The organism is Arthrobacter sp. 92, assembly GCF_050260325.1.
In the GTDB taxonomy this organism is placed as follows: domain Bacteria; phylum Actinomycetota; class Actinomycetes; order Actinomycetales; family Micrococcaceae; genus Arthrobacter.
Genome location: NZ_CP189863.1, coordinates 111675 through 167364, shown reverse-complemented (window position 1 = coordinate 167364; position 55690 = coordinate 111675). Strand labels below are relative to the sequence as shown.

Below are 55690 nucleotides of genomic sequence, written 5' to 3'. Positions count from 1 at the left end.
CAGGACATCCCGGCGGAACAATCGGTGCTGGGCGGCATGATGCTGTCCAAGGACGCCATCGCGGATGTCGTCGAGATTCTCCGGGGCCAGGACTTCTACCGTCCGGCGCACGAGACCATCTACGAGGCCGTGATTGATCTCTATGGCCGCGGGGAACCGGCGGACGCCGTGACTGTCTCGGACGAACTGACGAAACGGGGTGAGATCAACAGGATCGGCGGCCCCGCCTACCTGCACGAGCTCATTCAGACGGTGCCGACTGCGGCCAACGCCGGCTACTATGCGGAAATCGTTGCGGAACGCGCCATTCTGCGGCGGCTGGTCAGCGCTGGCACCAAAATCGTGCAACTGGGTTATGGATCGGACGGCGAAGTCGAAGATCTCGTCAACCAGGCCCAGGCTGAGGTTTATGCAGTGGCTGAGCGACGCACCGCGGAGGACTACGTCGTCCTCAAGGACGTCATGGAGGCCACGGTGGATGAAATCGAAGCCTCCGGCCACCGCGGCGAAGGAATGACCGGCGTCCCCACGGGTTTCTACGAACTCGATGAGCTCACTCACGGCCTGCACCCCGGCCAGATGATCGTCATCGCCGCCCGCCCGGCCGTGGGTAAGTCCACGTTCGCCTTGGACTTCGCCCGATCCGCAGCCATCAAGAACAACCTGGCCACCGTGATGTTCTCGCTGGAAATGGGCCGGAACGAGATCGCGATGCGCCTGCTCTCGGCCGAGGCCACCATTGGCCTTCAAGACCTTCGCAAGGGCACCATCAAGGACGAGCAATGGTCCAAGATCGCCACCACCATGGGGCGGATGAACGACGCCCCGCTGTTCATCGATGACAGCCCCAACATGTCCCTGATGGAAATCCGGGCCAAGTGCCGCCGGCTTAAGCAGCAGCATGACCTCAAGCTCGTGATCCTTGACTACCTGCAGCTCATGAGCTCGGGCAAAAAGGTGGAATCCCGGCAGCAGGAAGTTTCAGAGTTCTCCCGGGCCCTCAAACTGCTCGCTAAGGAACTCCAAGTCCCCGTGATTGCCCTCTCCCAGCTCAACCGTGGTTCCGAGCAGCGCCAGGACAAGCGGCCCATGGTCTCGGACCTCCGCGAATCCGGCTCCATCGAGCAGGACGCCGATATGGTCATTCTGCTGCACCGCGAAGACGTCTATGACAAGGAGTCCCCCCGCGCCGGCGAAGCCGACATCCTCATCGCAAAGCACCGTAACGGCCCCACCAAGGACATCGTGGTTGCCTTCCAGGGACACTATTCGCGTTTCGCCAACATGGCTGCCGACGCGGGCGGTGGCGGCTTCTAACCGGCCTGGGCGCCGCCTGCCGCGAGCATGTGGTTGGGCAGTCGGTTTCCGGGCGCCCTGCCGCGGATCTCGAGGAGCTCCCTGGCATGGGCATGAAGGCGCTTGTCTTCCTCCGAGACGGGCACCCACTGCGGAATCGGCACGGATGTCCCGGTCTCATCCCTTGCCACCATAACGGTCAGGCAGTACGTGGTGAGGTTCATTTCCCGGGCCTTGGGGTTGCCGGAACGAACGTGCACGGCAACGTGCATTCCCTTGGTGCCCGTGTAGACCAGGCGGGCCTCCACTTCCACAAGATCGCCGATGAGCAGTGGCCGGTAGAACCGCACGCCGCCGGAGAACACCGCGACGGTGTCCCGCCCGCAGTAACGCGAGGCACAGACGTATGCGGCCTCGTCGATCCACTTCATCACGATTCCGCCGTGGACCTTGCCGCCCCAGTTAACGTCGGTGGGGGCCGCCATGAAGCGCAGTACCACGCGTTCCGCGGTCCCGGCGTCCGTGTATTCCTGCGCGCTCATGGCCCGCACGATGTCCTCGCGGACCTTGATGCGCGCCAAGGCGTGGTCGCGCTGCTCGATCTCCTCCGGCGTCGAGGGATTGAAGGGCTTCACGGGCACCGGTTTTCCATCCTCGCCGACGGCCACGAAGATCACCATGCACTGGCTGCGCATGGTGGCGGGGCCACCCTTGGGATCTCCCGAAGAAACCACGGTCCTGATGTGCATGGACGACCGCCCGGTGTAAACGATGGTGGCGTTGACTTCCACCATGTCGCCGATATTGACCGGATCGGCGAAGTGGATGTTTCCCACGTACGCCGTCACGCAGTAGGACTTAGCCCAGCCGACGGCCGCGGCGTAGGCCGCCTTATCCACCCATTCGAGGACCGTGCCCGCATCAACGGAGCCGCTGTGGCCAACGTCGGTGGGGGCCGCAAGGAAGCGGAGGGTTACTGAATTGGCGGCAGTCTCGCTCATGCTCGAAGTTTACTGAAGCGCAGGGCCCTGCGCGGGCGGGAAGACACAAAGGCCGTCCCGACCGCCATATGCGGGTGGGACGGCCTTGCGTGAGCCGGCAACGACGCGTCCTTTAGGCGAGGACACTCAGCTTTGAATCCCTGCGGCCAAAGAGTGCCCGGTCCACGGCCACGTTGCCTCCGCCCGTGAGGGCGATGGCGAGGGCTCCCGCTGCGAGGATGAGAACCAGTTCATAGCCGCCGGTGGCGGCGAAGACGCCGGCCGGGGCGTGGACCAGTACCAGGGCGCCGAGCATGTCCAGAGCCAGCAGGGCGGCGAAGACGCGTGTGAGGACGCCGAGGATCAGCGCGATTCCCCCTGCGAGCTCCAGGGTGGCAACGACGGGGGCCGCGATCTCCGCGCCCGGTACACCCATCTTGGTGAAAGCCGCCTGTGTTCCAGCGATGGTGAATTCGTTGAACTTCTGCCAGCCGTGGGCCGCGAAGAGGAAACCGGCGATGACGCGAAGGACTGTAAGTGCGGTGGTGGTGAGGGTGGACTGGTTCATGGGGTTACACCGTTTCGGGTATCGGGGGATGGGAGGCATGTCGTGGCCGCACATGCTTGATGCTTCAAGCATTAACACTGACGCATCTTTAGTTGAAGTGTCAACTATATGACCGAAAATGTGGCACGAATCCTGCGGCTAGGCTGGATTCGTGCCCCAATCCCGCCTTAGGCCGACTCCTCCAGTGCGTTCCCGCAGCCATACGCGGGAAATTCTTCGGCTTGCCGTTCCTGCGTTTGGGGCGCTCATCGCGGAGCCGCTGTTTCTGCTAGCCGACTCCGCGATCGTTGGACACCTTGGCGTGGCTCAGCTGGCTGGCGTGGGCCTGGCCTCGGCAGTCCTGCATACAGCGGTGGGGCTCATGGTATTCCTTGCCTACTCGACGACTCCGGCCGTTGCACGCGCGATCGGCGAGGGACGGCTTCCCAAGGCTCTCGCCGCCGGGCGGGACGGCGTCTGGCTGGCTCTGCTCCTCGGTTTGGCGCTGGCCGTGGCCGGTTTCGCGGCGGCGGGGCCCCTCGTGGACCTGATGGGCGCATCCGCCGAGGTCCGTCCGTTTGCGGTCGACTATCTCCGCTGGTCCATGCCCGGGCTGGTGGCCACCCTGCTCATCTTCGCCGGCACCGGGGTGTTGCGCGGACTCCAGGACACGCGCACCCCGCTGATCGTCGCGTCGGCCGGATTCACCGCGAACATCGCGCTGAACCTTTTTCTGGTCTACGGCCTGGACCTGTCTGTCACCGGCTCCGCCGTCGGAACCAGTATTGCGCAGTGGGCCATGGCGCTGGTGTATCTCGTGATGGTCCAGCGCAACGCCCACAGCCACGGCGTGTCGCCGCTGCCGGACTGGCGGGGCATCCGGGCCATGACCCGGGTTGGCTCGTGGTTGATGCTGCGCACGCTCAGCCTTCGTGTCGCGATCCTGGCCACAGTGGTGGTGGTGACCGCGCAGGGGTCCGTCAATCTGGCTGCCCACCAACTTGCCATGACCATCTTCACGTTCCTGGCGTTCGCCCTCGACGCGCTTGCCATCGCCGCCCAGGCGCTGATCGGCAAGGAACTGGGCGCTGCCCGTCCGGACACGGCACGCGTTCTGACCCGGACCATGATCCGCTGGGGGGCGGGATTCGGGGTGGTCACCGGCGCGGTCCTGGCGCTGGCCGCGCCCTGGGCCGGGGCATTGTTCACGTCCGACGACGGCGTCCGGCTGGCGCTCACGCTGGCGCTGTGGGTGCTCGCCGCGGGTCAGCCGATCGCCGGTTACGTCTTCGTCCTGGACGGCGTCCTCATCGGTGCGGGCGACGCAAAATACCTGGCCATTGCCGGGGTCGTCAACCTTGCCTTTTACATCCCGCTGCTGCTGGCCGTCCGGTTCTCCGCCGCCGGCAATGCGGAGGGGCTGGCGTGGTTGTGGGCGGCCTTTTCCCTCGGCTATATGGCCGCCCGTGGACTAACCCTGGGACTACGGGCCAGGACGGACAAGTGGTTGGTCCCTGGTTCGCGCTGAATCCGGCACCCACTAAACCCCTCTAAACTGGATGGGTGACTCCTCCATCGACCCCAGCAGGTCCTGCCCCCATGCCCGTCCACGCGTCGGACCTTTGGAAGCCGGTGCTCCTCCGGGCGCTTACGGCGCTCATGTTCGGTGCCGTGACGGTCTTCTGGGCCGCTCCGGGGGTTTCCGGGATGGGGTGGTCCGGCGGAATCTACCTGCTTCTGACCGGCCTCGCGCTGATGTGGTGCACCAGGACGGGCGGCGCAGGGGATCAGGGGCCCGGAAGGTTCCTGATGTTCAGCGCGTTCTTTATGGCCGTGTACGGCCTGATCCTTCCTTTCCTCGTCACGGATTCGATCTTCGGTGTCTTCGCCGCTTTCGCCCTGGGCCTGGTGGGGCTGGCCGAGCTCTACTGCGCAATAACGATGCGGGGACGCCATGTGCTGGCCCGTGATTGGATTGCCTCCGGAGTGATCGGCGTCGGAACCGCCGTCGTCCTTCCGTTCTTCATCGGCCTGGGGGCCCACGCGCTGCTGGGCGTGGCCGGCGGCGGGGCGATCATCTCCGGCGTCCTGTGGACCCTCGCAGCCTTGACCCTCCGGCACGATGCACGGTCCGTTTCCGCGGAGGCCGTAAACTAGTAGCGACGGGTTCTACTTCGCGTAGAACAATCGCTTGAATAAAGCAGTCTTGCCGGATGGCGGCGGCTGCACGGGAGGAAACACCTTGGCACACCAAAAACCAGGAGAACCGCGCAAACTGCGGACCTCGGTCAAGGGACCTTTGATGTTCTCCGCATTCTGGGCGGTCCTGGCTTTTGTCGCCGTGTTGATCTTTGCCTCCGGCGGCAGCTCACGGACCCCGCGTTTCGATCTTGCCTTTACCGGCGGTGGTATTGCCTTTATCGTCACCCTCGTCATTGCCGCCATGCTCTCCATGAGCTACAAGGACAACGCCGAGCACCTCGGCAAAGGTTCCGGCGTCAACCTCAGTTCCAAAAGGCCCTCCGGCCACGGCGGGTACCCCGCGCGGCCCGATTCGGATGCCGGTGGCGCTCCGGACGCGACGCGGGACGGCGACCCCCTGTAGGCAACTTCCGGGCTTATGATGCCGCTTTGCGTGCCCTGTAGGCAGCCACGTGGGCCCGGTTGGCGCAGTTTCCGGTATCGCAGTACCTCTTGGACCGGTTCCGGCTCAGGTCCAGCACCGCCGCGTCGCAGTCGTCGGCCGCGCAGGTCAGCATGCGGTCCATCTCCTTGCTACGGATGACATCCACCAGCGCCATGGCCGCTTCCGTGCCCATCCTGTCTGCCAGCGGGGCTTCGCGTGTGGTGGCATGCAGGTGCCAGTCCCATGCGTCGTGCTTGATCAGCTGGGGCAGCGCCCTGGCTTCCCGCAGCAGTCGGTTCACGGTGTCCACGGCCGTATCTTCGTCCGCGGTCCACAATGCTGCGAGCGTGTTCCTGAGATTATGAATACTGGCCAATTCCTCCGTAGTCCGCTCGCGGGAACCGGTGAACCCCTCCTGCTCGAGGAAGCGGTCCAGGTCCGCGAGAGTGGCCAGATGCTCTTCGCCGTTGGCCGCGCTGTTGATCAGATTGACCACCGTTCGCAGGGCAATCTCCGTGTCAGGGGCAAAAACCATCTTGACTCCTTACAAGGTCGGGGCGTAATGTCATGACCATTACCCCACTTTACTCCTGACAGGAGGCGACTGTGTCTGCCGCACGCACCCCCGTGGAGGCGCCGCTTCACGGCCCCGCCGGAAAACCGAGCGCAGTCTCTGGTTTCATGGCCTCAGGACTCGGCATTGCCCTGTTCTCTTCCGCAGTATTCGGGCTCTCCGGTTCGTTCGCCAAGGCCCTGCTCGAAACCGGCTGGACCCCGGGTGCGGCCGTCACCGCCCGACTTACCGGGGCCGCCCTGATCCTGGCGATTCCAGCCGCCGTAGCGCTGCGGGGGCGCTGGCACCAGCTGAGCGAGAATTGGCTGACCATCCTGCTCTTCGGACTCATCGGGGTGGCAGCCTGCCAGTTGTTCTACTTCAACGCGGTGGCCAGGCTCTCCGTGGGCGTCGCCCTGCTACTGGAGTACCTTGCGCCTGTGATCATTGTGCTCTGGCTCTGGGCTGCCAGCCGAAACCGGCCGCGCCCGCTCACCATCGCAGGCACGCTCCTGTCGCTGGGAGGACTCATCCTGGTGCTGGACCTGACCGGATCAGTCAAAATTGACGTCGGCGGGGTGCTCTGGGGCATCGCGGCGGCTGTATGCCTGGCGATCTACTTCTTCATCACGGCCAAGGAAAACGACACGTTGCCGCCGATGGTATTGGCGTCCGGGGGGCTCATGGTGGGGGCTGCGGTGATGTGGTTGCTGGCGGCCACCGGCCTGCTTCCAATGGCGTTCAGCACCGCCGACACAAAACTGGGTCCATGGCTCACGCCGTGGTGGATCCCGCTGGGAGGCCTGATCCTGATGGCCACCGTTCTGGCCTACGTTTCCGGCATCATGGCCGCGCGTGCCCTGGGTTCTAAGGTGGCATCCTTCGTGTCGCTCACCGAGGTCCTGTTCGCCGTCATCTGGGCGTGGCTCCTGCTCGGCGAACTTCCCGGTCCCATCCAGTTGCTGGGCGGACTCCTGATTGTCGGGGGCGTGGTGCTGGTGCGCGTTGACGAACTGCGGGGAGTTGCCCTCCCGGCACCGCTGGATCACGCGAACGACGTCGAACCCGTTCCGTAGCCCGGCACCATTCGCTCGGGATTTTTCGGCGTTCCAGGCCTAGCATGGAGTATGTGCCGCAACATCCGGACCCTCCATAATTTTGAGCCCCACGCCACCTCGGCCGAAGTTGAAGCCGCTGCTCTGCAGTGTGTGCGCAAGATCAGCGGGGCCACCAAGCCGTCGAAGGCAAACGAGGAAGCGTTCAACCGGGCGGTGCACGAAATAGCGGACGCCACCGAGCACCTGCTGGACTCGCTGGTGACGCACGCACCGGCCAAGGACCGGGAGGACGAGGCCGCCAAGGCACGTGCCCGGTCGGCCGTACGCTTCGGCTCCCCCTGAGCCCGGACTTGGCTGCCCCGGTCAGGTGGCTACTTGCCGAAGTCGCGCAGCCTCAGGGAATTTCCCACCACCAGCACCGAACTGGCTGCCATGGCCGCACCGGCAATCATTGGATTCAGAAGTCCCAGGGCCGCCACAGGAATGCCGATGGCATTGTAGAAGAACGCCCAGAACAGGTTGGTCTTGATCGTGGCCAGCGTGCGGCGGGACAAAGCTATGGCCTGGGCCACCTGGCCGAGGTCGTTCGCCATCACCGTCAGATCGGCCGCTTCGATGGCCACATCCGTGCCCGAGCCCATGGCAATACCCAGGTCCGCCTGCGCCAGGGCGGCGGCATCGTTAACGCCGTCTCCTGCCATGGCTACCGTGGCGCCCGCGGCCTGAAGCTTGCGGACGGCGTCCACCTTTCCTTCGGGGAGCACCCCGGCAAAGACGTCCTCCGCGGGAATGCCGACGGCGGCTGCCACTTCGGCTGCCACCGCGGCGTTGTCGCCGGTCAGGAGGATAGGACGCAGGCCGAGTTGCCGAAGCCGGGAAATGGCCGCGGCTGAACCCGGCTTGATGCTGTCCCGCAGGGAGATGATCCCCGCAGCCCGGCCGTCCACCGCTATCCAGATGGCGGTGGCCCCGGCGGCCTCGGCGGCCTCCAGCGCGTCCAGATTCCCGCTGGTGAGGGATATGCCGTTTTCCTGAAGCCAACTGGTGCGTCCCGCCGTCACCACGTGCCCATCAACGCTGCCGGTGACTCCGCCGCCGGGCGCAGAGCTGAAGTCTGCGACGGCGGGGAGCCTTCCGGCGTCGTCGGCCACATTCCCAGCGGCAAGTGCCGCAGCGGCGATGGCGCGTGCCACGGGGTGCTCGGACGCGGCCTCGAGCGCGCCGGCGAAACGAAGCACCTGGGCCTTGTCATACGGGCCGAAGGCCACGATGCCATGCACCGCCAGGTGCCCCGTGGTTACCGTTCCCGTTTTGTCCAACAGGATGGTGTCCACCGTGCGGGTGTCCTCCAGAACTTGCGGGCCCTTGATGAGAATCCCCAACTGCGCCCCCCGGCCTGTGCCGGTCAGCAACCCCACCGGCGTCGCCAGGCCCAGGGCACAGGGGCAGGCGATCACCAGCACCGCGACGGCGGCGGTGAAGGCCGAGCGGAGCTCGGCACCGGTGACGGCTGGTCCGGCCAGCAACAGCCAGGCGACGAACGTGGCCACAGCGATAGCGAGGACCACCGGCACGAACACCGCGCTGATGCGGTCGGCCAGCCGGGCGATAGGGGACTTCCCGGTCTGTGCCTGGGAGACAAGCCTCCCCATCTGGGCCAGCGTGGTCTCCGAACCGACGCGGGTTGCCCGGACCAGTAGGCGGCCGGAAGCGTTGATGGTGGCGCCAGTGACCGGACTGTCCGGTCCCACCTCGACCGGCACGGATTCTCCGGTCATTAGGGAAGCGTCCACTGCCGAGGAGCCGTCGATAACGACGCCGTCCGTGGCGATCTTTTCGCCAGGGCGGACCACAATTACATCGCCCACAGCCAGCTGATCCACCGGAATCTTGTGTTCGACGCCGGCCACGAGCACCGTGGCATCCTTGGCTCCGAGGTTGAGCAGGGCTTTGAGTGCGTCGCCGGCTTTCTGCTTGGCATTCGCCTCGAGATAGCGGCCCAGGAGGAGGAAGGTGGTGACCACGGAGGCGACCTCAAAGTAGAGGCCGCCGTCGTTCGTCTGCCTGCCCTCCATCCCGGGGTGCGCCGTCAGGAACGGATCAGCCAGAAGCTGCCAGGCCGAGAACGCGTAGGCGGCGACCACGCCGATGGACACGAGGGTGTCCATGGTGGAAGCGAAATGCCGGGCGTTGACGGCTGCCGCGCGGTGGAAGGGCCAGGCTGCCCACGTGACCACGGGCAGTGCGAGGACTCCCGCAACCCAGCCCCAGTTGGCAAATTGGAACGCCGGAAACATCGAGATTGCGAAAACGGGAACGGTCAGAATGACTGCCAGGATCAGCCGGGGCCGGAGTTGCCTTGCGGCATCGAGCGACGCGTGGTCACCAACCGCGGCACCGCCGGAGCCGGGAGGCAGGTCTCCGGCGCCCCCACTCGGGTAGTGCGGTTGCCGGACCCGGGCCTTATAGCCTGCCGCTTCCACGGTGGCCGTGATTTGTTCGTCCGTGACGCCTGCCGGAACGGTGACGTGGGCCGACTGGAGGGGCAGGTTCACCGAGGCTTCGACGCCGTCGAGCTTTCCGAGCTTGCGTTCCACCCGGCTGACGCAGGAAGCGCAGGTCATGCCCTCGATCTCGAGTTCAATGACTCGAGTCCCCGGCTGGTGAAGCAGTTGCTCGTTACTCACGGAGGTTTCCTAATTTTGAAAGCAGGGACGGGGTGGACGGAGCGGAGTAGGCCTCAGGCCATGTTGGCCACCACCAGGTAGCCGGCCTCGGCGACCGCTTCGCCGATTTCGGCGGGGGCGAGTTCCGTCTCGGAGGTGATGGTGACCGTGGAGACGCCTCCGGCATTGAGGTCGACGTCGACGTTTTCGACGCCGGCCAGGGCCTCGAGCTCTTCGCTGACGGACGACACGCAGTGCCCGCAGGTCATGCCGGACACGTTGACGGTGGTGGATACGGGGCTCATGGTTTGCTCCTTGTTTCGATGCCGGGCTGACGGGGGTGCATCAGCCCGTTGGTGGGTGAAGGGTAGCCGCTAGCGCAGCAGGCGTCCGATGGCGTCGGTGGCCTCCCTGACCTTGAAGTCGATGGCTTCCGCACGGAGTTCCGGGTCCGGTTCGGACGCGGCTCCGACCACACAGTGGCCGATGTGCTCCTCGACGAGTCCAAGGCTGAGCGCGTGCAGCGCCTTGGTGACTGCGGCCACCTGGGTGAGGATGTCGATGCAGTACTTGTCGTCGTCCACCATCCTGGCGATTCCACGGACCTGACCTTCAATGCGTTTGAGCCTGCGTAGATACGCCTCTTTGTTGGAGGTGTAACCGTGCTGGGGGTGCGCTTGGTGTGATTCGGCGCTCCCGAGCTCCGTGACGGCGTCTTCCGGTGAGTTCATGGCCCAAATTTATACCCCATGGGGGTATATTTGCAAGGAGCTCGAGGGGTATCGGCCTGATCTTTCGACGACGGACTGCCCGCTATCCTCGGTCTTATCCCGTGGGGGCTAAGGGCGCGGGCCGCGGCCCGGCAGGGCGTTTGCGGCGCCGGATGCCCGAAGCAGGGAGGCGGCCGCCACGGCAAGGGCCAGGACTCCGAGCCCGACGGGTAGACCTGCTGCCGAGGCCACCACGCCAACCAGCAGCGGACCGCCGGCGTCGCCGAGCTCGCGCCCCAGCTCCGCCGTTCCCATGGTCCGGCCCAGCCGCTCAATCGGTGTGGTGTCGGCCAGATGTGCGAACCCGAGTGGGGTGGCGGTGCCGATCCCCACGCCGATGGCCGCGGCGGCGCAGAAGATGGTGACTGTGCCTGGCAGCAGCGCGACTCCGGCGATTCCAGCCGCCGTCAGGAGAAGACCACCGGTCATTCCCGGCCCGTCGCGCAGCCGGTTCTGGTCCCGCAAGCGGCCAATCCAGGGCTGGGTCACGGCCGAGGTAAGCGCCAGTAGGCTGACGGCGGCCACCGCGGACACTGGGTCCAGCCCCTGCCGTGTGGCCAGTGCCGGAAGGAAGCCGATGGCCGTGCCGAGGGCTCCCGTGGCTGCCGCCAGCACCAAAGTGGGCACAAGGAAGCCACGGTGCGTGACCTGGCGAATCAGGTCCAGCACCGTATAGCGGACGCGCGGCAGCGGAGCCAGGCCCGGAAGGGACAGCGCGGCCCACACGGCGACCGCGGCCGCCAAGGCAGAGAGTGTTCCGAAAAGCAGCGGGAAGCCGCCAAGATGGATCAAAGCTGCGCCGAGAAGGGGACCTGCCACGTAGCCAAGGCCCTTCCATGAGCCATAACGGCCAAAGTAGGCACCCGCATTGCGTCCGGCAAGGCGGGCAACCATGGCGGACGAGGCAGGTGAAAAGGCCGAGGCCGCCGCGCCCTGGCCCACGCGGGCCAGGCCCAACAGCAGCGGATCGGCCGCCGCCAGCCCAATGAGGGACAGTGCCGCGAAGGCAACCAGCCCCGCCACCACCACCGGTTTGGCGCCGATCCGGTCGCTCAGGCTACCGAACACAGGCTTGAGGAGAACTTCGGCGAGATCATAGACAGCCAGCAGGATTCCCAGATTAAGCAGGCTGAGGCCGATGTCGCCACTGTGCGCTCCCAGGCCGGCAGCGATGCTGTGCGCGCCGAAGGCCGTCACAAAGCCCGCCGCGTACAGCGGTGCGGTCACCGCGCGGGTGGCGGGCGGGGTAGCCGTTGGCTGGGCAGTCACGGGAATCGCTCCTTTGGGCGCACGTCGGAAGCCGGACATTAAAAAGCTCCGGAGTGCGTTATTGGGGGATACGCACTCCGGAGCAGTCTATGGGGCAGGTCCAACATCTTCCTGCGAGATCCAGCTTACTCGGCAGTAGCGGGGAGCGCCACCACCTCGAATAACTACTTTCGCTTTACTTTCAAAGGGCCTTCCTGGGCGGATTTTCGGGGCCCTGGAGTGTGGGCAGCCTGAGCTGCGCGGCGTGGAAGTCGAAGTGCTTGACGGGGTAGGCGTATACCTCGGACAGGGTCATCCATGGCTTGAAGAAGGGATCCCAGCGCGTGGGAAAGAACATTCCCCTGGCGAGGGTCGCCGCCGATTCAGCGTGAAGCCGCCGTTCCAGGGAATCGATGACCCGGCCGAGCTTCCGCACCATCCGATTCCGGTTGAATACCCGGGCCGCGGCTTTGGACCCAAGGTAATTGACGACGTCGAACGGCGCGGTGCCCGCGTTCAAGAGCCGGGCGAACACTTTACTGGCGGGGGCCGGCAGCCGCCCAAAGAACCGGACAAGTGGCAGAAGCGCCTGCACCACCATGTATCCGAACACCATGTGGAACAAGAGTTCCTCGTTAGTCCAGCGGGTGCCGGCGCTCCGGCGGCGAAGGTCGGCATCGGAGGCCGCCGCCAGCCGCCGCCTCAGTTCGCCCAGGTTGCGTTGGTAGTCGGCAAGGACCTGGACCGAATCGGGGATCAAGCCGGCTCGTCCCGGTGCGCCCCCATCCGCGGGGGTACCACCAGGACGGGGTGGTCCTGATGGTGGCTAAGCCAGGACGCCACGGATCCGCTGAGGGCCACCGAAACCCTGTGGCCCAGTCCGCGTTCCGGAGTCCCAACGATGATCATGGCGGCGTTGGCCTCGGCCGCAAACCGGCCCAGCGCACGGGCGGGATCCCCGCTCAGTATGCGGAGGTCCCAGGTGACTGACTTGCCTTCGCAGGCCGCCTCCACCGTTCGCCGCAGCTCCTCGCTGACGGCGCGCACCTCGGAGTCCTCCTTGTCCGGATGCAGGGAAAGACGGTGGGCCGAGCGTGCCGGATCCCATTCCACGAGGAAACTGGCCTCATCGACGTAGGCGCAGAGCAGGGGGACACCAAGTTTCTCCGCCAGCCCCGTGGCAGAGCGCAATACCTCGGGGTGCTGGCCGGGCAGCACGCCAACCACGAGCGGCGGCGGCCCACTGAAACTTTGAGAAGACATAGTTCATTGTGGCCCTGCCTGCCGCTCTTGCCCAGCTATTTCGGTGCTGTCTTTACGGTCGCGTTCCCGGCGGCGGGCGGAAGGCGGGAAATCCGCAGGCTGGCTCGTGGCGGCATCTATTGAACGGCCCCGGCACCGGGAATAACGTTGAGGTTGAGGAGAGGTGGTTCCGGTGGAAATCTTTATGTGGTGGCTAGACCTGGATTTGGACTGCAAGGAGTGGTTGCGTGAAAACCTTCGGGCCGGGGAGTTGCCGGAGACGGTGCTCCAGGGCATAGCGGAGGCCGGCGGACCGCATCCGGACGATGTGGGGGCGGTCCTCACGGAGGCCGACTGGGACTTCATCGAGACGCAGTCCGAATTCGTGGACTGACCCAAGCACGGAGCACAACCACGTCCGAAAACCGTTGCGGCAACCGGGCCTGAGTGGTTCGATGGGGTGCATGGCTACCGAAGAGCGTTATGTCTTAGCGATCGGAACGAAAAAGGGACTTTGGCTGGCGACCAGCACTGACCGCCGGGACTGGTCACTGTCGGGCCCGCACTTTCTCATGTCGGAGATCCCCAGTATCGGCATCGATACCCGGAACGGCCGCGCCCGGATCATGGTGGGCGTGCGTTCCGAGCACTGGGGACCCACCGTGGCCCACTCGGATGACCTGGGCGCCACCTGGACTGAGCCTGAGGAGGGTGCCATTAAGTTCCCGGAAGACACCGGGGCCGCGGTGGAACGCATCTGGCAAATCTACCCCGACGCCGAGTCCCGCCCCGGCGTCGTCTGGGCGGGCGCCGAACCCATCTCGCTGTGGAAATCAACCGACGGCGGCGAACACTTCGAACTGAACCGCGGGCTGTGGGACCACCCGCACCGCAGCGAATGGGGAGCCGGCTACGGCGGAGCCGCCGCACACTCGATCGTCGTCAATCCTTCCGGGGAAAATGTGCACGTCGCCATGAGCACAGGTGGGGTGTACCGCTCACTCGACGGCGGATCATCGTGGGAGCCCCGGAATAAGGGCATCTCGGCGTATTTCATGCCGGACCCCAACCCTGAATTCGGCCAGTGCGTGCACAAGATCGCCGCGGACGCCGCCGTTGCGGGCCGCCTTTACGCCCAGAACCACCACGGCGTCTACCGCACGGACAACAACGGCGAGCACTGGGAGTCGATTGCGGAAGGACTCCCGGCTGATTTCGGCTTTGTGATGCTGACGCATCCCCGGCGGGCCGGCACTGCGTGGGTGGTGCCGCTGAAGGCCGACGGTGAACGTATCCCGCCGGAGGGCAGGCTCGCCGTCCATCGCACCGACGACGCTGGAAAAACCTGGAAACGCCTCGATACCGGACTGCCGCAGGCCGAATACAACGCCGTGCTCCGTGACGCTGCCGCCGTTGATTCCGCGGAACCGGCCGGGGTGTACTTCGGAACGCGCGGTGGCTCGGTCTACGCCAGCCCGGACGAAGGCGAATACTTTACCGAGGTGGCGTCACACCTGCCGGACGTTCTGTGCGTCCGCGCAGCCGTGATCTCGGCAGCGCTGCTGCCAGAGGCCCCAGTATCCGTATGAGGATCCGTTGTGGCTGACATTAGCGTTGTGCTGCCCAGTGTTCTCCAGCCGCTCGCCGGCGGGCAGTCCATCCTGACTGCGCCCGCCGACGGGACGGTGACCGTGGGCCGGTTGCTGGACTCGCTTTCCGGTGACTTCCCGGTGCTTGCGAGGCGGTTGAGGGATGAAACCGGTGCCCTCCGACGCTACGTGAATATTTACGTGAACGGTGACGAGGTCCGGCGGTTGCAGGGTTTGGAAACTGAAGTGGCGGCGGGCCAGGAAATTGTGATCATCCAGTCCGTGGCCGGCGGCTGAGGGGCTCAGGCTACGCGCCAAACGCTGCATTCGTCCGTGTTGATCGCCTTGCGCATGCCAGTGAGGCGGTCCATGATCCAGACGACGCCGATTCCCGGCGCTGTCTCTTGGACGCTGCCTCGGCGGATGACGACGTCATCGTAGCTGGGGCCCACCGAGAGGCGGGCTTCGATCTCGTCGCCCCGGTGCAGTTGGTCCAGGGCGCGAATACGGGTTATGTGGGCTTTGGCTTCCTTCAACATGGCGTGGCCTCCTGAGCTGGAGCTGGTGCTGGTGCCTGCAAGTGCCGGCGCTTCCAGTGTCCTGCGCCATTGTTGCCGCCGCGTTTCACGCCGGTAAGGGCCGCGTTAGTTTTCCGCGCCGCCGCTGTTTCCGTGCCGCCGCCGCTAAGGGCACTCAGATGACAACGCGGCCACCCGGATGCTGGATCCGGAACCAGCGGTGACCGTAGCGGTCCAGCTCGAGTTCGAATCCGCCGTCGTCCCTCAACGGAACGTTTGCGTCACCAAGCAGGTCCAGCAGGAAGGCGCCGGCAAAGCTCCGGTCCGGATCATCCGGCGACGACGCACTGGCGGTCATCGAGACAGGTTCGGCGCCGAAATTGTGCGCCGCTACCACGGTGGATCCCTCCCAGGTGCAACGGTGCAACAGCACTCTTGACGCCGGCTGCCTGATGAGTTCAAACCGTCCCCAGCCTAGTTCCGGGCATTCCCGGTAGCGCTGGATCAGCGTGGCGATGAAGTTCCAGAGGGATTCAGGATCGCGTTTGGCGGCCACGGCGTTGATGTTCTTTGGCCCGAAATATCCGTCCACCATCTGGGCCACCAGGTCCTGGGCCGGGGCGGTTGAGAAGCCTCCGTTCGCGGCGTCGTTCCACTGCATGGGCGACCGGACGGCCGAGCGGCCTTCGGCTCCGAGGTCTTCGCCCATGCCGATTTCCTCACCATAGAAGAGCACCGGGGTGCCCGGCAGCGAGAACAAGAGCGAATAGACCATCCGGATCCGCGCCGGGTCGCCGTTGAGCATGGAAGGGAGCCGGCGGCGCAGTCCGCGGCCGTACATCTGCATGTCCGGGTCCGGACCGAACGCGGCGAAGACCTCCTCCCGCTCGGCGTCGCTGAGCTTGTCCAGGGTGAGCTCATCGTGGTTGCGGACGAACATGGCCCACTGGTTGTCCGGGTTGATCGTCGGGCGGCCGCTAAGCGTCCTGGCAAGCGGGCGGGCATCCTCCCTGGCCAAGGAAAGGTACATGTTCTGCATGGACAGGAAGTCGAACTGCATATTCAGTTCGTTGCCCGCCGGCCCCCGGAAGTACTTCAGCTGGTCCTTGTAAGGGAGATTGACCTCACCCAGCAGCACGGCGCTGCCGTTGCGGCGGTTCAGGAAGCTGCGCAAGGCGCTCAAGTAATCGTGAGGATCAATTTTGGCAGCCTCGTCCTTCGGCTCCCCGAGCAATTCCAGGAAGAAAGGGACGGCGTCCAGGCGGAAACCGTCCAGGCCCAGATGCAGCCAGAATCCCATGGACTTGGCAATCTCGTCCCGCACCTTGGGGTTCATCACGTTTAAATCCGGCTGGTGCTTGGAGAACATGTGGAGATACCACTCGCCGCTGGGCTTGTCCTGGGTCCAGATGGAGGTTTCCTCGCCGGGAAACACCACTTGGTCCGAGGTGTCCGGTGGTGTGTCATTCCGCCAGACGTAGTAGTCGCGGAACGGGTTGTCCACAGACTTCCGCGCCTGCACGAACCACGGGTGCCGGTCAGAAGTGTGGTTGATCACGAAATCGGCAATCACGCGGATTCCCCGGTCCTTGGCGGTGCGGATGAACTCCACCACGTCACCCATCGTGCCGAGACGGGGATCCACGCCATACATATCCGTGACGTCATATCCGTCGTCGCGGTCTGGCGAGGGGTAGAACGGCATGAGCCATATGCAGGTCACCCCCAGGGCGGCCAGATAGTCCACACGCTCGGTGAGGCCGCCGAAGTCGCCGGTGCCGTCGCCGTCGCCATCAAAGAACGTCTCCGGATCGAGGCAATAGATAACGGCGTTTTTCCACCATAGGTCGGAGGTCTCGGCGATCCTCACGGGTGCAGCCCCGGCCTGCTCCGGGCGGACGCGATCTGTTCGTGCTGGGTCTGGAATCCGACAGTGGCCATCACCCATGTCTACCGTGGGAGCAGTGGCGTGTCGAGGAAAGCCCGGGAAAGCCCGGGAAAAAGGCGTTGATCGGGAAACTTTCGCCCGGTGCCGCCCTGAGCCGCCCGCCGGGTCATAGACTCTAGCCAACAACGTGCAGCATCGCCGCTCGCGAGCTTCCTGGTCACCAGCGGCCGGGGGCCGGCAGGGCCCGCCAGTGGCAGCGGCGCACTTGTCTGGAAGGGGAGCGGCGGTGAAGGTAGGCATAGCCCGGGAATGCCGGGAAGGCGAGCGGCGGGTGGCGGCAACGCCTGAGACCGTGAAGCAGCTCGCTGGCCTGGGACTGGACGTCCTGGTCGAATCCGGGGCCGGAGCCCCGGCAGGGCACGGTGACGACGAATACCGCGCGGCGGGCGCCCGGATCGTCCCGAAGTTGGACCTCGCCAATCTGGACGTCTTCGCGCATGTGCGCCCGCTTGACCCCGCCACAGCCGCGGCCCTGCATCGTGGCGCCGTCACAGTGGGTCTTGCCGCACCGTCGTCTGAACTGCCCACCGTCAGCGCTCTGGCGGAGGCCGGGGTCACTTCCTTTGCCCTTGAGCTGGTGCCGCGCATTTCCCGCGCCCAATCGATGGACGCCCTCACCTCGCAGGCCCTCGTTGCCGGCTACCGTTGCGTGCTGGAGGCGGCCATCCGGTTGCCGCGCTTCTTTCCGCTGTACATGACGGCGGCCGGAACCATTCCGCCGGCCCGTGTCCTGGTGCTGGGCGTCGGCGTCGCCGGCCTGCAGGCGATCGGCACCGCCAAGCGCCTGGGCGCGCGCGTCTCCGCCAACGACATCCGGCCCGCTTCGGCAGAGGAAGTGGCATCGATGGGCGGCACGTTCATCAGGCTTGACCTGGAAACCGCCGAGGCGTCCGGCGGCTACGCGCGCGAGCTCACCGCCGACCGTGGCGCGCTGCAGCGCCGGCTGCTCGCCCCGCACGTCGCCCAGGCTGACGTCCTCATCACCACCGCCGCCGTTCCCGGGCGCCGGGCGCCCTTGCTGGTGACCCGGGACATGGTGCAGGGCATGCGTCCGGGCTCGGTGGTGGTGGATCTCGCAGCCGAGTCGGGCGGCAACGTGGAGGGTTCCGTGCCGGGGATGGACCTTCACGTCCCCACGGCGGACGGCCAGGGGTCGGTCACTCTGGTGGGGCTGAAGGATGCAGCTTCCGCCATGCCGGCGGACGCGTCCCGGCTCTACGCCAAGAATGTGGCCAACCTCCTCGCCCTGATGACCCGCAAAGGTGTTGTGGCTCCGGATTTCGACGACGAGGTGGTGGCGGAAACGTGCCTGACGCACGACGGCGCGGTGCGGCACGCGGCGACGGCCGAGGCCCTCGCCGCGCTCCGGGACCGTCCGGGCGCGCCCGGTGCCGCCACGCCCGGTCCGGAGGCGCCCATAACGCCGGAGTCCGAAAATGAGGGGGTGGTCTGATGGACGGCATCAGCCTGCTCACGATCACCGTGCTGGCGGTCTTCGTGGGCTTCGAGGTGGTCTCGAAAGTTTCAAGCACGCTGCATACGCCCCTGATGTCCGGGGCCAACGCCATCCACGGCATCATCCTGGTGGGCGCGGTCATCGTGGCCGGGCAGGCGGCGGACACGTGGGTACTCGCTGTTGCCTTGCTCGCGGTGGTCCTGGCCACCGCGAACCTGGTGGGCGGCTTCGTGGTCACGGACCGGATGCTGGAGATGTTCGCCGGGCGCCGGCACAAGGATGGTTCGCGGTGAGCCTCCTCTCCCCGGTCTGGACCGCGCTGCTCTACCTTGCGGCCGCTGTGTTCTTCATCCTCGCCCTCAGGGGCCTCAGCTCACCCAGGACCGCCCGCCGGGGCAACCTGATAGGCGCGTTCGGGGCGCTCCTTGCCGTGGTCACGGTGTTCCTCTCGGCCAGGCTGGAGAACATTCCGTGGATTCTCGGCGCGATCGCAGTGGGTTCGGCCGTTGCCGCCCCGGTGGCCCGGCGGGTCAAAATGACGCAGATGCCGCAGCTCGTGGCACTGTTCAACGGTGTGGGTGGCGGCGCGGCCGCCCTGGTGGCGCTGCTGGAGCTCGCGCACACCGGGGATGCCTGGGTGCGGGTGGCCGTCGCCTTTACTCTGCTGGTGGGAGCGGTGTCCTTCGCGGGATCAGGCATCACGTTCGCCAAGCTGCAGGAGCTGATGACCACCCGGCCTGTCGTTTTTCGGGGGCTGCCCCTGCTGATGGGAGCCGTGCTGGTCACGGCCGTGGGGACCGCCATCGCCGTCGTCCTCAGCGCTTCGATCCCCGTGGCGCTGGTGCTGCTGACACTGGGGCTGGTGGCCGGAGTGCTGCTGGTGCTGCCGGTGGGCGGCGCGGACGTGCCAATCGTGATCTCGCTGCTGAACGCCTTTACCGGCCTGGCGGTTGCGGCTTCGGGACTGGTGTTGGGCAACGTGCTCCTGGTGGTGGCCGGCACCCTCGTGGGTGCATCCGGCACCATCCTTACCCGCGCCATGGCAGCCGCCATGGGCCGGGGTGTTGCGGGCATCCTCTTTGGGGCTTTCCGGGGAGGTTCGACGGCGGGTTCGACGGCGGTGAGCGAGCGGCCGGTGCGATCCTCCAGTCCGGAGGACGTGGCGGTGCTGCTTGGCTACGCCCAGCGGGTGATCATCGTGCCCGGCTATGGACTTGCGGTGGCGCAGGGTCAGCACACTGCGGCGGAGCTGGCGCTGGCCCTGGAGGCACGCGGGATTCAGGTGGACTTTGCCATCCATCCCGTGGCCGGGCGCATGCCCGGGCACATGAACGTGCTGCTCGCCGAGGCCAACGTCCCTTACGAGTCGCTCAAGGAGATGGGCGAGATCAACCCCGAATTCAAGACCGCCGACGTGGCGCTGGTGGTGGGCGCCAATGACGTGGTTAATCCCGCGGCGAAGACCTCGCCAGGCTCACCGATCTACGGAATGCCCATCCTTGAGGTGGATCACGCGCGGCAGGTTGTTTTCCTAAAGCGATCCATGCGCCCGGGGTTCGCCGGGATTGAGAACCAGCTGATGTACGAGCCGCAGACCACTCTCTTGTTCGGCGACGCAAAGGACTCCCTGGCCAAGGTCCTGGGAGCGGTCAAGGCGTTGTAGGGGTGGCGCGGAACGGGGCCGCGGGGCAAGAATGGGCCGTATGCAACTGCCGGTGATGCCCCCGATCGCGCCCATGCTGGCCAAACTTGTCAGCGCCCTGCCCGACAGTCCGGTGAGCTTCGAACCGAAATGGGACGGATTCCGGTCCATCATCTTTCGGGACGGCGACGAAGTGGAGATCGGCAGCCGCAACGGTAAGCCCATGACCCGGTACTTCCCGGAACTGGTGGAAGCACTGAAGGCAAACCTGCCGCCCCGCTGCGTGCTCGACGGCGAGATCATCCTGGTGGGGGCCAACGGAGACCGGCTCGATTTCGACGCACTTCAGCAGCGCATCCACCCTGCGGCCAGCCGGGTGAAGCTGTTGGCCGCACGGACGCCGGCGAGCTTTGTGGCATTTGACCTGCTGGCTCTGGACGACGAGGACTTCACTGGACGGCCGTTCCTGGAGCGGCGCGGCGTCCTTGAGCAGGTGCTCGCCAACAGCGCCGCCCCCGTCCACTTGACCGCCGCGACCCGGGACAGGGCAACAGCCGGGCAGTGGTTCCGGCAGTTCGAAGGTGCGGGACTCGACGGCATCGTGGCCAAGCCCCTGGACGGCCGCTACCAGCAGGACAAACGCGTGATGTTCAAGGTCAAGCACGAGCGCACCGCCGACTGTGTCCTCGCCGGCTACCGTGTGCACACGAGCGGCCCGGACCGGATCGGCTCCCTGCTCCTGGGTCTCTATGCCGACGACGGAAGCTTGGCCAACGTGGGCGTGGTGGGCGCTTTCCCGATGGCGCGCCGCAAGGAACTCTTTGAGGAACTCCAGCCGTTGGTGACGGACTTCGAAAACCACCCGTGGGCGTGGGCGAACCAGGAGGAGGGGACCCGAACGCCCCGGAATGCCGAGGGCAGCCGCTGGAGTGGCGGGAAGGACCTGTCCTTCACCCCGCTGCGTCCCGAACGGGTGCTGGAAGTGAAATACGACCACATGGAAGGCGAACGGTTCCGCCACACCACGCAGTTTGTGCGCTGGCGCCCCGACCGGGATCCGCGGTCGTGCACGTACGAGCAGCTGGAAGAGCCGGTCAAGTACGACCTCGCCGAGGTGCTCTCGACGCGCGGCGGCCCGCCCCCAGGCTGAGGGGCGGGCCGCCGTCGTGACTCTTTTGTAAATTACCTGCGGCGCGGATCTGAGGCCGGCCAGCTTGAGCGCGTGCTACTTGAGGCCGAGCTCCTTGGTGGGGACGTTGAAGGTCTCTTTGGCGGTCAGTGCCGAGACGGCGGCGATCACGCAGATGATGCCCGTGAAAATGGTGATCTGGACCCAGCCGCCGGGCTGGATGCCCCCCATGGCCGCGACAATCGCCGGTGCGAAGCCCGCCATCAGGAAGCCAAGCTGGGTGCCGATGGCCAAACCGGAGAAGCGGACCTTCGTGCTGAACATTTCGGCGTAGAAGGAGGGCCAGACGGCGTTGGAGGCGGCGTAGCCGAAGGAGAAGTAGACGATCGCGGCAAGGAACATCAGCGGGACGTTGTGGGACTCCAGGCTCAGCAGGAACACGGGCGTCAGGACCGCGCTGGCCAGCGCGCCGTAGATGAAGACGGGCTTGCGCCCGATCCTGTCAGCCAGTTTGCCGAAGAGGGGCTGCGTGCCCAGGGCAACCACATTGGCGCCTACGACGAGCCAGAGCGTGGTGGTGCCGTCCACGCCGGCGACGTTCTTGGCGTAGCTGATGGCCAGGGTTCCGAACACCGTGGACACGGCGGCGATGAAGGCGCAGGCGATCACACGCAGGACGTCGCGCCAGTGGTCCTTCAGGAGGTCGGCAACGGGAAGCTTGGCGATTTGTGCTGACTTCTGTGCTTCCTCGAAGGCCGGCGGCTCGTGCAGGGTGCGGCGGATGAAGAAGGCGACGATGACAACAACCGCGCTCAGCCAGAACGGAATCCGCCAGCCGATGCCGTACTTGATCTCGTCAGGGAGCGCCAGCACCGGGATGAAGACGAGCGCGGCGAGGATCTGGCCGCCCTGGGTGCCCGTGAGGGTCCAAGACGTGAAGAAGGAGCGGCGGTTATCCGGAGCGTGCTCGAGCGTCATGGAGGACGCACCGGCCTGCTCGCCCGCTGCTGAAAGGCCCTGGCAAAGCCGTGCCAGCACCAGCAGCACAGGAGCCCACCAGCCCACGGTCTTGAAGTCCGGAAGGCAGCCGATGACAAAGGTGGAGGCACCCATCAGCAGCAAGGTGAACATAAGGACCTTCCGCCGTCCCACCCGGTCACCGAAGTGCCCCAGGATGACGGCGCCCACGGGCCTGGCCACGTAGGCGAAGCCGAAGGTGGCGAAGGACATGATGGCGGCGTTGGTATCGGCGTCGGGGAAGAAGACCTTGGGGAAGATCAGGGCGGCCGCCGAACCGAAAATGAAAAAGTCGTAGTACTCGACGGCACTGCCCAGGAAGCTGGCGAGGGCTGCCTTCTTCGGCGTTCCGCCTGTGGCGGTACCCGGCGTCGTGGACGGGAGTGTCTGGCTCATGGTGTTCCTTTGATGTGACGGCGTTGTCGCGGATGGATCAGGAGTTTCACGGCTGCCGCGCCTCAATGTGCGTCAGCGGGAGGTCCTTGTGAAGACCCGGACTAGTAGCCACATGGTGGAAGCTACTTGTGCGATACAGCAATGATGACTGTGAGGGTGATCACTTGTCAAGAAAAGTATTCACCATCTAGAAATAGCTTTCACTATGTGGCAACATCAAGGTATGAGTGTGAATCAAGACACAGACGTTTCCGGCACTGAGGCCGGCCCGGGAAGCATCGGCAAGCCCAGGGTGGTCAAGGACGACGCCCGGACGGACATGGTGGGAAAGGCGCTGGGCCTGCTGGTGCTGCTGGGGGACGAGCCCCGCGGCGCCAGCGCGGCGGAGCTGTCGCGCCGCGCCGAGCTGCCCTTCAGCACCACGTACCGGCTGCTGGGCTCGCTCACGCGGGACGGATTTGTGGATTACGAGCCGGACGGCCGCCGCTACCACCTTGGCCTGCGCGTGTTTCAGCTGGGCCAGCGGGTGTCCAATCATCACGGCTTCGCCGGCACCGCTTTGCCCATCCTGCGGCGCGTTACTGAGAAGACCGGGGAGGCCACCATTCTCTCCGTACGCGATGGAAACCATCACCTCACGGTGAACAAGGTGGACGGGCCGCAGACCTTCCGTGTCACCAGCGATCCCGGGCACCTCGGGGCCCTTCACACCACCTCTGTGGGCAAGGCCTTGGTGGCTTTCGCCGAGGAATCCGAGCGGAAGCGCCTGGTGGAGGAGCTTGAACTGGAGCCGCTGACGGAATTCTCCATCACGGACCGCGACGCCTTCCGCGCCGAAATCGACCTCGTCCGCCGCCAGGGTTACGCCGTGATGGATGAGGAAAATGAGCTCGGCATGCGCGCGGTCGCGGTCCCCGTCTTCAATGCCCAGGGTCACGCGTTTGCGTCCCTTGCCACGGCTGTCCCGGTCTTCCGGCTCAGCATGGAGGACCTGGTTGCCCTGGTTCCCGTGCTCCAGGAAGCCGCCGCGGAACTGTCCGCCAGGCTGCCGCAGCGATGAGGCGCACCGCCGCAATGACCGCCGTCGTCATGATTTGTTCGTGATAAGAACACTAGTGCAATATATGAACATTTCCTGTACTGTAAGCCATATCACCCGGCACGCCGCCGGCGCCGAGCGCGTCGCAGCCAACCGAGTGCCGTTGTCAAAGGAGCTATACGGATGAGCAATCGAGCAGAGTCCTTTCTGGTGGGCCTCGTGGGCGATGGCGTCATGCCCTCGCTGACGCCCCCTATGCATGAGCGCGAAGGCGACGTGCAGGGCCTGCGGTACCTCTACCGACCCATCGACCTCCTGGAGCTTGGACTTCCGGGTGAATCCGTGGGAGACCTCCTCCGGAGCGCCTACCGCCTCGGTTTCAACGGCCTGAACATCACGCATCCGTGCAAGCAGATGGTCCTGGGCCACCTCGACGAGGTTTCGCCTGACGCCCGCCGCCTGGGCGCGGTTAACACGGTGGTCATCCGGGAGGGGCGCTTCATCGGCCACAACACCGACTTCTCCGGTTTTGCGGCAGCCCTCGCCTCCGGGCTGCCGGGCGCGAAGCTGGGCCGTGTGGTGCAGCTGGGAGCCGGCGGAGCCGGTTCCGCCGTGGCCTACGCCCTGCTGACCGCCGGTGTCCGGGAACTGGACCTCGTGGACATGGACAGTGCCCGTTGCTCTGCGCGTGCCGCCGAACTCACCGGGTTTTTCCCGGACCAGAAGATCACCGCCCGGACGACGGCGGAGCTGCCGCACCTGATGCCCCTGGCCGACGGACTGGTGCACTGCACCCCGGTGGGCATGGCCGCACATCCCGGCGTTCCGCTGGACATGTCCCTTGTGGAGTCCCGGCACTGGGTGGCCGACATCGTGTACCGCCCCATCGAAACCGAACTGGTCCGCGAGGCCCGCGCCAAGGGCTGCGACGTTCTGGACGGCGGGCGCATGGCGGTGGGGCAGGCGGCGGATGCCTTCAGGATCTTCACGGGCCTCGACGCCGACGCCGACCGCATGCGGGCCCACTTCCTGGAGCTCGTGGCCGCCGAGGAGGTGCCGGCCTGATGCGCACGGGAATTGCCACCGTCTGCCTGTCCGGCACCCTGAAGGAAAAGATGCACGCCTGCGCCATCGCCGGCTTCGACGGAATCGAGATTTTCGAACAGGACCTGGTCACGTCACCGCTCAGTCCCGAGGACGTCCGCAAGATGGCGGCCGATCTTGGCCTGACCCTGGACCTCTACCAACCCTTCCGCGACTTCGACAGCGTTCCGGAAGAGCTTCTCGCAGCCAACCTCCGCCGGGCCGAAGCCAAGTTCCGGCTGATGTCGCGCCTCGGCATGGACACCATCCTGGTCTGCTCCAACGTGGCCACCGCCGTGATCGACGATGACGACCTCAGGGCCGCGCAACTGTTCCGGCTGGCTGAACTCGCCGGAAACCACGGTGTCAAGGTGGCCTACGAGGCCCTGGCCTGGGGCAAGTACGTCAACGACTACGAGCACGCACACGCGATCGTCGAAACGGTGGACCACCCGAACCTGGGCACGTGCCTCGACTCCTTTCACATCCTCTCCCGCGACTGGGACACGGCGCCCATCGAGCAGTTCAACCCGGCGAAGATCTTCTTTGTCCAGGTGGCCGATGCCCCGAAACTGTCCATGGACGTGCTGTCCTGGAGCCGTCACTACCGGGTGTTTCCGGGCGAGGGCCAGTTCGAGCTGTCCAAGTTCATGGGTCATGTGGTCCGCGCCGGCTACGCCGGTCCGGTGTCCCTGGAAGTCTTCAACGATGTGTTCCGCCAGTCCGACGTGGAGCGGACAGCCGTCGACGCCATGCGCTCATTGATCTGGCTTGAAGAGCAGAGCGCCAAATGGCTGGATGCTGCGGACGCCCCCCTGACGGGTAGCGAAGAGGCCGGGGCCTCCCGGCCGGCCGGCCGCCGTCGTTATCCGATGGAACTGGCCACGCTCCCGCAGGTGGCGGAACCGGCCGGGTTCAACTTCGCCGAGGTCAAGGCGGCGGATACCGCGGGGCTGGAGAAGGTGCTGGGCCAGCTGGGCTTCGAATTCAACGGCAGACACCGCACCAAGGACGTGCAATTGTGGACCATGGGCCACGCGCGGGTGATCATCAACGAGCAGTCTTCGGCCGCTCGGGAGTCAGCGCCGGACCCGGCCGCCCAGGTGACCGGGCCCGCCATCGCGGCCGTGGGGTTCGACGTCGACTCTCCAGTCATCGCCGCGGCCCGCGCACGGCAGCTCAAGGCCCCGGCTGTGCCGCGCAAGAGCCAGGCAAACGAGGAAATCTTCCAGGGATTCGCCGCGCCGGACTCCACCGAGATCTTCCTGTGCCAGGGCAGCCCGGACGGCACTGCCGCCTGGACCCACGAATTCGGCGAGGGCCTGGAAGTTCCGTCCGGCGGGACCGGCGCAGTGATTGATCACGTGAACCTCGCACAGCCCTGGCAGCACTTTGACGAAGCCGTATTGTTCTACACCAGCGCCCTGGCCCTGGAGCCACAGCCCTACGCGGAAGTTCCCAGTCCCACCGGGTTGGTTCGTTCCCAGGTGATGCTCACCGCGGACCGCGCCGTGCGGCTGGTGCTGAACCTGGCCCCGGTCATTCAGCAGGACGGTGCCGACGCCGGACCTGGTTCGGGAACGGGCCACCGCCGGACCTACCAGGAGCACATCGCCTTCGCGGTGGACGACCTGGTGGCCACGGCGCGGGCGGCACGCGACCGGGGCCTGGACTTCCTGAGGATCCCGGCGAACTACTACGAGGACCTGGACGCAAGGTTTGGGCTTGATCCCACGTTCCTGGCGACCCTCCAGGAACTGAACCTGCTCTATGACCGCGACGCCGACGGCGAGTTCCTGCACTTCTATACCGCCACCGTTGGCACCGTGTTCTTCGAGATGGTGGAGCGCCGGGGCGGTTACGACGGTTACGGCGCCCCGAACGCCCCTGTCCGGCATGCCGTCCAGTACGACCACCTGCACGGCCCCAAGTGAAGCTGTTCCAACGACCGACCGCACCGTCCATCACTATCAACGCAATCGTTACCAACTGAAAGGAGGCTGCTGTGCCTGAAGAGATCAACCTTGAGATCTACAACGCGGACCCGCTCACCGAGGACGTGTCCGACGAAGCCACGGAGCCCGCGCCGAAGACATATGCTCCGCTGGATGCCGCTGCGGAATCGCAGTCGGACCTCAGCGCCGAGATGAAGGCGATCGGCGAGGCCTACGCGCGGGCCCTCAGGGACGGTGTTCCGGCGGAAATCCAGCCGCGGCTGGACTACGCGCCGTACCGCAGCAGCGTCCTGCGGCACCCCACGAAGGACCTGCACCACGCGGACCCGGAGACCATCGAGCTCTACTCCCCAGCGTTCGGGCACATGGACGTGCACGCGCTGGAATCGGACCTGACCATCCAGCACAACGGCGAACCCCTGGGTGAACGCATCGTCGTCTCCGGCCGCGTGCTCGACGGCGACGGCCGTCCCGTGGCCGGGCAGCTCGTGGAGATCTGGCAGGCCAACTCGGCCGGCCGCTACATCCACAAACGCGACCAGCACCCTGCCCCGCTGGACCCCAACTTCACCGGCGTGGGCCGCTGCATCACCGGCGCCGACGGCTCCTACAGCTTCACCACCATCAAGCCCGGTGCCTACCCGTGGAAGAACCACCTGAACGCCTGGCGTCCGGCCCACATTCACTTCTCCCTGTTCGGGCAGGAGTTCACCCAACGGATTGTCACGCAGATGTACTTCCCCGGTGACCAGCTCTTCCCGCTGGATCCGATTTACCAGTCAATCGTGGACCAGGACGCCCGCGACCGGCTCGTGGCCACCTACAACCACGAGCAGACCAAGCCTGAATGGGCCCTGGCCTACAACTGGGACATTGTCCTGACCGGGTCCAAGCGGACCTGGACCGAGAACGAGGCCCTGGGAGCAGAAGGCGATAACCATGAGTAAACTCACCCCGACACCCGGGCAGACCGTAGGACCGTTCTACGGGTACGCGCTGCCGTTCAGCAAGGACCGCGAGCTGCTGGCCCCGGGCTCCCCGGGCTCCATCCGGCTCCAGGGCACCGTCTATGACGGCGCCGGCCACCCCATCCCGGACGCAATCCTTGAGATCTGGCAGGCAGACGCCGAGGGCAACGTCCCGCACCACACCGGTTCGCTGGTACGCGACGGCTACACTTTCACCGGTTTCGGCCGCAGTGCGGTGGGCAACACCGGCGTCTTCACCTTCACGACCGTCAATCCCGGGCCCACCGAAGAAGGTGGCGCCCCCTTCATTTCCGTCGCGGTCTTCGCCCGCGGCCTGATGAACCGGCTCTTCACCCGCGTGTACCTCCCGGAAAACGCGGAAGCCCTCGCGGCCGATCCCCTGCTGTCCTCACTGGATCCGGAACGCCGCCAGACGCTGATCGCCCGCCGCGACGCCGACGGCGGCCTGACCTGGGACATCAGGCTCCAGGGCGAGGGCGAGACCGTCTTCCTCGACTTCGAGGGTCCCGAGGGTTCGGAGGGTTCCGCGGCTGCGGGTGCCGGGGGCGCCGCGCAGTGACTGATTCCCACCTGTCCGACGGCGACGTCGGCCTCCTCAGCCCCGTGTCGGCGTCGCCTGTTGTGGCGGCGCTGACCGGGGACCGGGCGGTGCTAGCGGCGATTCTCGCCGTCGAGTCCGGCTGGGCCGCCGTGCTGGAGAAAGCAGGCCTGGCGCCGGCCGGATCGGCCGCGATCGTGGCTTCGGCAGCGGACGCCAGCCGATACGACGTGAGGGACATCGCAATTCGCGGGCAGGGCGGCGCCAACCCGGTCATCCCGCTCCTGGCCGACCTGCGCAACCGGGTCAAGGCCCTGGATACCGAAACCGGGGGTGCCCCCCGTGTTGGTGCACTGGGCGCCGTTCACACCTCGCTGACCAGCCAGGATGTCCTGGACTCGGCCCTGATGCTGCTGGCCCGGAACGCCGTGGCGGCCCTGCTGGCCGACGTGAAAGCAACCACGGCGGCGCTGGCCGCGCTTGCGGATGTGCATGCGGACACGCTGTGCGTGGGCCGCAGTCTCACCCAGCATTCCCTGCCGTACACCTTCGGGCTCAAAGCCGCGCAGTGGTTCCACGGACTGGCAGCCGCTGCACAGCGCCTGGACGCCGTTCAACTGCCCGTGCAGACCGGCGGGGCCGCGGGAACGCTGGCAGCCGGGACCGTGCTGACCTCGGCTTCGGTGGACACGCCCTTTGACCTTTCGGACAATCTCGCCGCGCAACTGGGTCTGGCGGCAACGCCGGGACCGTGGCACACCAACCGGCTGGCCGTCACGTCGCTGGGGGATGCCCTGACCGCGGTGACGGATGCGCTGGGCAAGATCGCCAGCGACGTGCTGTTCCTGAGCCGGCCCGAGGTGGCCGAGCTTGCGGAGCCCCGCGCGGCCGGCCGCGGCGTGTCCTCGGCCATGCCGCAAAAGCAGAACCCTGTGCTGTCCGTTTTGGTCCGCAGCGCCGCGCTTCAGGCTCCGGGCCTGGCCGCCCAGCTGCATCTGGCCGCCGCCAACTTCAACGACGAACGGCCCGACGGCGCCTGGCACAGCGAATGGCCGGCGTTCCGCCAGCTGCTCCGGCTGGCGCTTGGGGCTGCCGGACACCTGCGGGAACTCGCTGAGGGCCTGCAGGTCTTTCCCGAGGCCATGCGGCGCAACCTGGCGCTGTCCGGTCCGCTGCTGCTGAGCGAAGGTGTGTCGGCCGCCGTCGCCCCCCTGCTGGCCGAGCAGTCCGGCCTGAGCGGCAAGCAACAACTGCAGGCCATTGTGGACCAAACGCTGCAGGCCCCGCCGGCGGAACGGGCGTCCGCCTACCGGGCGCTGCTCCGTGCGGCCGTGCCGGCTGACGTGCTTCCGGACGACCGGCTGGAGGACCTGCTCAACCCCGCGAGCTACCTGGGGCAGGCCGGCGAGATCTCGCGCCGAATCCTGGCGGCCTTCCCGGACTATTCACGCCCCGCCACAACACAAGACCCAACTGACCCGAATGGAGACCCCCGTGGCTAGACCCACAGTCAAGGCCGTACTGCTCTCCCCCCAGCGCACGCTGGGGGACAAGCCCCTCCTCGTGGTGGGGCCGTCGCTGGGGACGTCCTCACTGGTGTGGACGCAGGCCGGCGCCCTGCTCGGGGACGACTTCGACGTCGTCGCCTGGGATCTTCCCGGACACGGGGTCTCGCCCGCAGCGACGGAAACGTTCGACGTCGCCGAGCTGGCCGACGCCGTCGTCGAACTCGTTGATTCGATTGCCCCGGGCGCCCGGTTCCACTACGCCGGCGTTTCCCTGGGCGGGGCCGCCGGGCTGCAGTTGGGAATCAAGCACGGCGAACGGCTCAAGAGCCTGTCCGTGCAGTGCGCGGGCGCCAAGATCGGCACCCCCGAAGGGTGGCTGGAGCGCGCGGAGACCGTCCGCACCCAGGGCACGCCCGTGATGATCCAGGGTTCGGCCGAACGCTGGTTCGCCCCCGGCTTCATGGAGCGCGAGCCCGAGCTGAGCAGCCGGCTCCTGCACTCCCTGCGCGACGCCGACCGCTTCAGCTACGCCTTCTGCTGCGAGGCCCTCGCAGGCTTCGATGTCCGGGCGCAGCTTGGCAGCATCAGGGTCCCAACCCAGGCCATCGCCGGCGCCCTGGACAGCGTCGCCCCGCCGTCGTTCGCCGAGGAGATCGTCGAAGGAATCACCTCCGGAGGTGGTACGGCCAGCGCCGCGACACTTGAGGGCGTGGCACACCTGGCTCCGTTCGAGGCGCCAGCCCACGTGGCCGAACTGCTGCGTAGCCTCATCACTTGGGCCGAATCCGCCGGAGAATCCGCCGGAGCAGGAAAATGACGGGTCCGGAACGAAACGGCGTGGTCCAGCCGGATGCCACCAGCCAGGAAATCTACGACGGCGGCATGGTGGTCCGCCGCGAAGTGCTGGGCACCGCACACGTGGACCGCGCCAACGCCAACAAGGATTCCTTCACCGAGGACTTCCAGGACATGATCACCCGGATCGCCTGGGGCGGCATTTGGACACGGCCTGGCCTGACCCGGCAGATGCGCTCCGCCGTCACCATCACCGCGATGGTGGCGCACGGGCACTGGGAAGAACTGGCCATGCACATCCGTGCCGCCATCACCAACGGCCTGAGCCGGGACGAGATCAAGGAAATCCTGCTCCAGACCGCCATCTACTGCGGAGTTCCCTCAGCCAACACCGCCTTCAAGACCGCGCAACAGGTGTTCAAAGAGATAGACGCAGCCGTCCCGCCCAACTAGCTGGCAGTAGATGTCGTTATTAGGGCTCATAACGACATTAACTGCGACCTAGTTGGGCCAAGAGAACTTAGAGGAATGAAATGAATCACGCTTTTGTGTACGATGCCGTGCGCACCCCGTTTGGGAAGTTCGGTTCCGGTCTTGCCGGCGTGCGGCCGGATGATCTGGCCGCGCATGTGATTGGCCAGATCGTCAGGCGTGCCCCGGCCTTGGACGTGGAGCGGATCGATGAGGTGGTGTTCGGGAACGCCAACGGCGCGGGCGAGGAGAACCGCAACGTCGCCCGGATGGGCACCCTGCTCGCCGGACTGCCGGTCTCAATCCCGGGCACCACGGTCAACCGGCTCTGCGGGTCCTCCCTGGACGCGGCGATCATCGCGTCCCGGCAGATCAACACCGGGGACGCGGAGCTGATGCTGATCGGCGGGGCCGAATCGATGTCCCGCGCGCCCTGGGTGCTGCCCAAAACCGAGAAGCCCTACCCGGCGGGGGATATGACCCTGGCCTCCACCACGCTGGGCTGGCGCCTGGTGAACAAGGCGATGCCGGCGGAATGGACCATCTCCCTGGGCGAGGCCACCGAGCGGCTGGCCGAGAAGTACGGGGTGACCCGCCAGGCGCAGGACGAATTTTCGGCCAACTCGCACAACCTGGCCGCCGCGGCCTGGGACGAGGGTTTCTATGACAACCTGGTGACCCCGGTCCCGGGCACGGACCTGGTCCGGGACGAGGGCATCCGCCCCGGGTCCTCCGCCGACAAACTCGCCGGGCTCAAGACCGTGTTCCGCACCGGGAACGGCACGGTCACCGCGGGCAACGCCTCCCCGCTCTCGGACGGCGCGTCCGCGGCCTGGCTCGGCTCAGAAAACGCCGCCGGGATCCTGGGGATGGACCCGCTGGCCCGGATCGCCGGCCGGGGCGCGCACGCCAACGACCCCCAGTTCTTCGGCTACGCCCCGGTCGAGGCGGCGAACAAGGCCCTCGCCAAGGCGGGCATCGGCTGGGACCAGGTTGGCGCCGTCGAACTCAACGAGGCCTTCGCCGCGCAGTCCCTGGCCTGCATCAACGGCTGGGGCATCGACCCGTCCATCGTGAACGGGCATGGCGGCGCGATCGCGATGGGCCACCCCCTGGGCGCCTCCGGCGGCCGGATCCTGGGCACCCTGGCCCGGTCCCTGCAGGCCTCCGGGCAGCGTTGGGGCGTCGCCGCGATCTGTATCGGCGTCGGGCAGGGCCTGGCCGTGGTGCTTGAAAATGTTACTTCGGGAGTTAAGGGCTGAGCATGCTGAACTTTGTAGACACAGTTGGCGAGGCCGTCGCCGGCATCAAAGACGGATCCACCGTGATGATTGGCGGGTTCGGCAACGCCGGCCAGCCGTTCGAACTCATTGACGCGCTGATGGACTGCGGCGCGACGGACTTGACCGTGGTGAACAACAACGCCGGCCAGGGTGACCAGGGCCTCGCGTTGCTGATTAAGGAAGGCCGGGTGAAGAAGATGATCTGTTCCTTCCCCCGGCAGTCCGATTCCTGGCACTTCGACGCCAAGTACCGCGCCGGTGAGATCGAACTCGAGCTTGTTCCCCAGGGCAACCTGGCCGAGCGCATCCGTGCCGCCGGCGCGGGTATCGGTGGCTTTTTCACCCCCACGGGCTACGGCACCATGCTGGCCGAGGGCAAGGAGACCCGCATTCTCGATGGCCGCGGGCAGGTCTTCGAGACCCCCATTCATGCCGACGTCGCCCTCATCAAGGCCCTCAAGGCGGACGGTAAGGGAAACCTCGTCTACCGTAAGACGGCCCGCAACTTCGGCCCCATCATGGCCGCCGCAGCCAAACACACCATCGTCCAGGTCTCGGAGATCGTCCCCACGGGCGGCCTCGACCCGGAGGTCATTGTGACCCCCGGCATCTATGTCAACAGCATTGTGAAGGTGGCCTGAGATGACTATCCAGTCCGGCGACAAGACCAGTATTCAGATGGGCATGCAGACCAGCGAAAAGCCGCTGGGCCGCGATGAGCTCGCCCGCCTCGTGGCCCGCGACATCAAGCCCGGTTCCTTTGTGAACCTGGGCATTGGCCAGCCCACCCTGGTGTCCAACTACCTCGAGCCGGAGCAGAACATCACGCTCCACACCGAGAACGGCATGCTCGGCATGGGTCCCGAGGCTAAGGGCGACGAAATTGATGAGGACCTCATCAACGCGGGCAAGATCCCCGTGACCGAACTGCCGGGTGCGTCCTATTTCCACCACGCGGACTCGTTCGCGATCATGCGCGGCGGTCATCTGGACATCTGTGTGCTCGGCGCCTTCCAGGTCTCCGCCACGGGGGACCTGGCAAACTGGCACACCGGCGCCCCGGACGCCATCCCTGCCGTGGGCGGGGCCATGGACCTGGCCACAGGCGCCAAGGACGTCTTTGTGATGATGACGCTCCTGACCCGCGACGGCGTCTCCAAGCTGGTGGAGGCCTGCACCTACCCGCTGACCGGCATCGGCTGCGTGACCCGCGTGTACACCGACAAGGCCGTATTCCTCCTCGGTCCGGACGGTGCCCGGGTACGGGAAACCTTCGGCTGCACCCTCGAGGAGCTCCAAGCCATGGTGCCGGTGCCGCTCACCGCCGCCCCCGCCGTCGAGCAGTAACTGCACACCACCCCAATGGCGCGAGCGGGCACTTGAGCACCACCGGCGCTGACTGCGCGGGGCTTAAATGTCCGTTCGCGCTGACTGCGCGGGGCTTAAATGTCCGTTCGCGCCAATAGGATAGGTAACCATGACCGACACAGCAGCAGAGACCCCGCCCCGCGCCTCTTCTGCGCCACAGGCCAGCGACCAGTATGTGCAGTCACTGGCGCGGGGGCTTGCCGTCATCCGCGCCTTCGACACGAACCACCCGGTGATGACACTCAGCGAGGTGGCGGTGCGGACGGGGCTCACGCGCGCCACGGCCCGTCGTTTCCTGCACACGCTGGTGGAACTGGGCTACGTCCGCACGGATGGGAAGACCTTCGCGCTGACTGCCCAGGTACTTCAGCTTGGCTATGCCTACCTGTCAGGATTGTCCCTGCCCCAGCTTGCCCAGCCGCACCTTGAGGAGCTTTCCCTCAAGCTGGGGGAATCCACCTCGGCCGCGGTCCTGGACGGCATGGACATTGCCTACATCGCCCGGGTGACCACCCGCCGCATCATGAACGTGGGCATCACTGTGGGCACCCGCTTCCCCGCCTACGCCACGTCCATGGGACGCGTGCTGCTCGCCGCGCTGCCGCCGGAAGATCTTCGGGCCTACCTGGACGCCGTTGAGATCAAGCCCCTGACACCCAGGACGGTGCGGACGGCCCGGGAGCTGTCAGCTGTCCTGGACAGCGTGCGCGCGCAGGGCTGGTGCCTGCTGGACCAGGAGCTCGAACTGGGGCTGATGTCCATCGCCGCGCCGGTGTACGACGGCCCAACCAAGGTGGTGGCTGCGGTGAACGTCTCGCTGCAGGCACAGTCCGTGGCCGCCAAGCCGGACCCTGAGGCCTATCTGGATTCCGTGCGACGGGAAATTGTGGCCACGGCAAAAAAGATCTCGGCGGACCTCTCGGCGATGCACTAACCAGCGGGTTCAGCCCGAAGGTTTCAGTCCACCGAGGCCTCTTGCGGCGGCCACCAGTGTGCGGGCGGGGCAATCACAAACCGGCGGCCGCTGAGCTCCGTGGGCGTGATGCGGACAAGATGGTCCTTCGCTCCGGCCTCCCAGGGCGATGGCACCTCCAGCGGTATCTCGCCGGGCGGGATCTCCTCAGGTACGCCTTTGATCACCACGCTCCACGCGATGGTGCCGTAGGAATTGAGGCCGTCCGCTTCAAGGGCCACTGTCCCGCCTTCCAGGACAGCGTCCAGCTTGGTGCCTGGACCGGTCCGGAAGATCACGGTCCCGTCCCCCGGAAGGTAATTGACCGGGAAGATCTCGGGCTTGTTGTGGCTGATCAGTGCCAACCGCCCCACAGAGGATGACCGAAGATGTCTCCAGCACTCGTGAACAGGCAGATCTTTGGTTTCGCTTCCCGCCCCGGAGGTGTCCATACTGCCGAGCTTAGGGCCACAAGCGCGGCAGGGGCAGGGCAACAAGTCCCGGATGTGCCGCGCAGCGACAGGAACCAGCTGCAGCCCGGTGCCGCCTGCGCCGAAGGGCTATTCGCGGGGGACGGACACGCGGATCATCACGCCCGCCGGGTCGTCACGGATGTTCAGGCAGAGATCTTTGTCCACCAGCGACGCGTGGATGTCCTCGGCATCCTCAGGAGCCAGCTGTTCGGCCAGCCGTGTGACGGCGAGGGCCATCGCCCGTCCCCAGTCGTGCGGGTCCCGGCTCGTGGCCTCGGCCTCAGCGGAATAGCTTTCCTCTGGTTCTGGCATTTCCGGCCGCCTTTCGCGTGTGCGCACACGGCGTCCGCGGGCGGATCCCGCGTGGCGACATGCATCGCTAACTAAGCCTACTAAGTATACTTTCCATGGTGATTGGCCGTCCATGAACCCGGCCCGGCTACCCCGGAACGGCGTGTGTCCCCGCTACGCTGGAGCCTCAACACCGCTTGCCCGGATCCACATCCTGCCCCGAAGGACACTATGCCAGAGAACACTTCCACACCGGATAACAGCAACGCCAGGCGCGTCGCCGTTGTGGTCAACCCCGCAAAGGCCGTCGGTGACGAGCTCCGGGGCGCCCTGGTCCGTCTCTGCGAAACCCAAGGCTGGGCCGAGCCACTGTGGCTGGAGACAACTGTCGAAGACCCGGGCGAAGGGCAGGCCCGGGAGGCGCTTGAGACGGGCGTCGACGTCGTCATTGCCGCCGGCGGCGACGGGACCGTCCGCTGCGTGGCCGAGGTGTTGGCCGGCACGGGGGTGCCGTTGGGGCTCGTCCCGCTGGGCACCGGCAACCTGCTGGCACGCAACCTCGGGATTGACCTCACCGACCCTGTGTCGGCGGCCTATGACGTCCTCAACGGGACCGAAAGCACGGTGGACGTGGTCAGGGCAACCCTGGACCACTCCGACGACGAAAAGGTCTTCCTGGTCATGGCCGGCCTGGGCTATGACGCCGCCATCATGGCAGACACCGTTGACGTGCTGAAGGACCGGATGGGCTGGCTGGCGTACGTTGAGGCGGGAATCCGCAAGCTGCCGGGCAAACCCGTCAAGGCCAAAATCAGCATTGATGGGGCACGGCCCATCGGCCGGCGGATCCGCAGCGTGATGATCGGCAACTGCGGCCGGATCATGGGGGGCGTGGAAATCTTCCCTGAGGCCAAGTTCGACGACGGCGTGCTGGACCTGCTGGTCATGTCCCCGAAAGGCCGCCTGGGCTGGCTTGGCGTGGTGGCCGGCGTGTTCGGCAAGAACAAGAACGAGACCGAATCCGTGGACTATTTCCAGGGGAAATCGGCCGAAATCACCCTGGACCACGAGCAAGAATTCCAGCTGGACGGGGACCATCTGGGGACCGGCAAGCACCTCTCGGTCCGCGTGGAGCCCGACGCCCTCAAGATCCGGATGACCGCTGCTGCGGGGGCCTGACTCAGGGCCTGCTTCCGGTCTAGCCGGCCAGCAGCCTGCCCCACCTCGGTGCGAGCAAGGGGGAGCCGGCAATTTTGAGGCAGTGCCACAGGGTCACGGCCACCGAGTCCAGTACTGGAACTCCGGTCTCGGACTCGACCTCCGCAGCGATGTTGGCGCCGTACAGGTTGGTGCATAGGTAGATCAGCGCGTCGGGCCGCGCGGAGGCGAGCTCCAGGGACGCGGGGCGCATTTCGTCGTCCGTCACACGGCCGAAGGATTCGTTGTCGCTCAAGCCCAGGGCCCGGTGATCGATGGTCTTGATGCCGTCCCGCTGGTACGACGCCATGATGGCACGGTTCACGTCCTCGGTGTACGGAGTGAAGAGCCCGATGCGCTCCGTGCCGAAGCTTCTGAACGCCTCCAGGTAAGCCAGGGTGGAGGTGGTGGCGGGGATTCCGGTGGCGTCCCGGATTTCCTGTACCAGCCCACGGTCATGCTCCGCTCCGAGCCAGGAGCCCGAAGTGCCGTTCCAGGCGATGACGTCCACGTCCGCCGTCGCCAGCAGCTGGCCGGCCGCGCGCATCACCGTCGGGTCGAACTGTCGGTCGGACGAGTCGTCCAATGCGATGCGGGTGACCGGGATCCGGGTGAAGTGGATGGTGACGTCGTCGCGGTCGCCCAAAATCCGGTAGCTTTGCGGCTCGAGGCAGGTGTTGGAGGACGGCACTATCATGCCAATGCGTGCAGGGCGTGTTGCGGAAGGCACGTTTGCTCCTAGGGGTTGGCCGGGACGGCGTTGAGGGCGGTTGCTGACGTGGAGCCAGCCGCGGCGTCCTGATGGGCCCGGAAACCGTTACGGTGAACATAGCGGCCCACGGGACCAGGATCGTGGAATCCGTCGGTGTCCACCACGACGCGACCGGCGGACACCACGACGGCGGGCCAGCCGCTGAGGCTCCTGCCGTTGAACGGCGAGAAGTCCGTGCCCATGTGCAGTGCGCCACCGTCAACGGTGCGCTGCTCGGCCGGGTCGAAGATCACCAGGTCAGCGTCGAATCCCGCGGCGATGGTCCCCTTGCGGGGAACGGCATTGATCCGGGCAGGTCCGGCCGCGAACACTTCGACGAAGTCTTCCAGGGTGCCTGCCGAGGCCGCGCCGGCTTCCATCATGGCTGTGAACGTCACCGGCATCCGGGTTTCCACCCCGGGCAGGCCGTGCGGCATGGCCCGGACGTCGTCGGACCGTTCGCGCTTTTGCGAGAGGTCGTAGCAGGAGTGGTCCGAAGCGACGGCGTGAATAGCGCCCGAGGCGAGCCGGTCCTTCAACTCTGCCACTGTTTCGGCGCTGCGCATGGGCGGGCAGCAGGCGTACCACTCGGGAAACGCCGTGCCGTAGACCGAGTCGTCCAGCGTGAGGTAGTGCGGGCATGTCTCGGAGAACGCTTCACGGCCCTGCCTGCGGGCCTCGGTCACCAGGTCCACCGCTCCGGGGGTCGACTGGTGCACAAAGTACACGGGGGCGTTCGTGTAGTTGGCCATGGCCAGGGTTTCCTTGACCGAAATTTCCTCCGCCAGCTCCGGGCGTGTGCGGTGCAGGTGCTCGATGCCGATCCGGCCGTCGTCCGCGTGCTGCTGGGTGCAGTCGGCAATGATGGGGTCGTGCTCGGCATGGATGTAGGTGAGGCCGTCAAGTCGGACCATCTCGCGCATGACCTTCAGGATCGTGTCCCCGTCGGCCATGGTAGTGCCGCGGTTGGTGGTGTACATCTTGACCGACCGGACGCCCTCGGCGGCGAGTTGCTCCAGCTGCCAGGGCACGGTTTCATCCCAGCTGACCACCGAGCCGTGCAGGGCCACGTCGCAGCGCGACTCCCGTGCCAGCTCCTTCTTGTTCAGCACGGCCGCAAGTGGGCTCTCGTGCGCGTCCCGGGGGATGCCGAAATCGATGATGGTGGTGGTGCCGCCCCAGAGCGCCGCGGTGGACGTGGTGCGGTAGTCGTCCAGGGTCCTGAACCGTCCGGTCACCTGGGCCACATGGCAGTGGCCGTCCACGCCGCCGGGGATCACCATCCGGCCGGCAGCGTCAATGATGCGGGTGGCGGCGGGGACGGGCTCGGTGGCGTCGATGAGCTGCTCAATGCGGCCGTCGCGGACCACCACATGGGCGCGCCGGCGGCCGAAGCTATTGACCACGGTGCCGTGTGCGATGACGAGGTCTGGCAGATGGGACATCATTGTCCTCCTAATTCTGTGAAGCGGCGGGTGCGAACCGGGCAGCCGTCAGTGCGGCGTCCAGGTTCTCGGAGAGGCCCTGGCGTTGTTTGGGCGGTGGCGGCGCGAAAGCGCCCGCCCGGTGCGGTCCGGACTTCAACCCGACGACGGCCTCCGCCATGCGGATGCCCGCGGAAATACTGTCCACCACCGGGACGGGGATCTGGCCGCCGAGTTCGCGTGCCAGTCCGGCCAGGGGTGCGCCCGCCAGGATGACGACGTCGGCTCCGTCTTCCGCGACGGCCTGCCGGCTGAGCGCCAGCAGGGTGTCCTTGAAGTCATGCTGGACGGAGCCGATGCCGGCAAGGCTTTCGTTGATAGAACGGATGGATGCCAGCCGGCCGCCGAGGCCGAAGCGCTCCACGCAGTCCAGGTACCAGGGCCTGATCCGGTCCGAGATGGCGATGATGGAGAACCGGTGGCCCTGCAGGGCCGCCGCGCACAGGGCCGCTTCGGTGATTCCGATGACGGGGACGTCGACGAGTTCCTTGAGGGCGGGCATGCCGGGGTCGCCGAACGCCGCCACAACCACGCCGTCGATTCCGCCGGCGTGGTTCGCGCCGTCGTCGCTCGTTCCTCCGCTGGCCGGTCCCGCCTCGCGGGTGAACCCGGCAATGATTTCGGCGACGGCGCCGGCTGCGATCAGGGACTCGAAGCGGGTCTCGATGTATTCGACGCCGTGCCCGGCGGTGCGGACCACGAGTTCGGTGCCGGGCGATGCGGAACGCAGGGCCTCAGCCTCGATCAGTGCCGTGACGTCATTGCTGATGTTGGGGTTGATAACAAGGAGTTTCATTTGTTCTTCCGATGAAGCGCGGGTTCTGTCCGGCGGAAATCCTCCGGGAACTGTTCGCGGTACTTACCGATGTGCGACGCCGATTGGGCGGCTGCCCGGTCGGGGTCGCCACTGGCGATGGCGGCGTAGAGGGCGCGGTGCTCTTCGATGAGTTCGGGGAGGTCGCTCACATGGCGGAAAAGCCAGTGCATGCGCCCTTGGAGGGGTTCCAGTGCGGACTTGAGGAATCCGTTGTCCGCGATGCGGGTGATGGCATCGTGGAATTCGCTGTTGGCACGGTGCGCTTCCATAACGGCGCCTTTGGCCAGGCAGCGATCGGCTTCTTCCAGGAGACCTTCGAGGTGGCTCAGATCGTCGGCAGTGGCGCGGGCGGCGGCAAGCCGGCAGGCCAGCACCTCCAGCGACTGCCGGACGTCGAAGAGGTCCTCCACATCCTTCGGGCTGAGCGTGCTGACTTCGGCTCCGCGGGCGCCCCGGTCGCTGATGAGCCCTTCCTGGCGGAGCATGCGCAGGGCTTCCCGGACGGGGAGGCGGGAGACGTTGAACTCGGCGGCAAGGTCGCGTTCCACCAGCCTGGTGCCGGGAACGTAATGCCCTTCAAAGATCCTGGTGCGGAGCGTGTCCCGGACAGCCTCGCGGAGGGGGCGTTCCTTGTCCCGGGTTTCTTCTGCGGCAAGCATGGTGCTCCATTCGGGTTCTTATATGGCATTGCGTTCCCGGCTCCGGGAACAGGTGTTGCGTGGCTAGCTTAGACAGGAAGCCGCTTGTTGTAGTCCAGCGTCAGGACTGACGCACTCATAACGATGGCGGATCCCACGAAATACAGCAGCGCCCAGGTGTACGAGCCCGTGGCGCCGACAATCAGGCCAACCGCGATGGGGGTGACGAAGCCGGAGATGTTGCCGCTGAAGTTCATGGCGCCGCCCAGGACGCCGGCATTGGTGCGGCCGCCAAGGATGGAAGGGATGCTCCAGAAGAGGCCCACCCAGCGCAGGAAGAACATCACCACGGAGAGCAGCACCACCGCCGTCGTCGGATCCGCCACTACCGTGACCCCCACGAGGCCGCCGATCACCACAGCGCTGGAGATGCCCAACAGGGTGCGCATAACCCGGTTGGCGGAGGCGCCGGACGCACGCCACTTGTCCGCGATGGTGCCGCCCAGGATTTCCCCGACGAAGCCGGCGCCGAAGATCACGAACGTGGACCAGCCGATGGTCTTCAGGTCGAAGCCCTTGGCTTGGGCGAGGTAGAGCGGGCCCCAGGTCAGCAGGCCGTAGAACACGCCGTTGAAACCCAGCCAGCCGAAGCACATGGCCCAGAAGGAACGAAACTTCAGGTAGGGAAGCAGCGCACGCTTGCCTTTGCTGCCGTCGAGTTCGGCTTCGGCGTCCTCTGCGGCGTGGGAGGCCTCGATGTAGGCGGCCTCGGCGGCGTTGACGCCCCGGTGCTGGCGTGGGTTGTCGCGGACGTACCACCAGACCGCGAGGCCCATCAGCACCGTTGCCGCGCCGGCGATGATGAAGGAGCTGCGCCAACTGCCGGTGGAGGCGATCAGACCGGCGATGAGGATGCCGCCGATACCGGCGCCCAAGGGGGCGCCCGCGTCCAGGATCGTCGCTCCGCGGCCACGCTCCGATTTGTGCATCCAGATGGCGTTGAGCTTGCCGCCTGCAGGCATCACGCCGGCCTCGGTAACGCCGATGCCCAGGCGGGCGATGAACATGGTGAGGAATCCGCCAGCCAGGCCTGAGGCGGCCGTTGCCGCCCCCCAGCCGACGCACGAGGCAGTCATGACCTTTCGCGGACCGAACTTGTCGATGAGCCACCCCACCGGGATCTGCATGAGGGCGTAGGTCCAGAAGAAAGCGGACAACAGCAGGCCCACCAGCTCCGGTGCCATGTTGAACTCTTTTTGGATGATGGGGAGGGCCACCGAGATGGAGCCCCTGTCGATGTAGTTGACGGACACGAGGACAAGCAAAAGAAGGAACATTTTCCAGCGGACGTTGGTGCGCCGTTGCACGCCGTCGGTGCCGGTTTTTGACTCCGGTGTGGTGGTGACTGATGAAGATTCAGTTTCGGTGTTTTGAAGAGACACAGCTTCTCCTATACGGGGAAGATCGCGGGCTGGGGAAAGAATCTGGGGTGTGGAGGACCCGTTGCCGGGTGCACCGTGGACGTAGCCTGATCCGGGACTGTCCGGGTTTGCGTCAAGGGACTCCCGGAAAGATCGTTTTGGGATCCCGTTTTGGGATCCCAAAATCAAAGATAGAAGTGACCCCTGCCACTGTCAAGGGCTTTTGTCTTTTCGCGCGCCCGTGCTCCCTATTTACCGATTGTGACCGGTCGATTGTGGCCGGGCACGCGGTACCGACGCCGGCTCTCAGCTGCCTGTTCTCAATCAGCTCCCAGTCAGTTCCCAGTCAGCGGTTTTCAGGTGCCGGCGCGTGGGCAAGGATCTCAGCCAGCTCGGCCAGTCGATGGGCACGTGCTGATTCGGCGGGAGTGAAGGGTTCGCCTGGCCGCGAGAACGTGATGGGGCCGCTCCACGCGGTGGGGATCTTCAAGGTGGTCGCGGGATCCATCGACGTGCCAGCCACTTGGTGGCTGCCAACCGGTCGCGGTTGTTCGATTCTGGCCGACAGGAGTTCCGCAACGGCCAAGGGCAACTCGGCGGGATTGCCTGCGATCCGGGCGGCCAGGCTGAGAGCCCTGGTTTGCCCGTCGACCATGGCCAGCGCCGTGGTGGGCCATACGTGGGGGTGCCTGCCCCCGCCGTCCCGCAGGGCTTCCAGCAGCTCACGCTCACCGAGGTTGTCCGGGGCGGAAAGCACAAACTCATCCAGCACACCGCCCGCCACCGGATGGATGTGGATGCTCAGGATGTTCGTGTCCAGCCGTGCGAGTGACTGCGTGATCTTCTGGAGCGAGCCCGGCTGGTCCCTCAGGATTGTCCGGGCGCGCCACAGGGATTGCGCCGAGCTTAGGCGCTTGCGATGGCGCAGGGCCGGTGCATGCAGCCAGCGTCGCAGCAAGCGCGCCGCGGAGGGTTCGGCCACCCAGATCACCAATACCGTGGCCGTCAGGGTCAGGACCAGGACCTTGGCCACGTAGGGGAGCTGGGTTTCCACCACCGCTGCGTGCACCAGGAGCTCGATTGGCAGCATCACGGCGACGTTCGCCACGGTGAGCCGGGTTTTGGTGGGTTCGGGCATCTGGCCGCAGACTTCGCAGCTCAAGTCAGTAGTTATGGGGGACTGCGCCTTGGGCTTCATGTCCTCAGCATGTCTGGCGGCGGTTTCAGCCTTATTGCGCGTGCGTCACGATCGCGCGAAACCTCATGGGCGGCGGCCCCGGCTGGTGTGCTCTCCTTAGGCCGGGGAGGAATCTTACGGACGATTTTGCAGGACATTTAACCTCCTCAATGCGGGTGGGAGCCGGGGTGTTGATACCTCGATCGTTCCCCCAAAGCCAAGTACCGAGACGACGAACACCCCACCGGTCCGCTCCAAACCGGGTAATGCCCGTCCTTAACGTTGAATTCTTGAACGCAAACCCGGGTATAAGGCGCTCGTGACGCGGCCACCGCCGATGGACTTCTATTGGGGAAGGCATCGGACGGTGTCGATAAAGCGAGCACCTGGGGGTGGAATGTGGCGACATCTCACGCAGGTCTGGGGCGAGTTCGGCTGAGTTATCCGCCGGACTTCACATTTGCCGCTAGGGCTCTTATGCATCGCGGCGACGGAAGTCCGACGGGCCTTTCCGTCACCTGTGTCAGGCAGCCGTTATGACCCAGGTTGGGAAGACAAGCCCCTTCAGCCTCAAGTTTCAAGCGATAGGTCCGAGTCCGGACGCCAAACAGTCCCCGACGGCGAGTCAGGGCGACCGGTTGTTCCTGCATTCGGAGTCGACTCCTGGAAGCCCGGGGCGGCTCCCGGCGGCCAAACGGTCCGGGCGTGAGTGGGCCCGCTTCCTGGCCCGATTTGTGCGCTGTACGGACTCGGCACTTGTGTTCGTCTCGGTCCTGACCGGCTACGTTGTCCGGTTCAACGCCGGGCTTCCCTTTGCGGCTAACCGCGACAACGCTCTCGGGGCAGGGTTCGGCGTGGTCCTCGCGTTGATGTGGATCGGCGCGTTGGATATCTACCGCACCCGCGATCCGAAGGTCATGGGCGTCGGGGTCAGCGAATACAAACGCGTGGTGGTGGCTAGTAGCCGCGTGTTCGGGTTTCTGGCAGTGATTCTGGTGACGTTTCGTCTTGAATCTGCATGGACCTTCTACGTGGTGGCGCTTCCAGTGGGGATGGTGGCCGTGCTGGCAAACCGCTGGCTCGCACGCCGGTGGTACAACCAGCAGCAAATCCAGGGCCAGTATCTAGTGAAGGCCATCGTCGTAGGCCAGCCGGAGGACGTACGGTACGTGCTCAAGCGGATCGCCAAGAAGTCAGGCGCTGTTTACGAAATCCTGGGAGTCTGCCTCCCGGGAGCGCGCCGCGGCATGATGCTGGACGTTGATGGGCGGCGGATTCCGGTCCTCTCCTCCATAGACGACGTAGTCCGCACCGTCGGCTGGATCGGCGCCGAAGCCGTGATCGTGGCCGGTCCGGTGCCGGGAGGCAACCAGTGCATCCGCGAACTGGGCTGGCGGCTGGAAGAGTATTCGGCTGAGCTGGTGCTCGCCTCTACGTTGACAAACGTTGCCGGACCCCGGATCCATTGGCGCCCCGTGGAGGGACTGCCACTGATGCACGTGGACGTGCCGCACTACAGCGGCGGCAAACATATCTTCAAGCGCCTGCTGGACCTCGTCGTCGCATCGGCGGCCCTGGTCCTGCTCTCACCGCTCTTCCTCTTCCTGGCGATCGTTGTCAAAAGGGACAGCCCCGGTCCGGTCTTCTTCAAGCAAAAGAGGGTGGGCAAGGCAGGAAGGCCCTTCCTGATGATCAAATTCCGCTCCATGGCGACCGATGCCGAGGCATCGCTCGCCGCGCTGATGGAACGGAACGAGGCCGCCGGCGTTCTCTTCAAGATCCAGAACGATCCACGCGTGACCAGCTGCGGCCGCTGGATGCGCAGGTTCTCCCTGGACGAGCTGCCCCAGTTCTGGAACGTCCTCACCGGAGAAATGAGCCTGGTGGGGCCACGGCCGCCGCTACCGCGGGAGGTGGAGGCGTACGAACGGCATACTCATCGCCGCCTGCTCATTAAGCCGGGCATCACGGGCTTGTGGCAGGTAAACGGCCGTTCGGACCTGCCTTGGGATGAGGCCGTGCGCCTCGACCTCTATTACGTCGAAAACTGGTCAATCATGGGGGACGTCATCATCATGTGGCGAACCTTCAAAGCAATGTGCCTGCCCGCGGGCGCGTACTGAGAAGAAGGGACAGACATGGACGCGTCAAGAGAGTCCTATCGCCGGGAGCTTGATCTCATGGCCTCCGCGGCACCCTTGAGGGCCGCCGTCATCGGGGCCGGCTACTGGGGACCTAACCTGGCACGCAATTTCAAGGCAAGCCCCGACTGGGATCTGGCAGCCATCGTCGACATGGACCGGGACCGGGCCACCAAACTCGCTTCGGCACAGGGCAACGTCCCGGTGTTTGCCTCCGTGGACGAGTTGCTTGACAGCGTTGAGATCGACGCCGTCGCGATTGCAACACCGGCCCATACCCATCACGGAATTGCGCTGACGGCCATGAGGTCAGGGAAGCATGTCCTGGTTGAAAAGCCGCTGGCCGACAGCCGGGCCAGGGGTTTGGAGATGGTGGAGGAAGCCGAGGACCGCGGCCTGGTCCTCATGGCCGACCATACCTACTGCTACACCCCTGCAGTGCTGAAGATCCGGGAACTGATTGCGGACGGGTCCCTGGGCGAGATCCTGTTCATCGATTCGGTGCGGATTAATCTTGGGCTCGTCCAGCCTGACGTGGACGTGTTCTGGGACCTCGCCCCGCACGATCTGTCTATTATCGATTTCATCCTGCCTGGCGGCCTGCGGCCGATCGAGGTGGCCGCGCACGGCGCGGACCCGTTGGGTACCGGGCGTGACTGCGTGGGCCACCTGACGTTCGCCCTTCCCAACGATGCCATGGCCCACGTGCATGTGAACTGGTTGAGCCCCACGAAGATCCGCCAGATGGTGGTGGGCGGCTCCCACCGGACCCTGGTCTGGGATGACCTGAATCCCCAGCAGCGGCTCAGTGTCTACGACCGCGGCGTCAGCTTGGAGAACAAATACCGGTCTCCGGCGGAAAAGAAGGCCTCCGCCATTTCCTACCGCTTGGGTGACACCTGGTCGCCGGCGCTGCCGGAGCAAGAGGCGCTCGGTCAGATGGTCGCTGAGTTTGCCAGCAGCATCTGGCACAAGCGCCCGGCCCGGACCAGCGGAGCCTCCGGCCTTCGGGTTCTGTCGGTGTTGGAGGCAGTCAGCAGGAGCCTCAGCGGTGACGGGCAGCCCATCGCGGTGGTGGGCAACGAGCCTCAGATGGAGGGAACACGTTGAGCACTCTGCAAGGAGCAACGGTTCTGGTGACCGGCGGAGCCGGGACGATCGGCTCGACCATCGTTGACCATTTGATCACCGCCGGCGTGGAGCGGGTGGATGTCTTGGACAACCTGGTCCGGGGCCGCCGGGCCAACCTCGATGAGGCGATGGCCAGCGGCCGGGTGGACCTGGTGGAAGGCGACCTGCGCGACCGCGACCTGGTCCATGACCTCACCCGTGGGAAGGACATTGTTTTCCACCAGGCTGCGATCCGCATCACGCAGTGTGCGGAGGAACCGCGGCTGGCGTTGGAGGTGTTGGTGGACGGCACGTTCAACGTGCTGGAAGCGGCAGCCGCCCACCGCGTTGGCAAGCTGGTGGCGGCGTCGAGTGCTTCGGTCTACGGCATGGCGGAAGAATTCCCCACCACTGAACGCCACCACCACCACAACAACGACACTTTCTATGGCGCCGCCAAGTCCTTCAACGAAGGCATGGCACGCAGCTTCCGGGCCATGACCGGGCTGGACTATGTGCTGCTGCGGTACTTCAACGTGTACGGACCGCGCATGGACGTGCACGGCCTCTATACCGAGGTGCTGGTCCGGTGGATGGAGCGCATTGCGGACGGCCAGCCGCCGTTGATCTTCGGTGACGGGCGGCAGACCATGGACTTCGTTCACACCAGGGACGTGGCCCGCGCCAATATCCTGGCGGCCGGCAGCGGTGCGCGCGAAGGCGTCTACAACGTTGCCAGCGGAGCCGAAACCAGCCTGCTGGAACTTGCGGAGGCGCTGCTGCGGGCCATGGATTCCGATTTGCGCGTGGAGCACGGCCCCGACCGTGCCGTCAACGGTGTTGTGCGGCGGCAGGCCGATACCTCGGCGGCCATGCTGGATCTTGGCTTCTCCGCTGAAACCCCGCTCGAGGAAGGCCTGCGCGAACTGGTCGCTTGGTGGCGTCCGCTGCGTGGCGAAATCGCGGCCGCCAGGGTCGGAGGAATGCGATGACCATCAGCCAGGACCGTGCGCTGAGCCGGATCAACGTCATGCAACCGTGGCTAGGGGTCGAGGAAGCCGAAGCCGTGGCCGAGGTGATCGCCTCCGGGTGGGTGGCGCAAGGACCCCGGGTGGCGCAGTTTGAGGAGGCATTCGCTTCCGCCCAGCAGACCGGGCAGGCCGTCGCGGTATCCAACTGCACCACCGCCCTTCATCTGGCGTTGAAAGTGGCCGGCATCGGGCCGCACGACGACGTCGTGGTTCCGTCCTTCTCGTTCATCGCCACCGCGAACGCCGCGAGTTATGTGGGTGCGCGCCCCGTTTTCGCCGACGTCGAGGCGGACACCGGAAATGTGTCGGCGCGAACCCTTGCCGCGGCCCTGACCCCTGCCACCCGGGCCGTCATTGTGGTGGATCAAGGCGGAATGCCGGCGGACCTGGAACCGGTCCGGGAGCTCTGCGACCCCTTGGGCATCACGGTGATAGAGGACTCGGCGTGCGGCGCCGGGTCGACTTACCGCGGCCGCCCGGTGGGGGCCGGGGCGGATGTGACCGCCTGGTCCTTTCATCCCCGCAAGATCCTGACCACCGGGGAAGGGGGCATGCTGACCACGCGCAACGAGGCATGGGCGGCCCGGGCCCGTCGGCTGCGCGAGCACGCAATGAGCGTGTCCGCGAACGACCGGCACGCCAGCGTGCTGGCCCCCGCCGAGGAGTACCTGGAGATCGGCTTCAACTACCGGATGACGGATATGCAGGCGGCCGTGGGGCTGGTGCAGCTGAACAGACTGCACGCAGCAGTAACACGGCGAAGGGAGATCGTGGCCGGCTACCACGCCGCCCTTGGCGGGGTGGGCGGTCTGCGGCTGGCTCAGGACCCCGCCTATGGCGCCAGCAATTTCCAGTCCTTTTGGCTTGAGGTGCTTCCGGACTTCCCGCTCGGACGGGAGCAATTGCTGGAACGGTTGGCACGCGACGGAATTTCCGCCCGGCGCGGCATCATGGCGGCCCATCGGCAGCCCGCATACTTCGGACGGGACACCGGGAGAGCCGATCTGTCCGTGACAGAACGGCTCACCGAGAACACCCTGATTTTGCCGGTCTACCACCAGCTCACGCCGGGGGAGCAGTCACGGGTAATCCGTTCCATTCGGGTCGCCGGCGGGGAGCGGAGCCGTGGCTGACCTTATTCTTATCGCAGCCAGCGGCCTGGCCCGTGAAGTCCTGGCCACGGTGCGCGACAGCGGCCAGTTCGACGTCGTCGGGATCCTCGACGACGACCCGGGCAAGGCGCGGACCACCGTGGACGGCGCCCATGTCCTGGGCCCGGTGAGCCATGCGCTGAATTATCCGGAAGCGAAGGTGGTTGTCTGTATTGGTGCAGGCAAAGGGCGTGCCCAGGTGGTGTCCAGGCTCGCTGAACTGGGATTTCCCAACCACCGGTACGCCACCGTGGTCGACTCCTCCGCGCGGCTCGCCGAGGGCTGCCGGATCGGCCGTGGCGACATCCTGCTGGGCCATGTCACCCTAACCGCCGGGGTGAGGGTGGGCGATCACGTGGTGGTCATGCCGGGCGCGACCCTGACCCATGACGACGTCGTGGCCGACTACGCAACGCTTGCCGCCGGCGTCTCGCTGGGTGGGGGAGTCCGGATCGGCCGGGCGGCCTATCTGGGCATGAACTCCAGCGTCCGTGAGGGCGCCTCGGTGGGTGCAGGGGCCACCGTCGGTATGGGCGCCGTGGTGCTGGGCGATGTCCCTGACGACGAGACCTGGGTGGGAGTTCCGGCGCGGGCGGTGCGGCACGGCGTGGGAACTGGTTCCTTGGCTGTTTCAACTGACCGGGCTGCATCTCCAGGGGGTGGCCGCTCATGAACCATCACCAAAAGCACCCGATGTCCGTCCCTCTAGTCGATCTGGGTGCACAGCACGAGGAAATTGCCGGCGAGCTGGAGGCCGGCCTGAAAGAAGTTTTTGCCCAGACATCGTTCATTGGCGGTCCCGCTGTGGCGCAGTTCGAGCAGGCATACGCAGCCTTTCTCGGGGCAAGGAACTGCGTCGGCGTCGCCAACGGCACGGAGGCTCTGGAGTTGGCACTCCGGGCGTCGGGTGTTCGTGAAGGTGGTGAAGTGATCCTCCCGGCCAACACGTTCATTGCGACCGCCGAAGCCGTTAGCCGGATTGGCGCTGTCCCCGTGCCCGTGGACGTCGATCCGGACTACCTGCTCATCGATCCCGAGCGGGTTGAAGCGGCGGTAACCGCCCGGACGCAGGCGATCATGCCCGTTCATTTGTTCGGCCAGACGGCATTCGTCGAGCGTCTGGAACCTATTGCGGCGGCCTGCGGCGCATTGATCATCGAAGACGCCGCCCAGTCGCAGGGGGCGTCCCGGCTTGGACGCTTCGCCGGCACTCTGGGGGCTGCTGCCGGCACCAGTTTTTACCCCGGAAAGAATCTCGGGGCAGCCGGGGACGCAGGAGCGGTAGTGACGGACGACGACGGAATTGCTACCAGGGTCCGCTTGCTCGGCTCCCACGGTAGCGCAGTCAAGTACCAGCACGATGCCATCGGCATGAACTCCCGGCTCGACGCCCTGCAGGCCGTGGTGCTGAATGCGAAGCTGCGGCGACTGGCCAGTTGGAACGAGCGCAGGCGCCAGGCCGCTAAACGCTATTCGGACCTGCTCCAGGATGCCCCCGGGGTTGTCCCGCCCCGCTCCGCTGAAGGAAACACCGACGTCTGGCATCTGTTCGTCATCCGTATCGCAGAGCGAGACCGTGTGCTTGCTGCGCTCAACGAGGCGGGTATCGGTGCTGGCGTTCATTACCCGGTTCCGGTGCACCTAAGCGGCGCCTATAGGAATCTGGACCTGGCTCCCGGGTCTTTCCCCGTGGCGGAGAAGGCCGCCCAGACCATGCTCTCACTGCCCATGTACCCGCACATCAGTGCAGAACAGCAGGAATACGTGGTCGACGTCTTGCGACGCGAAGTTGCGGCCGGACGTTCTGCCGATCGAGTACGGAGCTAAGTCATGGTGACCGTAGGTATGTCATGGTGACCGTAGGTATATTGAGCGCCGCCCGGCACTTTGACTCCACTTTGCTACCCAAGAACTCTGCTAGGTCTCCCCAATCGGGACCAGGAGCCGGGCAAACGCTCGCCCGTTCTGTGAGGCGCGGCGCGCTATGGTCCGCAGGCGGGACCATTGTTTTCCGTCTGAGCAACGTCGTGGTTATGGCGCTGGTCGCGAGGATCCTGGTGCCGGAACAATTCGGCGTGTTCGCATTGGCTGTCACGGTTCATGCCTTTACAGTCAGCGTCGCAGAGCTTGGTGTTGCCGCCGCCATCGCCCGGTCCGATCTGGACCTCGATCGGATCGCGCCCACCGTGACGACCATTGCGGTGGCCACCAGCATTCTGGCTGCGGCGCCGATGGCGTTTTTCGCTGAGCCGTTGGCCGCATCGTTGGGTTCGGCGAACGCGGCGCAGGCTATCCGGATCCTTGCGCTGGGTGTTGCCATGATTGGTCCGTTCGCCGTGCCGGGGGCAGTCCTGCAGCGGGAGTTTCGACAGAACGCCCTTTTTTTGGCGACCCTAAGTGGCTTCATTCCCGGCAGTGCACTGCTCATCTGCCTCGCACTTGAAGGGGCCGGCGTCGAAGGATTGGCTTGGTCGCGCGTCCTGGCGCAATTGGTTGCAGGGTCCGTCATGGTCATTGCCACCAGGCGCATCTTCCTCCCGGGTTTTGACAGGAAGGTAGTGGCGCCATTGCTCGCGTTCGGGGTCCCGCTGGCCTTGTCCAACCTGCTGAGTCAGATTCTCCTAAATGTGGACAACCTATTCATTGGTCGCCTGCTCGGGGTGGCAGAGCTAGGTACTTACACGATTGCTTTCGCCATCTCCGTGTGGTCGACGGCGGTGATCGGATCGATGTTGAACTCAGTGGTGCTTCCTGGCCTCACTGCCGTGTTGCGTCAAGGTGGCGGCATTGAGGTTGCAGTGCTGTCCGCCGTCCGAATCGTGGCTTGGGTCGCCGCTCCGTTTGCCGCCTTCAGCATCGCCTTCGCACGCCCCCTGATATCCACGGTCTACGGATCTCAATGGACAGGCGCCAGTTCTCTGCTCTCCGCGCTCTCGGTGTATGGAATGGTGTTCGTTCTGGGACTTCTGCTGGCGAATATCATCATCGCCACTGGCAAGACCGGTGTCCTCTTCTGGGTCCAGGTGGTGGCGCTTCTCGCGCTGCTTCCGGCGTTGCCAGTGGGAATCGCATGGGGGGGCACTAGTGGGGCGGCCTGGACGCACGTCGCGGTGGTGACATGCGTGACCCTGCCGGTCTACCTATTTTCACTTCGAAAGGTTACCGGAGTTCGCATCTTTGCAGTGGTGCGCCAGATCCTTCCCCCCATTGCTGCCGCCATGGGGGCCGCAACGCTGGCCTGGCTTGCCACGTCGGACGTCGAGTCGGACCCGGCTCATACCATCGCCGGCTTACTTCTCGGCGGCGCAAGCTACGCGCTGCTGACGCGGCGGACTGTACTGGAGGTTTTTCCGTTGGGATCGGTTATGGGACGCGTACGCACAGCGGGAAGGAGGTAGCGGTCATGATCAGGATGGGCTTACTTTATCCGGCTTCGGACCCTATCTCCCCATCAATCTGGTCCGGAACACCTGCCGGGCTCTATCACGGATTGGGGCGAAACGGCGTTGAGATGATCGCGATTGCCGCGAAGCTCCCACCCGTTGTCCGTCAGCTATCCGCGGCCAGCGCACGGTGGGGCCGCTACGGCGGTGCAGTGGCTGATCGTTCGGCGCCGTTGAGAGAGCTCCGCACTCGCCTGATGGCAAGGAACCTGCGGCAAGCTGGGCACCTGGATGCGGTGTTGGCCATGGGTACGGAACTGTACGACCTAAACCGCGTTCTGCCCCCGGGCCTCAGATGTTATACATACGACGACGGGACCTTGGCGCAAATGTGGGAGCATCCGCACTCCGATCTGCGGCAGTCGGGTCTGCCAGCTGACCGGGTTCGGGTGTGGATCCGACACCAGGCGGAAGCGAGTCGGCGGGCCGACGGTTGCTTCGTGAGCACTTCCTGGGCGGCCTCCTCATTCGTCAGCCACTACCGTGTGGATCCCGAAGGGGTGAAGATTGTTGGCATTGGGCACCGCCAACGTCAGCGTTCCGCCTCTGCTTCACGTCAGTGGAGCCACCCGCGCTACCTCTTTGTCGGCGTCGACTGGAAGCGGAAGAACGGCGCGGCTGTCGTTGCGGCATTCCGGCGGGTCCACTCGATGGTGCCAACGGCGACGCTTCATCTAGTCGGCGGCATTCCACACATCGATGAACCTGGCGTCGTGTCCCACGGGCTCCTGCCGCGCGGGGATGCGCGAGCGCAGAGAACCTTGGATTCCCTTTATGCTTCAGCCACCTGCTTCGTACTGCCGAGTCGGTTTGAACCGGCTGGCATCGCTTATCTCGAGGCCGGCTCGGCAGGATTGCCCGTCATCGCCACGACGCAGGGAGGGGCGTCCGAACTGCTGGAAAGCGGGGCGCTGCCAGTAAGCCCTTACGACGTCGGGGCTATCACAGACGCCATGATGACGGCAGCGAGCGGCGACAAGGCCGAACATATGGGTGAGCTTGCAGCTAAGGCCGCGGCCAAGTCGTCTTGGGAAAAAGTTGCCAGCCGGATCTTGGCCGGAATCTCCTTCGCCCAAGAAAACGCTTATGTTGGGAGCACCAGTTGATCCGTCCGAACCGACCAGTGAACGCGTCCACGCGGCTCCCCCACGTCGCCGTAGTTGTGCCCTGCTACAACTACGGCAGGTTCCTCGTCAGTTGCATCGAAAGCATAGTAGGCCAGACCGGAGTCGAGACCTCCGTGCACGTCATCGACGACGCGTCGCCCGACGGTAGCTTCGGCATCGCCCTAGAGCTTGCGGCGCGGTATCGAAACGTACGGGCGACGAGAAATCTAGTCAACCTCGGACACATCGCCACTTACAACAAGGGCCTGGCGCAGGTCGACTCCGACTATGTGGTCCTGCTGTCTGCCGACGATCAGCTGGCCCCCGGCGCGCTGGCTCGAGCTGCTGCACTGATGGAAGCCCACCCCAAAGTCGGCCTCGTCTACGGTCACCCCCAGACCTTCTCGGGGACTCCGAAAGAGACGAGTTATCCGCTGCTGCACTGGTCGTTGTGGTCCGGACGCAACTGGACCCGCGCCCAATTCCGAAGGGGCCTCAGCATCATATATAGCCCAGAGGCTGTAGTACGCACAGAGCTTCAGCATCAGGTGGGCTACTATCGCGCGGATCTGCCTCATTCCGGTGATCTGGAAATGTGGTTGAGGCTGGCCGCACATGCAGATGTTGGTCGCGTCAACGGTCCCGACCAGGCTTACCGGCGACTGCACCCGCTAAGCATGATGAATAGCGAATTCGCCGGCGTCCTGACGGACCTTCGTGAACGGCAGCGAGCCTATGAAGCATGCCTCGAAAGCGAATCTTTATCCGCACGGGAACGTGGGCGGCTGGAAGCCACGATGCGACGACGGCTGTCCATGGAGGCTTTGGGCTGGGCGGTTGATGCGTCCCGGGCGGGAACCGAGGACTCCCATGCCATCAGCGAGGCCGTCGATTTTGGGCGGGAAGTTTACCCAGAATACCTCCGGCTCGATGCATGGAAGGAATTCGCTGCCGGTACTCAGTTAGGCCTCATTGAGCACCTCGGACGCTCTCGACGAGAACTCGGCGACCGCCTCCGGTGGCAGCGTTGGCGAAGGTTTGGAGTCTAGTCGAATGATTGCTAAGAACTGGATCCTCGGCCGAATCGAGTCCCACCACCAGGCGATGGACCGAAAGTGGCGGCAACTGCCGCCCTTCACCGTTCTGCCACGTTCAGGAGAGTCTTCTGTTTACTACCTGACGCCGGCTGAGCGGTCGCCAAGCGGAGGTGTCAAGGTCATATATCGGCACGTGGACGAACTAAACGCGATGGGAATTCCAGCAGCCGTTGTTCACGACCGACATGACTTCCGCTGCGACTGGTTCGAGAACTCGACTCGTGTGGTGTCCGCGAAAACCCTTCGTCTCAAACGTGGCGATCTGCTGGTGCTCCCGGAGTGTTACGGCGCAGGATTCGGTGGGCTCCCGCCCGGTGTCCGGGTGGTCGTGTTCAACCAGGGCCCACACCACACCTTTGACCAGATAGCCATGGAACCCGGGCGCCCCGGCGCGCCATATTCGGAATTAGAAGGGCTCGAAGGCATCCTGACGGTTTCTGACGACGGCGCAGAGCTATTGGGCATGGTCTTTCCCCAGGTCCGCCTGTCAACGGCTCGTAACGTCATCGACGAGCGGGTCTTCTACCCGTCCGATAAAGTCCCTCCTTATCGGATTTCCTACGTACCCAGCCGACGCGCCGACGAACTGCGCCAAATACTTCATCTCCTCAACGCGCGACCGGAAATCCACGGCGGCTCGTGGCAACTCGTCGCTCTGCATGGTTTGTCGGAGCGAGGCATGGCAGACGCACTCCGCGGGTCCGCCATTTTCCTGAGCCTCAGTGACAGGGACGGCTTCGGGCTTCCTCCAGCCGAGGCGATGGCCTGTGGCTCCTACGTTGTTGGCTACCCGGGAGGAGGCGGCCGGGAATACTTCGACTCTGCTTATTGCTCGCCTGCCCAGAGCACCACGGAGGTCCTAGCGGCTCTTGTCGAAGCGATGCAGCTGTCGGGTGAGGCTCTGCGTGAGCTTGGCGCAAAAGCATCTGCCAGCATCCTTGGACGCTACACCGCTGAAGGCCTTCGCCAAGATCTGCGGTCCTTCTACGGGGAGTTGCGATGAGGAGCGCCCAGGGACACAAAGCGCGGCTCGTCACCGAGCGCGCAGCGGCAACAACACTCGCGGCATTCTTAAGGGGGCGGAGATGGGTCAGGACATAGGAGCAAACACGGCATCCGCATTGCCAGTCGCGGCGGACCGGGTCGAATGGTTGGACGGCGTCAGGGCGTTGGCTGCCCTATTCGTGGTGTTACATCATGCTTGGCTCATGACTGTCGGCGGTTACCCTGGCAACAATGGACCGTGGTTTACCGACTGGCTGATCTACGGCCATTTGGCTGTTTCCGTCTTCATTGTGGTTTCCGGCTTTTCCTTGACTCTGTCTGTCTCAAAGCGTGGGATGCTGCTGAAAGAGGGGGCTCGGGGATTCCTCCGACGCCGCTTCTGGCGCATTGTTCCTCCATACTGGGCTTCATTGGTCTTGGTCGCTCTCCTTATCGGGGCAGGATGGACCGGCCCGGCGAACGGTCCTGAATTTCGCCTCCGAGACTTCCTTGTGCATTTTCTGCTAGTCCAGGACGCCGTAGGTAATGTCTCGCCCAACGGGGTGTTCTGGTCGATCGCGGTTGAATGGCATATCTACTTCCTTTTTCCGCTAATTGTCGTTTGCTTCCGCAAATATGGAATCAAAATCGTTCTTCCCGCGGTCGCAGCTCTGGTCATCGCGCAGCAGTTGCTTGGGCACGTGGTTCCGCTCGTC

57 protein-coding genes (2 of these 57 only partly in view) are annotated in these 55690 nt (G+C 65.5%); 37 read left to right on the top strand and 20 right to left on the bottom strand.

The features are described 5' to 3' along the window. Positions 1-1317, top strand: partial view of a replicative DNA helicase gene (gene dnaB, locus ACP4XC_RS00810; protein ID WP_427172994.1) — the 3' portion only. It extends 66 nt beyond the left edge of the window; the window shows 1317 of its 1383 coding nt (coding positions 67-1383); its start codon lies beyond the left edge, outside the window; the stop codon is at positions 1315-1317. On the opposite strand, the gene ACP4XC_RS00805 is transcribed toward dnaB, so the two are convergent. Beyond that, on the bottom strand, positions 1314-2297 hold the full coding sequence (locus ACP4XC_RS00805) for an acyl-CoA thioesterase (RefSeq protein WP_427172993.1): 984 nt from the start codon (positions 2295-2297) through the stop codon (positions 1314-1316). The two genes, dnaB and ACP4XC_RS00805, sit on opposite strands and share 4 nt — an antisense overlap. A 112-nt stretch (positions 2298-2409) precedes the next feature. Beyond that, positions 2410-2844: a DoxX family protein gene (locus tag ACP4XC_RS00800; RefSeq protein WP_427172992.1), complete on the bottom strand. Its 435-nt coding sequence runs from the start codon at positions 2842-2844 to the stop codon at positions 2410-2412. Positions 2845-3028: 184 nt separating this feature from the next. On the opposite strand from ACP4XC_RS00800, the gene ACP4XC_RS00795 reads away from it, so the two are divergent. The 3 genes from ACP4XC_RS00795 (at position 3029) to ACP4XC_RS00785 (ending at position 5428) form a co-directional block, all read left to right on the top strand. Then, positions 3029-4351: an MATE family efflux transporter gene (locus ACP4XC_RS00795; RefSeq protein ID WP_427172990.1), complete on the top strand. Its 1323-nt coding sequence runs from the start codon at positions 3029-3031 to the stop codon at positions 4349-4351. 35 nt (positions 4352-4386) lie between these two features. Beyond that, positions 4387-4980, top strand: a complete 594-nt coding sequence (locus ACP4XC_RS00790) for a hypothetical protein (protein ID WP_427172988.1) — start codon at positions 4387-4389, stop codon at positions 4978-4980. Between the two features lie 85 nt (positions 4981-5065). Next, positions 5066-5428 (top strand): hypothetical protein, encoded by a 363-nt coding sequence (locus ACP4XC_RS00785; protein WP_427172987.1) that lies wholly within the window; start codon positions 5066-5068, stop codon positions 5426-5428. 13 nt (positions 5429-5441) lie between these two features. On the opposite strand, the gene ACP4XC_RS00780 is transcribed toward ACP4XC_RS00785, so the two are convergent. Further along, positions 5442-5984: a CGNR zinc finger domain-containing protein gene (locus ACP4XC_RS00780; protein WP_427172986.1), complete on the bottom strand. Its 543-nt coding sequence runs from the start codon at positions 5982-5984 to the stop codon at positions 5442-5444. A 146-nt stretch (positions 5985-6130) separates the two neighbouring features. Here ACP4XC_RS00780 and ACP4XC_RS00775 point away from each other — a divergent pair, with 146 nt between their 5' ends. Together ACP4XC_RS00775 and ACP4XC_RS00770 are read left to right on the top strand one after the other, a co-directional pair. Then, on the top strand, positions 6131-7078 hold the full coding sequence (locus tag ACP4XC_RS00775) for an EamA family transporter (RefSeq protein WP_427174972.1): 948 nt from the start codon (positions 6131-6133) through the stop codon (positions 7076-7078). A 51-nt stretch (positions 7079-7129) separates the two neighbouring features. Next, positions 7130-7402 (top strand): DUF2277 domain-containing protein, encoded by a 273-nt coding sequence (locus ACP4XC_RS00770; RefSeq protein ID WP_427172985.1) that lies wholly within the window; start codon positions 7130-7132, stop codon positions 7400-7402. Between the two features lie 29 nt (positions 7403-7431). On the opposite strand, the gene ACP4XC_RS00765 is transcribed toward ACP4XC_RS00770, so the two are convergent. From ACP4XC_RS00765 to ACP4XC_RS00740, 6 genes are all read right to left on the bottom strand, one after another. Beyond that, the gene (locus ACP4XC_RS00765) at positions 7432-9747 is read right to left on the bottom strand and encodes a heavy metal translocating P-type ATPase (protein ID WP_427172984.1); all 2316 of its coding nucleotides are present in this window, start codon (positions 9745-9747) and stop codon (positions 7432-7434) included. A gap of 53 nt (positions 9748-9800) precedes the next feature. Beyond that, entirely contained in the window at positions 9801-10031 is a 231-nt protein-coding gene (locus tag ACP4XC_RS00760; protein ID WP_427172983.1) for a heavy-metal-associated domain-containing protein, read from the bottom strand. Positions 10032-10100: 69 nt separating this feature from the next. Then, positions 10101-10457: a metal-sensitive transcriptional regulator gene (locus ACP4XC_RS00755; protein ID WP_427172982.1), complete on the bottom strand. Its 357-nt coding sequence runs from the start codon at positions 10455-10457 to the stop codon at positions 10101-10103. Between the two features lie 108 nt (positions 10458-10565). Further along, positions 10566-11804, bottom strand: a complete 1239-nt coding sequence (locus ACP4XC_RS00750) for an MFS transporter (protein WP_427172981.1) — start codon at positions 11802-11804, stop codon at positions 10566-10568. A 142-nt stretch (positions 11805-11946) separates the two neighbouring features. Then, on the bottom strand, positions 11947-12504 hold the full coding sequence (locus ACP4XC_RS00745; RefSeq protein ID WP_427172980.1) for a DinB family protein: 558 nt from the start codon (positions 12502-12504) through the stop codon (positions 11947-11949). After that, on the bottom strand, positions 12501-13007 hold the full coding sequence (locus ACP4XC_RS00740; RefSeq protein WP_427172979.1) for a universal stress protein: 507 nt from the start codon (positions 13005-13007) through the stop codon (positions 12501-12503). The genes ACP4XC_RS00745 and ACP4XC_RS00740 overlap by 4 nt, the downstream gene beginning before the upstream one ends. Before the next feature lie 172 nt (positions 13008-13179). Between ACP4XC_RS00740 and ACP4XC_RS00735 the strand changes: the two genes are divergently transcribed. The 3 genes from ACP4XC_RS00735 (at position 13180) to ACP4XC_RS00725 (ending at position 14872) form a co-directional block, all read left to right on the top strand. Continuing rightward, positions 13180-13380 (top strand): hypothetical protein, encoded by a 201-nt coding sequence (locus ACP4XC_RS00735; RefSeq protein WP_427172978.1) that lies wholly within the window; start codon positions 13180-13182, stop codon positions 13378-13380. 61 nt (positions 13381-13441) lie between these two features. Further along, entirely contained in the window at positions 13442-14575 is a 1134-nt protein-coding gene (locus tag ACP4XC_RS00730; protein WP_427172977.1) for a WD40/YVTN/BNR-like repeat-containing protein, read from the top strand. A 9-nt stretch (positions 14576-14584) separates the two neighbouring features. Next, a complete protein-coding gene (locus ACP4XC_RS00725; RefSeq protein WP_427172976.1) occupies positions 14585-14872 on the top strand; it encodes a MoaD/ThiS family protein in 288 nt (95 codons plus the stop codon). A 5-nt stretch (positions 14873-14877) separates the two neighbouring features. Here ACP4XC_RS00725 and ACP4XC_RS00720 read toward each other — a convergent pair whose 3' ends face one another. After that, on the bottom strand, positions 14878-15114 hold the full coding sequence (locus ACP4XC_RS00720; protein ID WP_427172975.1) for a hypothetical protein: 237 nt from the start codon (positions 15112-15114) through the stop codon (positions 14878-14880). A 154-nt stretch (positions 15115-15268) separates the two neighbouring features. Then, complete coding sequence (locus tag ACP4XC_RS00715) at positions 15269-16963, bottom strand: alpha-amylase family protein (RefSeq protein ID WP_427172974.1); 1695 nt, start codon at positions 16961-16963, stop codon at positions 15269-15271. 304 nt (positions 16964-17267) lie between these two features. Here ACP4XC_RS00715 and ACP4XC_RS00710 point away from each other — a divergent pair, with 304 nt between their 5' ends. The 4 genes from ACP4XC_RS00710 to ACP4XC_RS00695 are packed head-to-tail and all read left to right on the top strand — an operon-like array spanning position 17268 to position 21289. Continuing rightward, positions 17268-18494, top strand: coding sequence for a Re/Si-specific NAD(P)(+) transhydrogenase subunit alpha (locus ACP4XC_RS00710; RefSeq protein WP_427172973.1), 1227 nt, complete (start codon positions 17268-17270; stop codon positions 18492-18494). Further along, positions 18494-18790, top strand: a complete 297-nt coding sequence (locus tag ACP4XC_RS00705) for an NAD(P) transhydrogenase subunit alpha (RefSeq protein WP_427172972.1) — start codon at positions 18494-18496, stop codon at positions 18788-18790. The genes ACP4XC_RS00710 and ACP4XC_RS00705 overlap by 1 nt, the downstream gene beginning before the upstream one ends. Further along, entirely contained in the window at positions 18787-20160 is a 1374-nt protein-coding gene (locus ACP4XC_RS00700) for an NAD(P)(+) transhydrogenase (Re/Si-specific) subunit beta (RefSeq protein WP_427172970.1), read from the top strand. The genes ACP4XC_RS00705 and ACP4XC_RS00700 overlap by 4 nt, the downstream gene beginning before the upstream one ends. Positions 20161-20200: 40 nt before the next feature. Continuing rightward, entirely contained in the window at positions 20201-21289 is a 1089-nt protein-coding gene (locus ACP4XC_RS00695) for an ATP-dependent DNA ligase (RefSeq protein WP_427172969.1), read from the top strand. A gap of 75 nt (positions 21290-21364) precedes the next feature. Here the strand turns inward: ACP4XC_RS00695 and ACP4XC_RS00690 are convergent, their stop codons facing one another. Further along, positions 21365-22681: an MFS transporter gene (locus tag ACP4XC_RS00690; RefSeq protein ID WP_427172968.1), complete on the bottom strand. Its 1317-nt coding sequence runs from the start codon at positions 22679-22681 to the stop codon at positions 21365-21367. Between the two features lie 223 nt (positions 22682-22904). Between ACP4XC_RS00690 and ACP4XC_RS00685 the strand changes: the two genes are divergently transcribed. The 12 genes from ACP4XC_RS00685 to ACP4XC_RS00630 all read left to right on the top strand — a co-directional run bounded on the left by ACP4XC_RS00685 (position 22905) and on the right by ACP4XC_RS00630 (position 34644). Then, complete coding sequence (locus ACP4XC_RS00685) at positions 22905-23741, top strand: IclR family transcriptional regulator (protein ID WP_427172967.1); 837 nt, start codon at positions 22905-22907, stop codon at positions 23739-23741. 162 nt (positions 23742-23903) lie between these two features. Further along, complete coding sequence (locus tag ACP4XC_RS00680; protein WP_427172966.1) at positions 23904-24785, top strand: shikimate dehydrogenase; 882 nt, start codon at positions 23904-23906, stop codon at positions 24783-24785. Further along, positions 24785-26737 carry a bifunctional sugar phosphate isomerase/epimerase/4-hydroxyphenylpyruvate dioxygenase family protein gene (locus tag ACP4XC_RS00675; protein ID WP_427172965.1) on the top strand — a complete coding sequence of 651 codons (1953 nt, stop codon included), beginning with the start codon at positions 24785-24787 and terminating at the stop codon, positions 26735-26737. Before ACP4XC_RS00680 ends, ACP4XC_RS00675 begins: the two co-directional genes overlap by 1 nt. Before the next feature lie 71 nt (positions 26738-26808). After that, the gene (gene pcaH / locus ACP4XC_RS00670) at positions 26809-27705 is read left to right on the top strand and encodes a protocatechuate 3,4-dioxygenase subunit beta (RefSeq protein ID WP_427172964.1); all 897 of its coding nucleotides are present in this window, start codon (positions 26809-26811) and stop codon (positions 27703-27705) included. Next, complete coding sequence (gene pcaG / locus ACP4XC_RS00665; protein ID WP_427172963.1) at positions 27698-28306, top strand: protocatechuate 3,4-dioxygenase subunit alpha; 609 nt, start codon at positions 27698-27700, stop codon at positions 28304-28306. The genes pcaH and pcaG overlap by 8 nt, the downstream gene beginning before the upstream one ends. Next, on the top strand, positions 28303-29787 hold the full coding sequence (locus tag ACP4XC_RS00660) for a lyase family protein (protein ID WP_427172962.1): 1485 nt from the start codon (positions 28303-28305) through the stop codon (positions 29785-29787). The genes pcaG and ACP4XC_RS00660 overlap by 4 nt, the downstream gene beginning before the upstream one ends. Continuing rightward, positions 29780-30610 (top strand): alpha/beta fold hydrolase, encoded by an 831-nt coding sequence (locus tag ACP4XC_RS00655; RefSeq protein WP_427172961.1) that lies wholly within the window; start codon positions 29780-29782, stop codon positions 30608-30610. The genes ACP4XC_RS00660 and ACP4XC_RS00655 overlap by 8 nt, the downstream gene beginning before the upstream one ends. Next, positions 30607-31041, top strand: a complete 435-nt coding sequence (pcaC, locus tag ACP4XC_RS00650; RefSeq protein ID WP_427172960.1) for a 4-carboxymuconolactone decarboxylase — start codon at positions 30607-30609, stop codon at positions 31039-31041. Before ACP4XC_RS00655 ends, pcaC begins: the two co-directional genes overlap by 4 nt. A gap of 80 nt (positions 31042-31121) precedes the next feature. After that, positions 31122-32321: a thiolase family protein gene (locus ACP4XC_RS00645; RefSeq protein ID WP_427172959.1), complete on the top strand. Its 1200-nt coding sequence runs from the start codon at positions 31122-31124 to the stop codon at positions 32319-32321. A gap of 2 nt (positions 32322-32323) precedes the next feature. Next, positions 32324-32983, top strand: coding sequence for a 3-oxoacid CoA-transferase subunit A (locus tag ACP4XC_RS00640; protein WP_427172958.1), 660 nt, complete (start codon positions 32324-32326; stop codon positions 32981-32983). Between the two features lies 1 nt (position 32984). Further along, a complete protein-coding gene (locus ACP4XC_RS00635; protein ID WP_427172957.1) occupies positions 32985-33689 on the top strand; it encodes a 3-oxoacid CoA-transferase subunit B in 705 nt (234 codons plus the stop codon). A gap of 130 nt (positions 33690-33819) precedes the next feature. Then, positions 33820-34644 (top strand): IclR family transcriptional regulator domain-containing protein, encoded by an 825-nt coding sequence (locus tag ACP4XC_RS00630; RefSeq protein WP_427172956.1) that lies wholly within the window; start codon positions 33820-33822, stop codon positions 34642-34644. Positions 34645-34667: 23 nt separating this feature from the next. Here the strand turns inward: ACP4XC_RS00630 and ACP4XC_RS00625 are convergent, their stop codons facing one another. Together ACP4XC_RS00625 and ACP4XC_RS00620 are read right to left on the bottom strand one after the other, a co-directional pair. Continuing rightward, positions 34668-35114: a pyridoxamine 5'-phosphate oxidase family protein gene (locus tag ACP4XC_RS00625; RefSeq protein WP_427172955.1), complete on the bottom strand. Its 447-nt coding sequence runs from the start codon at positions 35112-35114 to the stop codon at positions 34668-34670. A gap of 108 nt (positions 35115-35222) precedes the next feature. Beyond that, positions 35223-35447 (bottom strand): hypothetical protein, encoded by a 225-nt coding sequence (locus tag ACP4XC_RS00620; protein ID WP_427172954.1) that lies wholly within the window; start codon positions 35445-35447, stop codon positions 35223-35225. A 210-nt stretch (positions 35448-35657) separates the two neighbouring features. Here ACP4XC_RS00620 and ACP4XC_RS00615 point away from each other — a divergent pair, with 210 nt between their 5' ends. Beyond that, complete coding sequence (locus tag ACP4XC_RS00615) at positions 35658-36605, top strand: diacylglycerol/lipid kinase family protein (protein ID WP_427172953.1); 948 nt, start codon at positions 35658-35660, stop codon at positions 36603-36605. 19 nt (positions 36606-36624) lie between these two features. Here ACP4XC_RS00615 and ACP4XC_RS00610 read toward each other — a convergent pair whose 3' ends face one another. The 6 genes from ACP4XC_RS00610 to ACP4XC_RS00585 all read right to left on the bottom strand — a co-directional run bounded on the left by ACP4XC_RS00610 (position 36625) and on the right by ACP4XC_RS00585 (position 42932). Beyond that, positions 36625-37353 (bottom strand): maleate cis-trans isomerase family protein, encoded by a 729-nt coding sequence (locus ACP4XC_RS00610; RefSeq protein ID WP_427172952.1) that lies wholly within the window; start codon positions 37351-37353, stop codon positions 36625-36627. Between the two features lie 8 nt (positions 37354-37361). Next, on the bottom strand, positions 37362-38822 hold the full coding sequence (locus ACP4XC_RS00605) for an amidohydrolase family protein (RefSeq protein ID WP_427172951.1): 1461 nt from the start codon (positions 38820-38822) through the stop codon (positions 37362-37364). A gap of 7 nt (positions 38823-38829) precedes the next feature. Beyond that, positions 38830-39654, bottom strand: coding sequence for an aspartate/glutamate racemase family protein (locus tag ACP4XC_RS00600; RefSeq protein WP_427172950.1), 825 nt, complete (start codon positions 39652-39654; stop codon positions 38830-38832). Continuing rightward, a complete protein-coding gene (locus tag ACP4XC_RS00595) occupies positions 39651-40334 on the bottom strand; it encodes a GntR family transcriptional regulator (RefSeq protein ID WP_427172949.1) in 684 nt (227 codons plus the stop codon). Before ACP4XC_RS00595 ends, ACP4XC_RS00600 begins: the two co-directional genes overlap by 4 nt. A gap of 68 nt (positions 40335-40402) precedes the next feature. Further along, complete coding sequence (locus ACP4XC_RS00590) at positions 40403-41755, bottom strand: MFS transporter (RefSeq protein ID WP_427172948.1); 1353 nt, start codon at positions 41753-41755, stop codon at positions 40403-40405. 325 nt (positions 41756-42080) lie between these two features. Then, the gene (locus ACP4XC_RS00585) at positions 42081-42932 is read right to left on the bottom strand and encodes an amino acid-binding protein (RefSeq protein ID WP_427172947.1); all 852 of its coding nucleotides are present in this window, start codon (positions 42930-42932) and stop codon (positions 42081-42083) included. 737 nt (positions 42933-43669) lie between these two features. Between ACP4XC_RS00585 and ACP4XC_RS00580 the strand changes: the two genes are divergently transcribed. From ACP4XC_RS00580 to ACP4XC_RS00530, 11 genes are all read left to right on the top strand, one after another. Continuing rightward, entirely contained in the window at positions 43670-45034 is a 1365-nt protein-coding gene (locus ACP4XC_RS00580) for a sugar transferase (RefSeq protein WP_427172946.1), read from the top strand. A gap of 15 nt (positions 45035-45049) precedes the next feature. After that, a complete protein-coding gene (locus tag ACP4XC_RS00575; protein ID WP_427172945.1) occupies positions 45050-46162 on the top strand; it encodes a Gfo/Idh/MocA family protein in 1113 nt (370 codons plus the stop codon). After that, the gene (locus tag ACP4XC_RS00570; protein ID WP_427172943.1) at positions 46159-47154 is read left to right on the top strand and encodes an NAD-dependent epimerase/dehydratase family protein; all 996 of its coding nucleotides are present in this window, start codon (positions 46159-46161) and stop codon (positions 47152-47154) included. Before ACP4XC_RS00575 ends, ACP4XC_RS00570 begins: the two co-directional genes overlap by 4 nt. Then, entirely contained in the window at positions 47151-48326 is a 1176-nt protein-coding gene (locus ACP4XC_RS00565; RefSeq protein WP_427172942.1) for a DegT/DnrJ/EryC1/StrS family aminotransferase, read from the top strand. Before ACP4XC_RS00570 ends, ACP4XC_RS00565 begins: the two co-directional genes overlap by 4 nt. Next, positions 48319-49017, top strand: a complete 699-nt coding sequence (locus ACP4XC_RS00560; protein WP_427172941.1) for an acetyltransferase — start codon at positions 48319-48321, stop codon at positions 49015-49017. Before ACP4XC_RS00565 ends, ACP4XC_RS00560 begins: the two co-directional genes overlap by 8 nt. Further along, positions 49014-50171 (top strand): DegT/DnrJ/EryC1/StrS family aminotransferase, encoded by a 1158-nt coding sequence (locus ACP4XC_RS00555; RefSeq protein WP_427172940.1) that lies wholly within the window; start codon positions 49014-49016, stop codon positions 50169-50171. Before ACP4XC_RS00560 ends, ACP4XC_RS00555 begins: the two co-directional genes overlap by 4 nt. Before the next feature lie 23 nt (positions 50172-50194). Further along, entirely contained in the window at positions 50195-51742 is a 1548-nt protein-coding gene (locus ACP4XC_RS00550) for an oligosaccharide flippase family protein (RefSeq protein ID WP_427172939.1), read from the top strand. 485 nt (positions 51743-52227) lie between these two features. Then, positions 52228-52893: a glycosyltransferase family 4 protein gene (locus tag ACP4XC_RS00545; RefSeq protein WP_427172938.1), complete on the top strand. Its 666-nt coding sequence runs from the start codon at positions 52228-52230 to the stop codon at positions 52891-52893. 17 nt (positions 52894-52910) lie between these two features. Further along, complete coding sequence (locus ACP4XC_RS00540) at positions 52911-53942, top strand: glycosyltransferase family 2 protein (RefSeq protein WP_427172937.1); 1032 nt, start codon at positions 52911-52913, stop codon at positions 53940-53942. Between the two features lie 4 nt (positions 53943-53946). Next, entirely contained in the window at positions 53947-54993 is a 1047-nt protein-coding gene (locus ACP4XC_RS00535; RefSeq protein ID WP_427172936.1) for a glycosyltransferase, read from the top strand. Positions 54994-55075: 82 nt separating this feature from the next. Further along, a protein-coding gene (locus tag ACP4XC_RS00530) for an acyltransferase family protein (protein WP_427172935.1) crosses the window boundary here: on the top strand, positions 55076-55690 show its 5' portion. It continues 597 nt past the right edge of the window; the window shows 615 of its 1212 coding nt (coding positions 1-615); it begins with the start codon at positions 55076-55078; its stop codon lies beyond the right edge, outside the window.

Excerpts from the sequence above, each read along its gene's own strand:
- ACP4XC_RS00705 (WP_427172972.1), top strand. The coding sequence starts at position 18,494 with ATGGACGGCATCAGCCTGCTCACGATCACCGTGCTGGCGGTCTTCGTG.
- ACP4XC_RS00780 (WP_427172986.1), bottom strand. The coding sequence starts at position 5,984 with ATGGTTTTTGCCCCTGACACGGAGATTGCCCTGCGAACGGTGGTCAAT.
- ACP4XC_RS00755 (WP_427172982.1), bottom strand. The coding sequence starts at position 10,457 with ATGAACTCACCGGAAGACGCCGTCACGGAGCTCGGGAGCGCCGAATCA.
- ACP4XC_RS00630 (WP_427172956.1), top strand. The coding sequence starts at position 33,820 with ATGACCGACACAGCAGCAGAGACCCCGCCCCGCGCCTCTTCTGCGCCA.
- ACP4XC_RS00600 (WP_427172950.1), bottom strand. The coding sequence starts at position 39,654 with ATGAAACTCCTTGTTATCAACCCCAACATCAGCAATGACGTCACGGCA.
- ACP4XC_RS00605 (WP_427172951.1), bottom strand. The coding sequence starts at position 38,822 with ATGATGTCCCATCTGCCAGACCTCGTCATCGCACACGGCACCGTGGTC.
- ACP4XC_RS00645 (WP_427172959.1), top strand. The coding sequence starts at position 31,122 with ATGAATCACGCTTTTGTGTACGATGCCGTGCGCACCCCGTTTGGGAAG.
- ACP4XC_RS00550 (WP_427172939.1), top strand. The coding sequence starts at position 50,195 with ATGGTGACCGTAGGTATATTGAGCGCCGCCCGGCACTTTGACTCCACT.
- ACP4XC_RS00555 (WP_427172940.1), top strand. The coding sequence starts at position 49,014 with ATGAACCATCACCAAAAGCACCCGATGTCCGTCCCTCTAGTCGATCTG.
- pcaG (WP_427172963.1), top strand. The coding sequence starts at position 27,698 with ATGAGTAAACTCACCCCGACACCCGGGCAGACCGTAGGACCGTTCTAC.
- ACP4XC_RS00740 (WP_427172979.1), bottom strand. The coding sequence starts at position 13,007 with ATGTCTTCTCAAAGTTTCAGTGGGCCGCCGCCGCTCGTGGTTGGCGTG.
- ACP4XC_RS00690 (WP_427172968.1), bottom strand. The coding sequence starts at position 22,681 with ATGAGCCAGACACTCCCGTCCACGACGCCGGGTACCGCCACAGGCGGA.
- ACP4XC_RS00575 (WP_427172945.1), top strand. The coding sequence starts at position 45,050 with ATGGACGCGTCAAGAGAGTCCTATCGCCGGGAGCTTGATCTCATGGCC.
- ACP4XC_RS00595 (WP_427172949.1), bottom strand. The coding sequence starts at position 40,334 with ATGCTTGCCGCAGAAGAAACCCGGGACAAGGAACGCCCCCTCCGCGAG.
- ACP4XC_RS00615 (WP_427172953.1), top strand. The coding sequence starts at position 35,658 with ATGCCAGAGAACACTTCCACACCGGATAACAGCAACGCCAGGCGCGTC.
- ACP4XC_RS00675 (WP_427172965.1), top strand. The coding sequence starts at position 24,785 with ATGCGCACGGGAATTGCCACCGTCTGCCTGTCCGGCACCCTGAAGGAA.
- ACP4XC_RS00620 (WP_427172954.1), bottom strand. The coding sequence starts at position 35,447 with ATGCCAGAACCAGAGGAAAGCTATTCCGCTGAGGCCGAGGCCACGAGC.
- ACP4XC_RS00770 (WP_427172985.1), top strand. The coding sequence starts at position 7,130 with ATGTGCCGCAACATCCGGACCCTCCATAATTTTGAGCCCCACGCCACC.
- ACP4XC_RS00535 (WP_427172936.1), top strand. The coding sequence starts at position 53,947 with ATGATTGCTAAGAACTGGATCCTCGGCCGAATCGAGTCCCACCACCAG.
- ACP4XC_RS00635 (WP_427172957.1), top strand. The coding sequence starts at position 32,985 with ATGACTATCCAGTCCGGCGACAAGACCAGTATTCAGATGGGCATGCAG.
- ACP4XC_RS00750 (WP_427172981.1), bottom strand. The coding sequence starts at position 11,804 with ATGTCCGGCTTCCGACGTGCGCCCAAAGGAGCGATTCCCGTGACTGCC.
- pcaC (WP_427172960.1), top strand. The coding sequence starts at position 30,607 with ATGACGGGTCCGGAACGAAACGGCGTGGTCCAGCCGGATGCCACCAGC.
- ACP4XC_RS00585 (WP_427172947.1), bottom strand. The coding sequence starts at position 42,932 with ATGAAGCCCAAGGCGCAGTCCCCCATAACTACTGACTTGAGCTGCGAA.
- ACP4XC_RS00775 (WP_427174972.1), top strand. The coding sequence starts at position 6,131 with ATGGCCTCAGGACTCGGCATTGCCCTGTTCTCTTCCGCAGTATTCGGG.
- ACP4XC_RS00760 (WP_427172983.1), bottom strand. The coding sequence starts at position 10,031 with ATGAGCCCCGTATCCACCACCGTCAACGTGTCCGGCATGACCTGCGGG.
- ACP4XC_RS00800 (WP_427172992.1), bottom strand. The coding sequence starts at position 2,844 with ATGAACCAGTCCACCCTCACCACCACCGCACTTACAGTCCTTCGCGTC.
- ACP4XC_RS00565 (WP_427172942.1), top strand. The coding sequence starts at position 47,151 with ATGACCATCAGCCAGGACCGTGCGCTGAGCCGGATCAACGTCATGCAA.
- ACP4XC_RS00730 (WP_427172977.1), top strand. The coding sequence starts at position 13,442 with ATGGGGTGCATGGCTACCGAAGAGCGTTATGTCTTAGCGATCGGAACG.
- ACP4XC_RS00685 (WP_427172967.1), top strand. The coding sequence starts at position 22,905 with ATGAGTGTGAATCAAGACACAGACGTTTCCGGCACTGAGGCCGGCCCG.
- ACP4XC_RS00805 (WP_427172993.1), bottom strand. The coding sequence starts at position 2,297 with ATGAGCGAGACTGCCGCCAATTCAGTAACCCTCCGCTTCCTTGCGGCC.
- ACP4XC_RS00720 (WP_427172975.1), bottom strand. The coding sequence starts at position 15,114 with ATGTTGAAGGAAGCCAAAGCCCACATAACCCGTATTCGCGCCCTGGAC.
- ACP4XC_RS00680 (WP_427172966.1), top strand. The coding sequence starts at position 23,904 with ATGAGCAATCGAGCAGAGTCCTTTCTGGTGGGCCTCGTGGGCGATGGC.
- ACP4XC_RS00640 (WP_427172958.1), top strand. The coding sequence starts at position 32,324 with ATGCTGAACTTTGTAGACACAGTTGGCGAGGCCGTCGCCGGCATCAAA.
- ACP4XC_RS00695 (WP_427172969.1), top strand. The coding sequence starts at position 20,201 with ATGCAACTGCCGGTGATGCCCCCGATCGCGCCCATGCTGGCCAAACTT.
- ACP4XC_RS00625 (WP_427172955.1), bottom strand. The coding sequence starts at position 35,114 with ATGGACACCTCCGGGGCGGGAAGCGAAACCAAAGATCTGCCTGTTCAC.